Origin of the sequence: Massilia sp. CMS3.1 (assembly GCF_051262535.1) — a bacterium.
In the GTDB taxonomy this organism is placed as follows: Bacteria; Pseudomonadota; Gammaproteobacteria; order Burkholderiales; family Burkholderiaceae_D; genus Telluria.
This window is the reverse complement of sequence record NZ_JBIMES010000010.1, coordinates 57,101-112,885: the sequence shown is the minus strand read 5'-3', so window position 1 is coordinate 112,885 and position 55,785 is coordinate 57,101. Positions and strand designations below refer to the sequence as shown.

Annotated in this window: 55 protein-coding genes, 1 other RNA gene and 1 pseudogene (2 of these 57 only partly in view); 30 read left to right on the top strand and 27 right to left on the bottom strand. The window is 61.7% G+C overall.

What is annotated here, in order from left to right:
* The 6 genes from ACHAC9_RS17015 to bufB all read left to right on the top strand — a co-directional run.
* On the top strand, positions 1-274 hold the 3' portion of the coding sequence (locus tag ACHAC9_RS17015) for an AAA family ATPase (protein WP_435761493.1). It extends 1,319 nt beyond the left edge of the window; only the last 274 of its 1,593 coding nucleotides appear in the window; its start codon lies off the left edge, out of view; its stop codon occupies positions 272-274.
* Positions 275-1,033, top strand: a complete 759-nt coding sequence (locus tag ACHAC9_RS17010) for a general secretion pathway protein GspB (RefSeq protein WP_435761491.1) — start codon at positions 275-277, stop codon at positions 1,031-1,033.
* Positions 1,020-1,583, top strand: coding sequence for a molybdopterin-guanine dinucleotide biosynthesis protein B (gene mobB, locus ACHAC9_RS17005; RefSeq protein WP_435761489.1), 564 nt, complete (start codon positions 1,020-1,022; stop codon positions 1,581-1,583). The genes ACHAC9_RS17010 and mobB overlap by 14 nt, the downstream gene beginning before the upstream one ends.
* Positions 1,584-1,602: 19 nt before the next feature.
* Complete coding sequence (locus ACHAC9_RS17000) at positions 1,603-1,794, top strand: YjfB family protein (RefSeq protein ID WP_435761487.1); 192 nt, start codon at positions 1,603-1,605, stop codon at positions 1,792-1,794.
* Between the two features lie 81 nt (positions 1,795-1,875).
* The gene (locus ACHAC9_RS16995; RefSeq protein ID WP_435761485.1) at positions 1,876-2,169 is read left to right on the top strand and encodes a BufA1 family periplasmic bufferin-type metallophore; all 294 of its coding nucleotides are present in this window, start codon (positions 1,876-1,878) and stop codon (positions 2,167-2,169) included.
* Between the two features lie 3 nt (positions 2,170-2,172).
* On the top strand, positions 2,173-3,819 hold the full coding sequence (bufB, locus tag ACHAC9_RS16990) for an MNIO family bufferin maturase (RefSeq protein ID WP_435761483.1): 1,647 nt from the start codon (positions 2,173-2,175) through the stop codon (positions 3,817-3,819).
* Between the two features lie 46 nt (positions 3,820-3,865).
* Here the strand turns inward: bufB and ACHAC9_RS16985 are convergent, their stop codons facing one another.
* The 3 genes from ACHAC9_RS16985 to fumC form a co-directional block, all read right to left on the bottom strand.
* Entirely contained in the window at positions 3,866-4,147 is a 282-nt protein-coding gene (locus ACHAC9_RS16985) for a DUF883 family protein (RefSeq protein ID WP_435761481.1), read from the bottom strand.
* Between the two features lie 210 nt (positions 4,148-4,357).
* Positions 4,358-4,570 carry an RNA-binding S4 domain-containing protein gene (locus tag ACHAC9_RS16980; protein WP_056344529.1) on the bottom strand — a complete coding sequence of 71 codons (213 nt, stop codon included), beginning with the start codon at positions 4,568-4,570 and terminating at the stop codon, positions 4,358-4,360.
* Between the two features lie 38 nt (positions 4,571-4,608).
* Positions 4,609-6,003, bottom strand: coding sequence for a class II fumarate hydratase (gene fumC / locus ACHAC9_RS16975; protein ID WP_435761479.1), 1,395 nt, complete (start codon positions 6,001-6,003; stop codon positions 4,609-4,611).
* Between the two features lie 142 nt (positions 6,004-6,145).
* On the opposite strand from fumC, the gene ACHAC9_RS16970 reads away from it, so the two are divergent.
* The gene (locus ACHAC9_RS16970) at positions 6,146-7,291 is read left to right on the top strand and encodes a hypothetical protein (RefSeq protein WP_435761477.1); all 1,146 of its coding nucleotides are present in this window, start codon (positions 6,146-6,148) and stop codon (positions 7,289-7,291) included.
* A gap of 362 nt (positions 7,292-7,653) precedes the next feature.
* On the opposite strand, the gene ACHAC9_RS16965 is transcribed toward ACHAC9_RS16970, so the two are convergent.
* Positions 7,654-7,935 carry a flagellar protein FliT gene (locus ACHAC9_RS16965; protein WP_435761475.1) on the bottom strand — a complete coding sequence of 94 codons (282 nt, stop codon included), beginning with the start codon at positions 7,933-7,935 and terminating at the stop codon, positions 7,654-7,656.
* Between the two features lie 281 nt (positions 7,936-8,216).
* Between ACHAC9_RS16965 and ACHAC9_RS16960 the strand changes: the two genes are divergently transcribed.
* From ACHAC9_RS16960 to ACHAC9_RS16945, 4 genes are read left to right on the top strand one after another with little or no spacing between them, the layout of a single operon-like run.
* Entirely contained in the window at positions 8,217-10,850 is a 2,634-nt protein-coding gene (locus ACHAC9_RS16960) for a M1 family metallopeptidase (RefSeq protein ID WP_435761473.1), read from the top strand.
* A 23-nt stretch (positions 10,851-10,873) separates the two neighbouring features.
* Positions 10,874-12,937, top strand: a complete 2,064-nt coding sequence (locus ACHAC9_RS16955; RefSeq protein WP_435761471.1) for a M13 family metallopeptidase — start codon at positions 10,874-10,876, stop codon at positions 12,935-12,937.
* Positions 12,938-12,941: 4 nt separating this feature from the next.
* Positions 12,942-13,598, top strand: coding sequence for a class I SAM-dependent methyltransferase (locus ACHAC9_RS16950; RefSeq protein ID WP_435761469.1), 657 nt, complete (start codon positions 12,942-12,944; stop codon positions 13,596-13,598).
* Between the two features lie 35 nt (positions 13,599-13,633).
* The gene (locus ACHAC9_RS16945) at positions 13,634-13,807 is read left to right on the top strand and encodes a CsbD family protein (protein ID WP_435761467.1); all 174 of its coding nucleotides are present in this window, start codon (positions 13,634-13,636) and stop codon (positions 13,805-13,807) included.
* Positions 13,808-13,854: 47 nt separating this feature from the next.
* Here the strand turns inward: ACHAC9_RS16945 and ACHAC9_RS16940 are convergent, their stop codons facing one another.
* Positions 13,855-14,880 carry an AI-2E family transporter gene (locus ACHAC9_RS16940; RefSeq protein ID WP_435761465.1) on the bottom strand — a complete coding sequence of 342 codons (1,026 nt, stop codon included), beginning with the start codon at positions 14,878-14,880 and terminating at the stop codon, positions 13,855-13,857.
* A 271-nt stretch (positions 14,881-15,151) separates the two neighbouring features.
* Here ACHAC9_RS16940 and ACHAC9_RS16935 point away from each other — a divergent pair, with 271 nt between their 5' ends.
* Entirely contained in the window at positions 15,152-15,331 is a 180-nt protein-coding gene (locus ACHAC9_RS16935; RefSeq protein WP_435761463.1) for a CsbD family protein, read from the top strand.
* An 87-nt stretch (positions 15,332-15,418) separates the two neighbouring features.
* Here the strand turns inward: ACHAC9_RS16935 and ACHAC9_RS16930 are convergent, their stop codons facing one another.
* The 3 genes from ACHAC9_RS16930 to ACHAC9_RS16920 all read right to left on the bottom strand — a co-directional run bounded on the left by ACHAC9_RS16930 (position 15,419) and on the right by ACHAC9_RS16920 (position 20,683).
* Positions 15,419-16,615, bottom strand: coding sequence for a hypothetical protein (locus ACHAC9_RS16930; protein ID WP_435761461.1), 1,197 nt, complete (start codon positions 16,613-16,615; stop codon positions 15,419-15,421).
* A 340-nt stretch (positions 16,616-16,955) separates the two neighbouring features.
* The gene (locus ACHAC9_RS16925; protein WP_435761459.1) at positions 16,956-19,175 is read right to left on the bottom strand and encodes a S9 family peptidase; all 2,220 of its coding nucleotides are present in this window, start codon (positions 19,173-19,175) and stop codon (positions 16,956-16,958) included.
* 107 nt (positions 19,176-19,282) lie between these two features.
* On the bottom strand, positions 19,283-20,683 hold the full coding sequence (locus ACHAC9_RS16920; RefSeq protein ID WP_435761457.1) for an MATE family efflux transporter: 1,401 nt from the start codon (positions 20,681-20,683) through the stop codon (positions 19,283-19,285).
* A 184-nt stretch (positions 20,684-20,867) separates the two neighbouring features.
* Between ACHAC9_RS16920 and ACHAC9_RS16915 the strand changes: the two genes are divergently transcribed.
* On the top strand, positions 20,868-21,494 hold the full coding sequence (locus tag ACHAC9_RS16915) for a type 1 glutamine amidotransferase domain-containing protein (RefSeq protein ID WP_435761455.1): 627 nt from the start codon (positions 20,868-20,870) through the stop codon (positions 21,492-21,494).
* A 447-nt stretch (positions 21,495-21,941) separates the two neighbouring features.
* On the opposite strand, the gene ACHAC9_RS16910 is transcribed toward ACHAC9_RS16915, so the two are convergent.
* From ACHAC9_RS16910 to ACHAC9_RS16880, 7 genes and pseudogenes are all read right to left on the bottom strand, one after another.
* A complete protein-coding gene (locus ACHAC9_RS16910; protein ID WP_435761453.1) occupies positions 21,942-22,496 on the bottom strand; it encodes a PEP-CTERM sorting domain-containing protein in 555 nt (184 codons plus the stop codon).
* Between the two features lie 131 nt (positions 22,497-22,627).
* Entirely contained in the window at positions 22,628-22,753 is a 126-nt protein-coding gene (locus ACHAC9_RS16905) for an excisionase (protein WP_435761451.1), read from the bottom strand.
* Between the two features lie 169 nt (positions 22,754-22,922).
* Positions 22,923-23,159 (bottom strand): annotated as a pseudogene (locus ACHAC9_RS16900) (Arm DNA-binding domain-containing protein); the annotation flags it as partial.
* Positions 23,160-23,487: 328 nt separating this feature from the next.
* Positions 23,488-23,775, bottom strand: a complete 288-nt coding sequence (locus tag ACHAC9_RS16895) for a hypothetical protein (protein ID WP_435761449.1) — start codon at positions 23,773-23,775, stop codon at positions 23,488-23,490.
* 455 nt (positions 23,776-24,230) lie between these two features.
* Positions 24,231-25,064, bottom strand: a complete 834-nt coding sequence (locus ACHAC9_RS16890) for a hypothetical protein (protein ID WP_435761447.1) — start codon at positions 25,062-25,064, stop codon at positions 24,231-24,233.
* A complete protein-coding gene (locus tag ACHAC9_RS16885; RefSeq protein ID WP_435761445.1) occupies positions 25,036-25,281 on the bottom strand; it encodes a hypothetical protein in 246 nt (81 codons plus the stop codon). Before ACHAC9_RS16885 ends, ACHAC9_RS16890 begins: the two co-directional genes overlap by 29 nt.
* Positions 25,281-25,559 (bottom strand): hypothetical protein, encoded by a 279-nt coding sequence (locus ACHAC9_RS16880; RefSeq protein WP_435761443.1) that lies wholly within the window; start codon positions 25,557-25,559, stop codon positions 25,281-25,283. The genes ACHAC9_RS16885 and ACHAC9_RS16880 overlap by 1 nt, the downstream gene beginning before the upstream one ends.
* Positions 25,560-25,694: 135 nt before the next feature.
* Here ACHAC9_RS16880 and ACHAC9_RS16875 point away from each other — a divergent pair, with 135 nt between their 5' ends.
* On the top strand, positions 25,695-26,357 hold the full coding sequence (locus ACHAC9_RS16875; RefSeq protein ID WP_435761441.1) for a recombinase family protein: 663 nt from the start codon (positions 25,695-25,697) through the stop codon (positions 26,355-26,357).
* Between the two features lie 64 nt (positions 26,358-26,421).
* Here ACHAC9_RS16875 and ACHAC9_RS16870 read toward each other — a convergent pair whose 3' ends face one another.
* The 8 genes from ACHAC9_RS16870 to ompA form a co-directional block, all read right to left on the bottom strand.
* Positions 26,422-27,177, bottom strand: a complete 756-nt coding sequence (locus tag ACHAC9_RS16870) for a hypothetical protein (protein WP_435761439.1) — start codon at positions 27,175-27,177, stop codon at positions 26,422-26,424.
* Between the two features lie 216 nt (positions 27,178-27,393).
* A complete protein-coding gene (locus tag ACHAC9_RS16865) occupies positions 27,394-28,293 on the bottom strand; it encodes a DUF2971 domain-containing protein (RefSeq protein WP_435761437.1) in 900 nt (299 codons plus the stop codon).
* Between the two features lie 174 nt (positions 28,294-28,467).
* Positions 28,468-29,940 (bottom strand): DUF6538 domain-containing protein, encoded by a 1,473-nt coding sequence (locus ACHAC9_RS16860; protein ID WP_435761435.1) that lies wholly within the window; start codon positions 29,938-29,940, stop codon positions 28,468-28,470.
* Between the two features lie 94 nt (positions 29,941-30,034).
* Positions 30,035-30,393, bottom strand: a transfer-messenger RNA (tmRNA) gene (gene ssrA, locus ACHAC9_RS16855).
* Positions 30,394-30,520: 127 nt separating this feature from the next.
* Complete coding sequence (locus tag ACHAC9_RS16850; protein ID WP_435761433.1) at positions 30,521-31,183, bottom strand: glycine zipper 2TM domain-containing protein; 663 nt, start codon at positions 31,181-31,183, stop codon at positions 30,521-30,523.
* A gap of 100 nt (positions 31,184-31,283) precedes the next feature.
* Positions 31,284-31,985, bottom strand: coding sequence for an HAD family hydrolase (locus ACHAC9_RS16845; RefSeq protein ID WP_435761431.1), 702 nt, complete (start codon positions 31,983-31,985; stop codon positions 31,284-31,286).
* 8 nt (positions 31,986-31,993) lie between these two features.
* Positions 31,994-32,695, bottom strand: a complete 702-nt coding sequence (ubiG, locus tag ACHAC9_RS16840) for a bifunctional 2-polyprenyl-6-hydroxyphenol methylase/3-demethylubiquinol 3-O-methyltransferase UbiG (RefSeq protein ID WP_435761429.1) — start codon at positions 32,693-32,695, stop codon at positions 31,994-31,996.
* Between the two features lie 101 nt (positions 32,696-32,796).
* The gene (ompA, locus tag ACHAC9_RS16835; RefSeq protein ID WP_435761427.1) at positions 32,797-33,507 is read right to left on the bottom strand and encodes an outer membrane protein OmpA; all 711 of its coding nucleotides are present in this window, start codon (positions 33,505-33,507) and stop codon (positions 32,797-32,799) included.
* Between the two features lie 413 nt (positions 33,508-33,920).
* On the opposite strand from ompA, the gene gyrA reads away from it, so the two are divergent.
* The 16 genes from gyrA to cysM all read left to right on the top strand — a co-directional run bounded on the left by gyrA (position 33,921) and on the right by cysM (position 51,321).
* On the top strand, positions 33,921-36,539 hold the full coding sequence (gene gyrA / locus ACHAC9_RS16830) for a DNA gyrase subunit A (RefSeq protein ID WP_435761425.1): 2,619 nt from the start codon (positions 33,921-33,923) through the stop codon (positions 36,537-36,539).
* 59 nt (positions 36,540-36,598) lie between these two features.
* Positions 36,599-37,132 carry a DUF2059 domain-containing protein gene (locus ACHAC9_RS16825; RefSeq protein ID WP_435761424.1) on the top strand — a complete coding sequence of 178 codons (534 nt, stop codon included), beginning with the start codon at positions 36,599-36,601 and terminating at the stop codon, positions 37,130-37,132.
* 32 nt (positions 37,133-37,164) lie between these two features.
* Positions 37,165-38,253, top strand: coding sequence for a 3-phosphoserine/phosphohydroxythreonine transaminase (gene serC / locus ACHAC9_RS16820; protein ID WP_435761422.1), 1,089 nt, complete (start codon positions 37,165-37,167; stop codon positions 38,251-38,253).
* 99 nt (positions 38,254-38,352) lie between these two features.
* Positions 38,353-39,423: a prephenate dehydratase gene (pheA, locus tag ACHAC9_RS16815; protein ID WP_435761420.1), complete on the top strand. Its 1,071-nt coding sequence runs from the start codon at positions 38,353-38,355 to the stop codon at positions 39,421-39,423.
* 20 nt (positions 39,424-39,443) lie between these two features.
* Positions 39,444-40,547: a histidinol-phosphate transaminase gene (gene hisC / locus ACHAC9_RS16810; protein ID WP_435761418.1), complete on the top strand. Its 1,104-nt coding sequence runs from the start codon at positions 39,444-39,446 to the stop codon at positions 40,545-40,547.
* Positions 40,548-41,444: a prephenate dehydrogenase gene (locus ACHAC9_RS16805; RefSeq protein ID WP_435761416.1), complete on the top strand. Its 897-nt coding sequence runs from the start codon at positions 40,548-40,550 to the stop codon at positions 41,442-41,444.
* On the top strand, positions 41,441-42,778 hold the full coding sequence (gene aroA / locus ACHAC9_RS16800) for a 3-phosphoshikimate 1-carboxyvinyltransferase (RefSeq protein ID WP_435761414.1): 1,338 nt from the start codon (positions 41,441-41,443) through the stop codon (positions 42,776-42,778). Before ACHAC9_RS16805 ends, aroA begins: the two co-directional genes overlap by 4 nt.
* Before the next feature lie 31 nt (positions 42,779-42,809).
* Entirely contained in the window at positions 42,810-43,472 is a 663-nt protein-coding gene (gene cmk, locus ACHAC9_RS16795) for a (d)CMP kinase (RefSeq protein ID WP_435761412.1), read from the top strand.
* Positions 43,473-43,579: 107 nt separating this feature from the next.
* Complete coding sequence (rpsA, locus tag ACHAC9_RS16790) at positions 43,580-45,292, top strand: 30S ribosomal protein S1 (protein ID WP_435761410.1); 1,713 nt, start codon at positions 43,580-43,582, stop codon at positions 45,290-45,292.
* A gap of 21 nt (positions 45,293-45,313) precedes the next feature.
* Entirely contained in the window at positions 45,314-45,619 is a 306-nt protein-coding gene (locus ACHAC9_RS16785) for an integration host factor subunit beta (RefSeq protein WP_435761408.1), read from the top strand.
* Between the two features lie 148 nt (positions 45,620-45,767).
* Positions 45,768-46,076, top strand: coding sequence for a LapA family protein (locus ACHAC9_RS16780; RefSeq protein ID WP_435761406.1), 309 nt, complete (start codon positions 45,768-45,770; stop codon positions 46,074-46,076).
* Between the two features lie 45 nt (positions 46,077-46,121).
* Positions 46,122-47,297, top strand: coding sequence for a lipopolysaccharide assembly protein LapB (lapB, locus tag ACHAC9_RS16775; protein WP_435761404.1), 1,176 nt, complete (start codon positions 46,122-46,124; stop codon positions 47,295-47,297).
* Between the two features lie 17 nt (positions 47,298-47,314).
* Entirely contained in the window at positions 47,315-48,292 is a 978-nt protein-coding gene (gene rfaE1 / locus ACHAC9_RS16770) for a D-glycero-beta-D-manno-heptose-7-phosphate kinase (RefSeq protein WP_435761402.1), read from the top strand.
* Between the two features lie 133 nt (positions 48,293-48,425).
* Positions 48,426-48,794: a ComEA family DNA-binding protein gene (locus ACHAC9_RS16765; protein ID WP_435761400.1), complete on the top strand. Its 369-nt coding sequence runs from the start codon at positions 48,426-48,428 to the stop codon at positions 48,792-48,794.
* A 138-nt stretch (positions 48,795-48,932) separates the two neighbouring features.
* Positions 48,933-50,306 carry a M28 family peptidase gene (locus ACHAC9_RS16760; RefSeq protein ID WP_435761398.1) on the top strand — a complete coding sequence of 458 codons (1,374 nt, stop codon included), beginning with the start codon at positions 48,933-48,935 and terminating at the stop codon, positions 50,304-50,306.
* A 112-nt stretch (positions 50,307-50,418) separates the two neighbouring features.
* Positions 50,419-51,321, top strand: a complete 903-nt coding sequence (cysM, locus tag ACHAC9_RS16755; protein ID WP_435761396.1) for a cysteine synthase CysM — start codon at positions 50,419-50,421, stop codon at positions 51,319-51,321.
* A 108-nt stretch (positions 51,322-51,429) separates the two neighbouring features.
* Here the strand turns inward: cysM and ACHAC9_RS16750 are convergent, their stop codons facing one another.
* From ACHAC9_RS16750 to ACHAC9_RS16735, 4 genes are all read right to left on the bottom strand, one after another.
* The gene (locus tag ACHAC9_RS16750; protein ID WP_136219512.1) at positions 51,430-51,774 is read right to left on the bottom strand and encodes a hypothetical protein; all 345 of its coding nucleotides are present in this window, start codon (positions 51,772-51,774) and stop codon (positions 51,430-51,432) included.
* Positions 51,775-52,215: 441 nt separating this feature from the next.
* Positions 52,216-53,415 (bottom strand): lytic murein transglycosylase B, encoded by a 1,200-nt coding sequence (gene mltB / locus ACHAC9_RS16745; protein WP_435761394.1) that lies wholly within the window; start codon positions 53,413-53,415, stop codon positions 52,216-52,218.
* The gene (locus ACHAC9_RS16740; protein ID WP_435761392.1) at positions 53,412-55,424 is read right to left on the bottom strand and encodes a transglutaminaseTgpA domain-containing protein; all 2,013 of its coding nucleotides are present in this window, start codon (positions 55,422-55,424) and stop codon (positions 53,412-53,414) included. Before ACHAC9_RS16740 ends, mltB begins: the two co-directional genes overlap by 4 nt.
* Positions 55,421-55,785, bottom strand: the 3' portion of a protein-coding gene (locus ACHAC9_RS16735; protein WP_435761390.1) for a DUF58 domain-containing protein. It continues 619 nt past the right edge of the window; 365 of the gene's 984 nt are visible here — the last part of the coding sequence; its start codon lies beyond the right edge, outside the window; it ends in the stop codon at positions 55,421-55,423. Before ACHAC9_RS16735 ends, ACHAC9_RS16740 begins: the two co-directional genes overlap by 4 nt.

Here is a 55,785-nt window from a genome sequence, read left to right as displayed (position 1 = left end):
GAAGATGCCGCGCGCTTTCCGCGACAACCTGGCGCCGGGCGACCACGGGGCTGACGTCGACTGGCTGGCCGCGCAACTGGCGCAACTCGGGCAGCTCGCCGCGCCGCCGGCGCAGCAGCCTTTCAATGCGCGCACCCAGGAGTTGCTGCGCAACTTCCAGGCGAAGCACAACCTGAAAGCGGACGGCGTCGCCGGACCGCGCACCTACATGCGCCTCAACCAGCTGACCGGGGTCGCCGAGCCGCGCCTGCTCGCCGCCGGGACGGGACACTAAATGTCGTACATTCTCGAAGCACTCAAGAAGGCGCAAGCCGAACGCCAGCTGGGCAATGCGCCGGATATCCATACACCGGCGTCGATGCCTGTTCCCGCCGCCGCCAGCGCGGCGAACCGCAAGCCGCTCCTGATCGGCCTGGGCGTGGGCCTCGCGCTCGCCGGCCTGATGGCTGGACTCGTATTGCGGTCGAAGGCGCCGGAAGCGCAGCCGGCCGTGCTGGCGCAGGCGGCTACGCCGCCGGTTGCCGCGGGTGGAATGGACCTTGCACCGCCTTCGGCGCCGCCCGCAGTGGCCGCGCAGGCACCACCAGTGCGCGCCGCCGACGCACCGGTTGCGCGTCCTGCGGCCCCGGCGCCGGCTGCCTCCCGGCCTGCCGCAGCGCCGGCGCCGCGCGTTGCGGCTGCCTCCCCAGCCCCGAGCCCGGCCGCCGTGCCGGAGCCGGTCTACCTGCCGGCGCCGGCGCCGGCTCGGGTGCCTGAACCCGCAGCTGCCCCGCAGGTCCGGAACACGGATCCGATCCTCGAGGAAAACCTGCGCACGCTGCAGCAGCTGCCAGAGGCGATCGGGCGCGAAGTGCCGAAAGTCGCGGTCGGCGGGTATATCTATTCGCCGAACCCGGCGGACCGCCTGCTGCTGGTCGACAAGACGCTGCGCCGCGAAGGCGAGGAAGTCGCGCCTGGTCTCGTGCTTGAACGCCTGATGCCGAAGTATGCCGTGATGAATTACCGGGGAACCCGCTACCGTGTCGCTTACTGATCCGCCGCTTGCGCACGCCGTGCTGGCCGTGGTCGGCTGGTCGGGCAGCGGCAAGACGACGCTGCTCGAGTTCCTCGTGTCGCAACTGGCCGCGCGCGGGTTGCGTGTCAACGTCGTCAAGCACAGCCACCACGACATCGAACTCGAGCCGCCCCACAAGGACAGCGCGCGCCTGCGCATGGCAGGGGCGGCCGAGGTGATGATCGCGTCTCCTTACCGCTACGCCATCCTGCGCGAACTGCGCGGGGAAGGGGAGCCGCCGCTAGCCGAGCAGCTGGCGCGCCTGGCCCCTGCCGACCTGACCCTGGTCGAGGGGTACAAATGGGAGCCGCTGCCCAAGCTCGAGGTCTACCGGCCTTCACTCGGCCGTCCGCCTTTGTTCCCGGACGATACGCTGGTCGTGGCCGTGGCCTCCGACGGGCCTGCGCCTGTGGGCGCGCGGCCGGCCTGGCTCGACCTGAATGCGTCAGGGGACGTTTTGCAGTGGCTCACCGGATGGATGGCGACGCAGGCTAAAGTTTCCACAGAACACGCCGTAAATAAGGGATAACCCTCATCAGGAGACCGTCATGAACGTCACCAGCATCGCCGCGCTGTCCACCACCATTGCCGAGACCGGTCGTAAAGAGGAGGTCGCCATTACCCTGCTGAAAAAACAGCAGGACATCCAGAAGTCGTCCGTCACCCAGATCCTCGACGGCATCGCGCCGCCGCCAAACCTGCCGGCGCACCTGGGCAGCAAGATCAACACCACGGCCTGATGCTGCCTGAAGCGGTTGCCGCAATGTGGTTGCCGCGTTATCCTTCCGGGCTGACTCATCCCATCGACAGGACGCCATACCATGAACAAACGCCAAGCCGCCATTGCCGCCGCCCTCGCGGGCGTGTGCGCCGCCGCCGCCGCCCAGGACGCACCCATGCATGGCAGCAGTAAAGCCGACCAGGAACGCTGCTACGGCGTGGCCAAGGTGGGCCAGAACGACTGCGGTACCGCGACCCATGGTTGCGCCGGCATGGCGCGGATCGACAACGATCCCGCCGAATGGAAGCTGGTGCCGAAGGGCAGCTGCGAAAAAGCGGGCGGCAAGCTGAGCGCGCCTTCGACCCAGCCACCGGCAGCACCGCCGGCACGCTGAACCGTGCCAACCCCGCTGCCTGCCGGCCTGTCCGGCGTCGGCGTCGGGCTGCGCGCCCCCCATTTCCAAGCCTTCCTCGACACGCGCCCGCGCATCGGCTGGCTCGAAGTCCATAGCGAAAACGTCCTGTCCCGGTCTGGGCGCGACTGGGACGTGCTGCGCACATTGCGCTGCGACTATCCCGTCAGCCTGCATGGCGTCGGACTCGGACTCGGTTCGGCGCGCGGCTTTTCGCCCGCACACCTCGAGCGGGTGCGCCGGCTGGCCGAACAGATCGAGCCGTTTCTGGTTTCCGAACACCTCTGCTGGGGTGCCTTGCGCGACCGGCACCTGAACGACTTGCTGCCGCTGGTGCTGGACGGGGCCGCCCTCGACTTGCTGGCCGCGCGCGTCGGCCGGGTCCAAGACACCCTGCAACGCCAGCTGCTGGTCGAAAACGTCTCCACCTATGTCCGCTTTCGCGATGACGCCATGAGCGAAGCCGAATTCCTGGCGGCGCTGGCGCGGCGCACCGGCTGCGGCATCCTGCTCGACGTAAATAATCTCTATGTTAACGGGCGCAACCATGGCGAAGATGCGTTGGCGGCGATCGCGGCCTTGCCGGTCGGGTCTGTCGCCGAGATCCATCTGGGCGGCCACCTGGACCTGGGCGAGGTCGTGATCGATCACCATGGCGCGGCTATCGCCGAGCCCGTTTGGAAGCTGTACCGCGCCGCTCTGGCGCGCTTCGGGCGCGTGCCGGCGTTGATCGAGTGGGATAGCGACATCCCGGCGCTCGAGGTGCTGCTTGCGCAGGCGGACATGGCGCAGGCGATCGGCGCGGCATTTACCCCGGCACGCGTGAGCGAACCATTCCCGTCCGCGCACTGGAGGGGGGCGGAGCCAGCCGCGCACGAGACGCTGCAGGCGGCATTCGGCGCCGCCCTGTTCGATGCTGCCTGTGAGCCGGCGCTTGCCGGCATGCTGGCCGATGGCGGCGATGTGGGGGTGCTTGGCCGCCGTCTGGCGATCTACCGCGGCAACCTGACCGGCAACTGGGAGCGGGCGCTGGCGAATGCCTGTCCCGTCGTCAAGGCGCTGGTGGGCGAGGAATTTTTCGCCGCACTGGCACGCGCCTATGGCAAGCGGCATCCGTCGGTTGACGCCGACCTGAACTTGTTCGGCGCCGGGCTCCCGGACTTCATTGCCGGGTTCGCGCCGCTTGCCGACTACCCCTACATGGCCGACATGGCCCGCCTGGAATGGACGCTGCACCGTTCACACTACGCCCCCGACGCGCCGGTGCTCGCGGCATCCGATCTCGCAGTGCTCGATCCGGCGCAGCTCGAGGCACGGCGCTTCACGCTGCATCCGGCCTGTGTGCTGGTTGAAAGTGCCTGGGCCACGGTGGGCTTGTGGCTGGCGCACCAGCCAGGCGGTCCGGCGTTTCCGGATGCGATGGCGGCGCCATGCCGTGGCTTGGTGTTGCGCTCGAGCTGGCATACGCAGGTGCTGCCGCTCGAGCGTGCCGCCTACGCCACGCTGCGCCGGCTGGCCGAGGGCGCGCGCTTTGGCGACGCGCTCGATGCGGCCTTCGAAGTGGATGAAGCGTTTGATGTGGCGGCCAACTTCAACCGCTGGCTGGCCGATGGGGTCTTTGCCGGGGTGTAGCGTGTCGCAAGAATAATCGCGGCGCCAGGACGGCGCCGCCGTGACATCAATGGAAAGCGCGCAGGACGCGCTCTTCGCCGGTCAAACCGGCGCACTCGGTGGCCAGGCGGGTCGCTTCCATCATGCGGCACAGTTGCGCGTCTTCGAAGCGCTCGAGCTCTTCGTTGGCGGCGTTGAGAGCCATCGCCAGCTTCGAGCGCGCGTTCTGGTAGAGGACGCTCGTGTACTGATCGGTGTTTTTCAGCAGCTCTTGCGCGTTTTCAATGACGAGGCGCAGATCGCCGATCAGCCGTTCCTGTGTTTGCGGGTTTTCTTCCGGGGTTTCCATTGAGTTCACCATTAAAAGCCGGTTGATCACGTGGCGTGCCTGACAAACTCCCCATGGCTGCGTTGCATTCGTCTCGCCGTACTGGCGTACTGTCTTCGCCGATGCGCCTTGCCCTGAGAAGTTTGTCAGGCACGCTTTAAAATATAAACAAGGACCACCTGTCGTGTTTGTCTGCGCGCAAACGTGCGCGGTAGAGGCCGGCAGTCTTGCCTACTGCACGGAGATCCGCACGTCGCCCACGGTCACGGTCTGTCCGGTGCGAATCTTTGCGGTCTTGCGCAGCTCTTTCTTGCCGTCGACCGACACCACGCCACTGGCCACCATGTTCTTGCCGGCGCCGCCGCTATCGCACAGGCCGACCAGTTTCAGCAGTTGGTTGAGTTCGACGAACTCGGATGTCAGTTCGAAAGTTGTCTTCTGCATACTATCCTTGGGAAAAATTGTGAGGCGCACGCTTGGGCCTACGCGGGGTCGGGACGCGTCATGTCCATTGGAACGATCCACTGATCGAACTGTTCCTCGCTGACATGTCCCGATTGCCGGGCCGCCTCGCGCAGGGTGATGCCCTCGTGCTGCGCGTGCTTGGCAATCTGCGCGGCGGCATCATACCCGATGTGCGGGGCCAGTGCGGTCACCAGCATCAGCGAGCGTTCCATCAGCTCGCCGATCCGGACGCGGTTCGGCTCGATGCCCCTGGCGCAGTGCTCCTCGAACGAACGCATGCCGTCGGCCAGCAAGCGCGCGCTTTGCAGGAAGTTATGCGCGATCATGGGCTTGAACACGTTCAGTTCGAAGTTGCCCTGGGAGGCGCCGATCGTCAGCGCGACATCGTTGCCGAACACCTGGCAGCACAGCATGGTGAGCGCTTCGCACTGGGTCGGATTGACCTTGCCCGGCATGATCGAGCTGCCCGGTTCGTTTTCCGGAATCGTGATTTCGCCCAGACCCGAACGTGGACCAGACGCCATCCAGCGCACGTCGTTGGCGATCTTCATGAGCGCCGCAGCGAGCGTTTTGAAGGCGCCGTGACTGGCGACGAGCGCATCGTGCCCGGCGAGCGCCGCGAATTTGTTTGGCGCGGTCTTGAAGGCCAGGCCCGTGCGCGAACCGAGTTCGGCGGCGATGCGCGGGGCGAAGTCGGGATGCGCGTTCAGGCCGGTGCCGACCGCCGTGCCGCCGGCCGCCAGCGCCAGCAGGCCGGGCAGGGACGCGCGAATCGCCCCTTCGCAAAATTCGAGCTGGGCGACGTAGCCCGAAAATTCCTGGCCAAGCGTCAATGGCGTCGCATCCTGCAGGTGGGTGCGGCCGATCTTGACGATGTCGGCAAAGTCGCGCATTTTTATTTGCAGCGTGCCGCGCAGGCGTGCCAGCGCCGGCAGCACGTCTTTCGATACCGCCAGCGCCGCCGCCACATGCATCGCGGTCGGGAAGATGTCGTTCGAGGACTGGCCCATGTTGACGTGGTCGTTCGGATGCAGCAGGCGCGCCTCGCCCCGCGCGCCCCCGATCAGCTCGGAGCCGCGGTTGGCCAGCACTTCGTTCATGTTCATGTTGCTTTGCGTCCCGGAGCCAGTCTGCCAGACGGCGAGCGGGAATTCGTCCGGATAGCGCCCGTCCAGCACTTCGTCGGCGGCGGCGATGATGGCGTCGGCCTTGTCGCGAGGAAGTTTGCCGAGCGAGCGGTTCACTGCTGCCGCGGCACGCTTGACCTGGGCCAGCGCGGCAACCAGTTCCGGCGCCATGCGTTCGGTCGAAATATGGAAATGGTGCAGCGAGCGCTGGGTCTGGGCGCCCCAGAGGCGTTCGGCCGGGACCTCGATCGGGCCGAAACTGTCTTTTTCTATCCGGTTTTCCATGAAGGCGTCCTGTTATTTATTTCGGTGCGGGAGCTAAAGAGTGTAGCCGAACACCCGTTAATTATGCTTAGGCTACAAATTCTTCCCGACCATGGCGCTGCGCTCCTCCTACATACTTTCAGCACTCCTGCTTGCGTCCGCAATGGTGGCCGGCCACGCCGCCGAATTGGGCGAGGCCCGGGTGCTGAGCCATATCGGGCAAGCGCTCGTGGCCGATGTCGAGCTGACCCTGCTCGAGGACCCGGGCACCCAGGTAGTCGTGCACCTGGCAAATCCCGACGTGTACCGGGGCGCGAATATCGCCATGCCGCCGGTGCTCGCCAGCCTGAACATGACTGTGATGCGGCGCGACGGCCGCCAGTTCCTGCATCTGACCTCGCTCAAACCGGTCGAGCGCCGCTATTTGCACGTCTACCTCGAACTTGTCGATGGCGGCCAGCGCAGCGTGCGCCTTGTCACCCTGTGGCTAACGCCGGATCCGAATCCGGCGCCGGCGCCAATGCCCGTGCGCGAACCGCCCATCGAGTTGCCGAAAGCGCCCGCACAGCTTGGCGCTCCGCTGCGCCCACCGAAGCCGGTGCAGCGCCCTGCCGCCGCCCTGCACGCGGGCGAAGAATACGTGGAAGAGGGCGCTCGTCCGGCGTTGCCGGCTATGCGCAAGGCAGTGCCGAAGTCCACACCGGCGCCAAAGCCAGTGCATGAAAAGAAAGCGCCGGCCGCGGCCCCCGCACCCAAAGTACAGGCCGACGCACCCAGCTGTGCACCGCAAGCGCCAAGCGAGCACCTGGACGCCTGCGTGGCGCTCGGCGCGAAGAACGCGGCGCTGCATCAACAACTGGGCAAGCTCGAGGAAAAAGTGAAAGTGCTGCAGGGAAGTGCGGGAGCTGTTGCTGCCGCGCCCGTGCCGCTTGTGAAGGAAGTGCCGAAGGAGGCACCCAAGGGCGCGCCGCGCATCGCGCGCAAGCCGAAGAAGGCCGAGCCGCCGGAAGCCGGCGCCCCATGGCTCCTGATCGGCATCGGTCTCGCCGCCGTGCTGGCGATCGTCGCCCTGGTGCTGGCGCTGCTGCGCCGTCGCCAGCGCTCCGCCTTCGGCAAGATTCCCGCTGAGCACAAGCCCGTCAAGCTGCCGCAGGAGGCGCCGGCTGCCGTGACTGGCGAGCCGAAACTGAATTTCATGGCGGCGGTAAAGGCGCGCCTGATGCCCGGCCGCGCCAGGGAAGCGGCGCCGGCGGCCGCTACGCCTGCCTCCGAGCCGGTGCCGGCCGAGGTGATTTCCCGGCCGGAATAGGCCGCGCACAAATTGTCTACACAAGCAAAAAATTTGCGCTATACTGGATTCGCTGGTTGTCAAAACCACAAAACGGAACAGAGTCCGGCGCAGCCACCACCGATAGCGTGGCGCGGGTACCGGATGTACGTCGCGAGACGCCTGTTTCCGGAAGCAGTCATCTGCCAACAGCGGCAGCGGACGCCGGATGCAACCGGCAAAGAGGCGACACCGGGATCTCCTGGTGTTGCTCTCCGAATTCATACGGGATTCCCGTAGCAATGAGGCGCCTCCGGGCGCCTTTTTGTTGTGCGTCTGCTCGTTGCGTGGGCAACAAAAAAGCGCCCGCAGGCGCTTGTTCTTTTTATACCGGGGAGGGCAGCTCAGTGCGTCCGCATCGCGCGGTCCAGCTGACCCATCCATGGCTCGGTCACGTCGCGCACCGCGCGGTCGTGGGCCATGATCTGCTTGAGCAGGTCGATCTTGCGCAGGCGCTTGACGCCGTCCAGGGCCGGCACGCCGGTCGCCGTCGCGCTTGCCTGTACGGCGCATTGCGCCTGCAGGCTGTCGAACCCATTCCAGTCACCCGATTGCGCCGCCGCAGCCATCTTGCCCGTCAGGCCAGCAATATTTTCGTACATCGAGAGAACTTCGTTGGAGGTCATGTTTGCGCCGCGACAATTTTTTTTCGGCCGGATTACCGGTTGTCCTCCTTTTACGGCAGGGCTCGCTGGAACTTTAGGGTGGTTTGCAAAAATAATTGAAAATTTTTCTCGTCGGCGCTAACAGGGGCGCGGGCGGGCGCCGTAGTACCGGGTTTTTGCATTCCAGCGCGTCGTTTTGCCGTCTGTCGCATTCCGGCAGGCCTCCGTGATCGCTTTCTTTACAGTGCGTGCTGGGTCGCTGCGCCAGACGCGGCGCCAACATAATAAGACAAGAGGACAACATGAGACACTACCGAGCATCCGGCGCCCTTGCCATGGCGCTCGCATTGGCCGCCGCCACGGCCCAGGCCGAAGCTCCGTTTTCGTTTGCCACGACACCCGGCAAGCTGCCGAAAGACGTCATCCCGCTGCTGTACGACGCCCATCTCGTGCCCGACATGGCTGCCGATACCTTCCGCGGCACGCAGCGCGTCGAAATCGAGGTGCTGCGGGCCACAAAGCGCATCGTCCTGAACGCCGCCAACCTGAAGATCGAACGCGCCGCCTTGTCCGGCCGCGGCCTGGCCGAACGCAGCCTGGCGCCCGTTCTCGACGAGAAACAGGAAACGCTCGCCTTCGAGCTCGGCGCGCCTTTGGCGCCCGGCCGCTACACGCTCGCGCTGACATTTTCCGGCCAGATCAACCGCGAAGGGCGCGGGCTGTTCCAGGTAGGGTACAAGGCGGGCGGGCTTGAGAAGAAACTGATTGCCACCACGATGGAGCCGTCCGACGCCCGGCGCATGCTGCCGACCTGGGACGAGCCCGCTTTCCGCGCGCGCTTCAAGCTGACGGTGGACCTGCCGGCCAGCTTCAAGGCCTATTCGAACACCCCGGTCGAGAAGCAGGAAAAGCTCGCCACAGGCCTGCAGCGCATCTCGTTCGCGCCGACGCCGAAGATGCCGAGCTACCTGGTGGTGCTGGTGGCAGGCGACATGGAACGCGTGTCGGCGCGCCAGGACGGCGTCGACATCGGCGTCGTCACGACCGCCGGCAAGCTCGGCTCGACTGCCTTCCCGCTGCAGGCCACCAAGGACCTGCTGCGCTACTACAACAATTATTTTGGCGTTCCCTATCCGCTCGCCAAGCTCGACCAGATCGCGATCCCTGGTGGTTTTAATGGCGCAATGGAAAATTGGGGCGGCATCGTCTACAACGAATCGACGCTGTTGGTCGACCCGAAAAAGAGCCCGGAAGACGTCAAGAAGCTCACCTTCGAGGTCAACGCCCACGAGATGGCGCACCAGTGGTTCGGCAACCTCGTCACGATGGCCTGGTGGGACAACCTGTGGCTGAACGAAGGGTTCGCTTCCTGGATGGCGGCCAAGGCCACCGAGCACTTCCATCCGGAGTGGCGTCCTCACCTGGACGGCATCGCCGGGCGCGAGGGCGTGCTGAACCTCGATGCGCGCAAGACCACGCACCCGATCCAGACCCGCATCGACAACGAGGAGCAGGCTGCCGGCGCGTTCGATGCCATCACGTATGAGAAGGGGCAGGGCTTCCTGCGCATGCTGGAAGCGTATGTCGGCGAGGATCAGTTCCGCAAGGGCATCCGTGCCTACATGGCGAAACACCAGTATTCGAACACGACCACGGCCGACCTGTGGGCCGCGATCGAAAAGGCGTCCGGCAAGCCCGTCGGCAAGCTCGCAGCCGACTGGACGACCCAGCCCGGCTACCCGCTGATCTCGGTGAGCCAGGCCTGTGTGGACGGCAAGCGCCAGGTCAGCTTGGCGCAGGAACAGTTCCGCCTCGACGAACCGGCGCTTGACAACCGCTTGTGGAACGTCCCGCTGCAGGTCGGCACGGTCAATGGCAAGGCCTGGTACACGCTGCTGGCCAACCGCAGCACCACCATCACGCAAGGCAGCTGCGACGGCACATTGGTGGTCGACCCGCACAGCGTCGGCTTTTTCCGCATCCAGTACGACCGCGCCAGCTTCGACGCACTGGCCGCGAATGCCGCGCGCCTGCCGGACCCGACGCGCCTGAAACTGCTGCTCGATGCCTGGAGCCTGGTGACGGCCGGGCGCACCCAGCTCGACGCCTACGTCAGCCTGGTGGCCAGATACGGCGACGAGCCGCGCCTGGCGCTCTGGCAGTCGATCCTGTCGAACCTCGGCACGCTCGAGCGGCTCGCGCGCGGCGAACCGGAGCAGGCCCTGATTCGGCGCTTCGTGATCGACTTCGTCGGGCCGCGTTTTAGCAAGCTCGGCTGGGAACCGAAAGCGGGCGAGTCAAGCGAGGACCGCCAGTTGCGTGCGCTGCTGGCCGCGACCCTGGCGCGGGCCGGCGACGAACGGGCAATCGGGGAGGCGCGCGAGCGCTTTGCGCGTTACCAGGCCGACCCGGCATCGGTGAGCCCCGACATGCTCGACTTCGTGGTCAATACCGTCGGCCGCTATGCCGATGGCGCCACCTACGCCGCACTCGGCAAGCACGTTGCCGCCGCCGGCACCGACGAGGAACGCAACCGCTTCGGCGCTGCCATGACGCTGGCGCAGGATCCGGCGCTGGCGGCCAGTACGCTGGGCATGGCCATCTCGCCGCAGGTGCCGGTCAACCTGGCAAGCGTCATCGTCTCCAGTGTCGGGCGCGAGCATCCGGACCAGGCCTGGGCGTTCGCCGTGGCCAATCGCGATGTCCTGCTCAAGAGTACCGATGCCATGGGCCGCAACCGCGCGCTCGCCTCGGTGGTCGCCGCGTCCTCTGACACGCGTCATGCGGATATGATGGAAGGCTATGTAGGCCAGAACTTCGGCCCGGACGCGCTGGTCGAAGCTCGACGGGTGGGAAATGGCATTCGCGTGCGCGCGGCGCAAAAGGCGCGCCTGCTGCCGCAAGTGCGGGCCGCATTGCAGTCAGCGCAACAGTAATTGTTCGATCACAAAGGAAAAGCATGAAGACTCGCCCGACATTTGCCAGGACCGCCGTCGTTCTCGCTCTGTGCAGCAGCACGTTCTCCGCGGGATACGCCGCCGCCCAGGCAAGCGCGGTGGCGCCACCCGCCGAAAAACCCGCCGCAACCAAAAGCGCCGGCATGGCGGTGTTACCCGGTGACGACTTCTACGCCTTCGCCAATGGCGACTGGCTCGCCAAGACCGAGATCCCGGCCGACCGCGGTTCCTGGAGTGCGATGGGGGCGCTGGCCGAAGACACGAATACCCGCATCACAAAAATGATCGAGGAACTCGCTGCCGACAAGAAAACGCGTGGCGAAGCGCGCAAGGTGGCCGATTTCTACACCGCCTACATGGACGAAGCCGGCATCGAAAAACGGGGCCTTGCGCCCCTGAAGCCGATCTTGGCAAACATTGCCGGCATCAAGGACAAGGCAGGCCTGGTGCGTGCGCTGGGCAGCTCGATCCGGGCCGACGTCGACCCTCTGAACAGCACCAATTTTTTCACGGAAAACCTGTTCGGCCTGTGGGTCGCGCAAGGCTTGAACGAGCCGTCACGCAACCTGCCTTACCTGCTGCAGGGCGGCCTCGGCTTGCCGGACCGGGCTTATTACCTGGAAAACAATGCGCGCATGGCCGAGCTGCGCACCAAGTACCAGCAGCACATTGCCGCCATGCTCAAGCTCGCTGGCATGGACAAGGCCGACGAACGCGCAGCGCGCGTGTTCGAACTCGAGCTGGCGCTGGCGCAAACCCACGCCCCGCGCGAGGATTCGGCAAATATCCAGAAGTCGAACAATGTGTGGACCCTGAAGGACTTCGCCGCCAAAGCGCCGGGCATCGACTGGAACGCCTTCTTCAAGGCGGCCGGTTTATCCGGCCAGGACCGCTTCCAGGTCTACCACCCGAGCGCCATCACAGGCGCGGCCAAGCTGCTGGCCGATGCCGACGTCGCCAGCTGGCGCGACTACCTCGCTTTCCACAAGCTCAATCAGTACGCCAGCCTGTTGCCGAAAGCCTTTGCCGACCAGCGTTTCGAGTTCAACGGCCGTGCGCTCTCCGGTACGCCGCAGCAGTCGGCCCGCTGGAAGCGCGCCCTGGGCGCCACCAATGCCGCCATGGACGAAGCCGTGGGCAAGATCTATGTCGCACGCTACTTCCCGGCCGAGAACAAGGCACGGGTGCAGGCAATGGTGGCGAACATCATCGACGCCTTCAGCCGCCGTATCGACAAGCTCGAATGGATGGCCCCGGCTACCCGCGCCCAGGCCCAGGCCAAGGTCAAGTCGATGTATGTCGGCATCGGCTATCCGGAGCGCTGGAAGTCGTATGACGGCTTGAACATCGTCGCCGGCGACGCCTTCGGCAATGCGATCCGCGCCGAACAATACCACTACCAGCAAGAGCTGGCCAAGCTGGCGCGCAAACCCGAACGCACCGAGTGGGCCATGCCGCCGCAGCTGGTCAATGCCGTCAACCTGCCGCTGCAAAACGCCATGAACTTCCCGGCCGCGATCCTGCAGCCGCCGTTCTTCGATCCGAAGGGAACCGATGCCGCCAACTACGGTGCGATCGGCTCGATCATCGGCCACGAGATCAGCCACAGCTTCGACGACCAGGGCGCCCAGTTCGACGTCCAGGGCCGCCTGCGCGACTGGTGGACGAAGGAAGACCTGGCGCACTTCAAGACTGCGTCGAACAAGCTGGTCGCGCAATACAGCGCCTACAAACCCTTCCCGGACCTGGCGGTGAACGGCCAACTGACGCTGAGCGAAAACCTGGCCGACCTGGCCGGCGTGGCCGCCGCCTACGATGCGTTCAAGACCACGCCATCGGGCAACACCCCTGATGCGGACCGCCAGTTCTTCACCGGCTTCGCCCAGGGCTGGCGCAGCAAGGCGCGCGAAGCCTCGCTGCGGCGCGCCGTCCTCACCGACGGCCACGCGCCCTCCCAGTACCGCACCTATATCGTGCGCAACCTGGATCCCTGGTACAAGGCCTTCGACGTCAAGCCGGGACAGTCGCTCTACCTGGCGCCGTCGGAACGCGTGAAGATCTGGTGACGCCATGACCGACAGCATTGACGACATCTCCCGGCGCACCCTGGCCCACTACGAACTCAACGCACGCCAGTTCTTTGCCGGCACGATCGACCACGATGTCAGCCAGAACATCTCGGCATTGCTTGATGCGATCGAAGCGCCGGCGCCGTACACGCTGCTCGACCTTGGTTGTGGTCCGGGGCGCGACCTGAAAACCTTCAGCACGCTCGGGCACCGGGCCATCGGCCTCGATGGGGCCGCCGAATTCGTTGCGATGGCGCGCGAACACAGCGGCTGCGAAGTCTGGCACCAGGATTTCCTGCACCTGGACCTGCCACCGGGCTACTTCGACGGCATCTTCGCGAACGCATCACTGTTCCATGTGCCGGGAGCTGCCCTGGCCGATGTGCTGGCGGCGCTGTATGGCACCCTGAAACCGGGCGGGGTGCTGTTCAGCTCGAATCCGCGCGGGCACAACGAGGAGGGCTGGAACGGTCCGCGCTATGGCAGCTACCATGACTACCCGGCCTGGGAGCGCCATCTGATCGCGGCGGGATTTTTGCCGCTGCGCCATTACTACCGTCCGCCGGGCTTGCCGCAAGAACAGCAGCCGTGGCTTGCAAGCTTGTGGCGTCGTCCAAATGTTAGCCAGCGAACAGAATCGCCCGACCATCAGGCCTAAGGTAGGGCTTCGATTCCAACCGAAGAGGACTCATCATGAACGAGGACCAAATCAAGGGTAAGGCCAAGGACGTCGGCGGCAAGATCCAGGAAAAGGTCGGCGAAGCTGTCGGCAGCCGCCAGCAGCAGTCCGAAGGGCAGTCGAAGCAGGTCGAAGGCAAGGTGCAGGAAAAGGTCGGCGACCTGAAGGATATCGTCAAGGGCAGCTGATTGCTCAGCCACCAATAACCAAGCCGCGACGTGTCGCGGCTTTTTTGTTATTTCTCCGCTTGCTCCACCTTATCCCCCAGCACATCCTCCACATACAGCATCTGCACCAGCACTTTCAAAGCCGCAGCCAGCGGCGTCGCCAGCGCCACTCCGGCAAAGCCGAACAAGGTGCCGAACACGAGCTGCATGACGATGGTGAGTGCCGGCGGCAAGTCGACTGCGCGCGATTCGATCAGCGGCTGCAGCACATAGCCTTCGACCAGCTGCACGCCCACGAACAGCAGCACCGTGTACAGCGCCAGGTCAGGGCTGATCGAAAACGCGATCAATACCGCCGGCACGCCGGCCATGATCGGCCCGAGATAGGGTACGAAGTCGAGCAGGCCGGCAATGATCCCGAGGATCAGGGCCAGCGGAACGCCCAGCACGGACAGGCCGATCGAGGTCACGGTGCCGACGATCAGCATCGATACCGATTTGCCCAGCAGCCAGCTCGACAGCGTATGTCCGATCTTTTGCAGCACCTGGCGTGCGCGTGGGCGCTTCGACTGCGGTACCAGCTTGATGAGGCCGCTCGTGTAGAGGTGTGGCGAGGCGGCGAAATAAATGCCGACGAAGAGGACGATGACGACGTTGCCGAGCGCACCCAACACCCCGCCGAAGAACAGCCCGGCATTCGGCACCAGCTGCGACAGCTGCTTGACGATCTGCTCGGTCGGCGGCAGGCCTGCCAGCGCCTTTTTCAGCAGTGGATACTCGTTGACGACGCCTTGCAGCTGTTGCAGCGACTTGGGCACCGTTTCGGCGAGTTTACTGGACTGCTCGGAAATTTGCGGCGCCATGGCCCAGCCCCCCAGGCCGATCGCCGCGAACAGCAGCAGAACCACCAGTGCCAGCGCGAACTCACGCCTGAGCTTGATGCGACGCGCCAGCATGTGGGAAAGTTCATACAACAGCACCGCGCACAGGATGCAGGCGAACACGAGCAGCAGGGCGTCGGCCGCGAACCAGACCGCGGCCAGTCCCAGGACGAAGAGCACGCTGATGCCATCGACAAGGGCAGTGCGCTTCATGAGCTTGCGTTGCGGAGCACTTGTGGCGCCGGAGGAGTGCTCGAGGGGCAGGGCGGGAGGGTGGACAGGTTCGTGCATGATCGTGTTTGATTAACAAAAGAATAATTAAACTTTACCATCGGTCACGACGTACTGGCGCATGGATGAGCTGAACTAGCGTTCGAGGAAATTGTCGAGCTATGTGAACGGACGCACGGACGGCCGCCGCAAGGCGGCGTAATCTGAACCCATCGCGTCGTCATCCGACCGCGCTTCACGCAAGGAGATCATCATGAACAAAGACCAAGTCGAAGGCAAACTGCAAGACATCGGTGGCAAGATTCAGGAAGAAGCTGGCAAGCTGGTCGGCAACACCGAGCAGGAAGCCAAGGGCCTGAAGAACCAGGTCGAAGGCAAGACCCAGGAAAAGTTTGGCGACGTCAAGGAAAAGCTGAAAGACGCTACCAACTGATTCCCGCACCGCCATCAGGCGGTGCAGTGAATGAAAAAAGGCCCCGGCGTCTCGACGCCGGGGCCTTTTTACGTGCTACCCAAGTGCTTACTGAACTTCGTAAGCGCCGATGTCGACCTTGGTGCCCAGGTTCGAGCGCAGGGCAGCGGTAGCAGTGTGCTTGTAGCTGGCCGCCGCACTGAGCGTCACGTTACCGGTCGCATAGCCCGGTGCCGAACCGGCGTTCACGATCAGCGAGTTGACCAGCGGACGCAGGTCGTACGCCGCACGGTTGACGAAGCCGACCGACAGGGCCTGGTAATTCGTCGTCTTGATCGCATTGGTCTGGGTGGTAACAGTGCCAAAGCCGCTGAAGATGTTGTTGATTAGCTTTGCCGGCGTAGCAGCGTTGCGGACCGTCACGAAGGTGCCGCGGACGCTATCGTCGTTGACGAAGGTATTGTTGACCACATACAGATCGGTAGCGTAGCCGCTGGTGCCTTCCTCGCCGTAGGACACCATGGCCGGGTTGTTGGCCGATGCCGGTTGCATGATGATGTTGCCGATGATGAAGGTCGTGCCGCCATTCGGCACGTTGACTTCGTAGCTCGGCTTTCCGGCGCCAGTGCTGCCGGTTTCGCCTGCACGCAGGCTCGAGAAACGATTGTACGCAATCGTGTTGTACAGCGCGCGCGTCTTCAGGCTGTGGCCGACGTTGGCATCGTGCGAATAGTTGTAGCGGAAGGTCAGCTTCCCGACTTTGCCGATATACACGTTATGGCTGTAGCCGTCGCCGTAGCCGTTGCGGCCGAACTCGTTGTTTTCCAGAATCACGGTGCTGGCGAGGTTCACGCCGCTCAAGATGCCGTTCTCGTTATCGTGCAAGAACGAGTTACGCAGCGTGAAGTTCGTACCTTGCAGGCGCAGGGCGGCACCGTTCTTGTCCACTACTTTGGCGCCATACATTTCGACATTGTCGATCACGATGTTGCTGCCGCTCACAACCCAGATGGCTTTGCCTTGCGAACTTTTGCCGCCGGCATTGATTTTCGGACGACCGTTCACGCCGCGGATAGTCAGGTCGTTCTTGGTAATTTCGCACACGTCGCCCGTATAGGTGGCGGCATGGATATCGATGACGTCACCAGCTTTCGCTGCGACAAATGCCTTGCATGGGGTAGCGTAGGTCTTGCCTGCACCGACACTCAGGGTAGCGGCAGAGACCGGTGTCGCAATGGCAGCGCCGACGAGCAGGGCGGAAACAGCAGCAGTGATGCGGGTAAGGTTTGTACGGATGGCTTGCATTGGGAATGTCCTCGTTGTGGTACCGCTCGTCTTGAGCGTGTCTCTAGATCAGGAACATGGAGAATACCTTGAGGAATTAATTCTGTGCGGACAGAATTCGTTGACAAAAATTTATACATTTGTCCGCAAATGCGCATTCTCCTAGGAAAAACGTGCATTCATAGGTTGATATATGTGTCTAAAAAAGTTGTATACTGTCGCGTATACGAGACATTCAGCGTTGACTTTTTATTGACTTCTCAGAAATTATCTAGACTTGACGGCAACTGTTGAGCGTAAGACCATAAAAAAACCGGAACACCCGCAAGCGTTCCGGTTTCGTCAATCCCGCATGGCGGGATTATCTGGCTTGCGTACCGCCGAGGTTCTTCTTGAAAAAGTTCTCGATCAGCCCGTACACGTGGCGCTGGCTGGTGCGGCCCGAGATGCCATGCTTGGCGCCCGGATACGTCATCAGGTCAAATTGCACGTTGCGCTTGACCAGCTCGTCGATCAGGCGCGTGCTGTTGGTGAACAGCACGTTGTCGTCGGCCATGCCATGCACCAGCAGCAGCGGCGACGTCAAGCCATCGAGGTGCGCGAACACGCCGCTGCGGTCGTAGGCATCCTTGTCCGATTTTGGCGTGGCGCCGACGTAGCGTTCGGTGTAATGGGTGTCGTACAGTGCCCAGTCGGTTACCGGCGCTACCGACACGCCCATCGCGATCTTGCTTGATGCCGCAGCCAGCAGGCGCAGCGTCATGTAGCCGCCATAGCTCCAGCCGAACACGCCGACGCGCTTCGGATCGACAAAGCTCTGCTGCGCGAGCCAGTCGATGCCGCTGACCTGGTCTTCGACTTCGTTCTTGCCGAGGTTGTTGTAGATGACATCGGTGAACTGGCGTTCGCGGCGGCTTGAGCCGCGGTTATCCAGGCGAAACACCACGAAACCCTGCTGCGCCATGTACTGGTCAAAATAATTGCCCCAGGTACGGGTCACGCGCTGCGAGTGCGGGCCGCCATAGGTGAACAGAAAGACCGGATACTTCTTCGTTGCATCGAAACCGGCCGGCTTGATCATGGAATAGTGCAGGGTCTGGCCATCCTTGGCCTTGATCGTGCCGAATTCGGTCGGCAGCAAGTCGGGCAGGAAACTCGCGAATGGGTGGCTGGCATTCAGCTCGTTACGTTCAAGCCATTGCACCATCGCACCGTCGGCACGGCGAATCGATACTTGCGGCGGGGTTGTCGTGCTCGAATAGGTATCGACAAAGATCTTGCCGTTGTTCGCGAACGCGGCCTCATGCCAGCCGTCGCCGGCCGTGATGCGTGCCGGCTTGGCAGCAAGGCTGCCGTCCAGCGCCAGCGCATAGGTCTGCTTGTCGATGACGGCGTCGCGGTTCGACGACACATACACCTTGCCGGCAGCTTCGTCGACGGCCAGCACGTTGTCGATGCCCCATTCGCCGCTCGAGATCGTATTGAGCAGCTTGCCGTTCAGGTCGTACAGGTAAAGGTGGTTGCGGCCTGAGCGCTCTGAGGCCCAGATGAAGGCCTGGCGGTTCTTCAGGAAGCGCAGGTCGTTGTGCAGGCTGACCCAGGTCTTCGAGGTTTCGGTAAGCAATGTGCGCTGGGCCAGCGTGGCGGCATTGACCGCGACCAGGTCGAGGCGCTTCTGGTCGCGCGTCTGGCGCTGGTAGACCAGGGTCTTGCTGTCCGAGCTCCAGTCGGCGCGCACCAGGTAGATGTCTTTTTCAGCACCGAGGTCAAGCTTGCGCGAGACGCCCGTTTCCGGCGACACGATGAACAAGTCCACCAGCACGTTCGGGTCGCCCGCAGCGGGATAGTGCTGGTCGATCACTTCGGTGCGGTCGGCAAAGATCTCGAAACGGCGGACCACCGGCACCGGCGCTTCGTCGTAGCGTTTATAGGCAATCGCGGAGTCATCCGGCGCCCAGTAATAACCGGTGGTCTGGTCCATTTCTTCCTGGGCCACGAACTCGGCTTCGCCGTTGTGCACGGTGCCCTTGCCGTCTTGCGTCAGCTGGCGCTCGGCGCCGGTCTTCAGGTCGATCACGACCAGGTTCTGGTTGCGGACAAACGAAACGTAGCGGCCCTTCGGCGAAATCTTTGGATCGAGCACATTGCCCGATGCAACCTTGCGCGCGGCATCCGGCTTGGCGGCGTCGATCAGGTACAGGTCGCCGGCGATCGGCACCAGCAACTGCTTGCCGTCGGGCGACCAGTTATAGGTCAGGATGCCGGACAGGCTGGCGGTGCGGGCGCGCTCGCGCCGCGCCTTTTCCTCGAGCGACAGGTTCTCGTTGGGCACAAGCTGCTTGGAGTCGACCAGGCGGCGCGTGGTCTTGTCCTTCATGTTGTATTCCCACAGATCCTGCTGGAACTGGTTGTCCGTGCGGCCGCGCAGGAAAGTCACGCGTTCGCCGTCAGGCGACACGCGCACGTTTTTCACCCCGGGGCCGGCAAGCGAGGTTTCGCCATGGATACGGTCGAGCGTGAGGCGTTCCGCGGATGCGGGCGCGGCCGCGAGCGCGGCCAGGAGGCAGAGGAGAAGGCGCATTGATTGTCTCGATGAAAGTTAGCTTTATGCAACGGACGAGACGATACCAGAGTCCACGGGTAAAAGCTGTACATACCCACCCGTGGCGGTCGGTAAAAACCACAGTGTCAATGCACTGCGGCGCGCGCCTTCTGGCGCGACAGCCGCTCCATGGCCACGGAGAGAAGCACGGCGGCAATCGTCAAGCCCAGCACCAGCCCGATCCAGAAGCCGGTGGACTCCATCGGCACTGCAGGCGACCAGGGGAACCAGCTGGGGGCGATGCCGAGGATATAGCCCAGCGGCAGCGAGAAACCCCAGAAGGCGACCAGCTGGATAATCATCGGCGGACGCGTCACCTGGTAGCCGCGAATGGCCGAGGCGGTGGCAACCTGGGTCGCGTCCGACAACTGGAACAGCGCCGCGAACAGCAGCAGGTGCACGCAGGCTTCCTGCACCGCCGGGTCCGAGGTATAGGCGCGCGCGATTTCCCAGCGGAAGAGGGCAATGAAGGCGGCCGACAGCACGCCGAAGGCAACCGACATGCCCACCCCCACGCGCGCCACGAATTGCGCGCGCACCGGATTGCCTTCGCCCATCGCCTGGCCGACGCGGGTGAGCAAGCCGATACCGAAACTGAGCGGCACCATGAACACGAGCGAGGCGAAGTTCAGCGCGATCTGGTGCGCCGACACCTGCACCACGCCAAAGCGTGCCACAAGCAAGCTGATCAGGCCAAACGCGCTGACCTCGGCAAAATAGGTAACGCCGATCGGCAAGCCCAGATGCAGCATGTGACGAATTTCTTTCCAGTCCGGACCTTCCCAGCCGGTGAATGGATAGGTCATGCGGTAGACGGGAGACACTTTCACCCAGACCAGCATGGCGATCAGCATCAGCCACATGCCGACGCTTGTGGACACGGCGCAGCCGACTGCGCCCATTCGCGGAAAGCCCCAGTTGCCGAACACCAGCAGCCAGTTGCTGGCGATGACGAACAACAGCCCCAGGATCGCGATGACCATGATCGGCTTGGTTTCGTTGATGCTGGTCGTGTAGCCGTACAGCGCGCGGTAGCAGGCAAAGGCCGGCATGCCGAGGCTCGTCACGTGCAGGAACATGGCGGCGCGCTCGGCCACCGCCTGGTCCAGGCCGATATGGTCGAACAGCAGCGTGCACAGGTTGGTCGCGATCAAGGCGATGACGCCGATTCCGGCGCCTTTCCACAGTGCCTGGCGCACCGAGTGCGGAATCTTGTCGTAGCGTCCGCCACCGATTTCGTGCGCCACCACGGTATTAATCGACATCATGACACCCATCACCGTCACCAGCACGATCGACCAGACCGAGGCGCCGAGTGAGACGGCCGCCAGTTCCTCCGCGCTCACGTGCCCCGTCATCGCGACGTCGGCCACGCCCATGCCGACCGTTGCCAGCTGGCCGACGAGCATCGGCCAGGACAGCGTCCAGAGGGTGGCGATTTCTACGCGGACGGGGGAGGGCGAGATGGGGAGGGTGGTGGTAGTCATGGGGTAGCTTGATGCGGAAACCTGGGATTTTACTGTCTAAGTGCTAAGACTGTGGTGAAGGTGTCTGGCGTGCGCCGCATGTGGAGATGCGAATGGCGGAACTTGTTAAGCGCGCGCCGTGGACGCTGGCGTCCTCCTAAAATCGTGTCAGATGATTCACGAACATTCACATCAAGGAGGTCACATGGAATTGGAACAGGTGCAAGTGCAGGAGTCGGAGAATGAAACGGCCGGTCGCGGGGCCTTGGCAGGCAAGCGCGTTGCCGTCCTGATGACGGATGGCGTGGAGCAGGTCGAGTACACGCAACCGCGCAGTTTCCTGGAACAGCAAGGCGCCGAGGTGATCCTGATTTCGCCAAAAGCCGTGGGAGAGACAGTGCAGGGCATGAACCATGACGCACTGGGCGATACTTTCCGCGTCGAGATGAACGTCAACGATGCCCGTCCTGCCGACTTCGACGCGCTGCTGCTGCCGGGCGGCGAAAAGAATCCGCTGGAATTGCGCAAGAGTGCCGAGTCGATCGCCTTCATCCGCGATTTTTACGACGAGGACAAGCCGATCGCGGCGATTTGCCACGCTCCCTGGGTGTTGATCGACGCGGGCATCGCGGAGTCGAAAAGCCTGACCAGCTGGCCTGAGATCCAGGACGACATGAAGAATGCCGGAGCGGAGTGGAGCGACCAGGAAGTCGTGATCGACGAAAAGCTGATCACGAGCCGCAAGCCGGATGATATTCCGGCGTTTAACGACGCGCTGATGAAGGCGATGATGATTTCGCCGGATATGGCGGATATGGGGCCGTCGTCGTAAATTTGAAGTGAAGCAGCGCTGGGGCTGGGGCTTTGAAGTTTCAGCCACCGCGCTTCTTGATCAATTTTGACCCGCGGCGCGTTGCGCGTATCTTTAGCCCGCACCGTCTCCCGTATAGGGTCATTGAGGCCAATGGCCTTAATGACGGGTTCAACGGGCATTCATGCCCACGCGGATTGGAAGCGCCGCTAACAGGGCAGGCAGCAGTCCCGCAAACGTCGCCGCGCTGTCAAGCGTCAACGCCTATCTCCCGCTGCAACTTCTTCGTCAACTTCCCAAACACCAGCTCATACGACCTGCGCAACAACTGCGCCGCTTCCTTATTGGTCGGTAGCGGTGGTCTGAAGCCCATGGGGGAATACTACTGTATGTACATGCAGTATTTGCATCGCTATCAGCAAAGAAAAAGGCCGGTAGGTACCGGCCTTCATTCTGCAACTTGGGAAATTACTTCTGGCGGCGACGCAGAGCGCCCAAGCCAGCAAGGCCAAGGCCAATCAGAGCAAGACTTGCTGGCTCTGGAACTTCGTTCACTTCAGCCACTTGCCAGTTGTAGGAAGCAGGAGAACCATCCATATACGCATTGAGGTATGGATCAGTCCCTTGATAGGCTTGGGTAAAGTTATAAGTGTAGCCATAGAAGTTAAACCCACTAAGCGAATACAAGAATGCGTCATAGTCCCATTGACCGTTTCCAACGTCAGAGTTGACAAAAATAAAATTATTTTCCAGGCCGTTAAACGATGCTACTCCGCCAGATTCAAAACTGCCGGTAGACGTACCTACCTGCGCGGAAAAAATAGGCTTACTTTCGCTACCAATTTCTAAACCGTTAAATGCAAGCGAAATGTTGGATAGATCATTGATGAGATTGCCGTTTGCTGTACCCTCAAACGAGCCAGTAAACTTGTTGTTATATCCATCTTCCACCGAGAAGGTGTAGACACCTGCCTGAGCGGTGCCGACAGTAGCAAGCAGAACAGCGAGAAGAAGTGTTTTCATGACATACCCTAGGGTTATTTTTAGATGTATGCCTATAAGCAAAAAAAATGCCAAGTAGAAATATCAATGACTTAGAAGAAATTTTAGTTGCTATTGTAAAATTTTCCGACAGTGTTGATTGCTGGGATTGATCAATCGGGGAGGTACGCAGCGTCTTTCCGAACGCACCACAGCTTGCCGATCTTCACGGCCTGAGGATAGATCCTCCCATCGTGTACCCACCGGCGCAGCGTGTTGATGTGCGGTGCATGCTCCAAGAAGCAGGCTAGCCCAGATTTCAAGAGGTATGTACCGAGGAAGGCCGATTGTGTCCTCCGGTAGGAGGTGCATCGAATTGCTGGGCGGCGGCGGCCGAACTGGTGTCTTCGCCGGCATCTCAGCGCGATTCTTTCGGACCCAATCGACAAGCGCTTCCGGTGTCATGGTGATACCGTCGGCAAGCTGTTTACGAGCAGTGTCGCGCCGATCGCGCGCATCTTTTAGGCCCACGTCTGGATACACGCCCAAGGAAAGCAGCTTCTCTTTTCCTTCGAAGCGATATTTCAGGCGCTACCACTTACCCCCGGCCGGGGTAACAAGCAGGAACAGGCCACGCTCGTCGAAGAGCTTTGCTGGCTTTGCGCCAGGCTTGGCGTTGCGGATGGTTATGTCCGTCAAGGGTATATTGGGGTAAGTCCTCTACGAGATTCCGAGTTACCCCGCAGAGTTACCCCCGGAACGAATTAGATGTGGTTGGACTATGTTACCCCATCTTAGAGGACGCCCATAGTAAAAAACCCGCACAATGGCGGGTTTTTGGAGGTCGCTGGAGTGATCCAGATTATTAGTTGGTGGAGGCGGAGGGAGTCTCCAACCTCCACCATCTGTTCCGTTAACCCTTTGATTCTGTTGAGTGTCGCCCCGGCGTGGCTCAAAAAAAGCACCCCACTTGGGGTGCGACGTTGGGGGGATTTTACACGGTCGAAGCTGACGTCGGTCGCCGATGTGCGCGTCAGGTGTCCCATGCCGCCATTGCTTCATGAAACTCTCGGTCGATCCGGTCGGTTTCCTCGGCTAGTGATCGCTGCCAGTCTTCGTGGGCGGCTCGGTCGAACGTCTTGGCCGCGTCTTCCATGAGAAAGGCGATGAGCGTGGCGCTGACGGTGGCGATGCCTAGCCGTTGCTTGTCTCGGTAGCGTTGGGCGCGCTGGGCTGGCGTCAGTGCGTCGGGCTTGCGAGGTCGGCCTCGTTTTCCGTGACGTGTTTTGGCGAGTGATGAATTTGAAGACGTTACCGACATGGAATGCGGCTTTCTTATAGGCCGGGTGTGGGAGGAATCCCCCATTTTTCCCGGGGTGGCGATGGACAGAATTTATATAAGCAAAGAATTTGCCACACACGGATTTGGGTGATCAGCACCATCAGAAAAAGCTGTCTTTTAGCTAAGACCACCCACCTTCCCACATAGCGGACTAGCGTCCGCTTGAGGTTGAGGTCGAGGTCGAGGTCGAGGTCGAGGTCGAGGTCGAGGTCGAGGTCGAGGTCGAGGTCGCCCGGTTGACCTGGACCGCCTCCTCCAGATCGATGCCCTTCTGATGGTGTGGTTTCTGGTGAGGGAAGGGTGAGCACTAGTTTTTGAAGTGCTCACCCTCCGTATGACAAACGGTGCTCACCCTTGTTTTCATAGGGAGAATAAGGGTGAGCACTTTAGAGGTTCTATCTTCGATAGAACAGGCACTCCAGGAGGTAGCAGCATTACGGGTTTTCCTGTCTTACCGGCCCGAATTCCTCCCATGCTTTCTTGACCGCCGCGATCTGCTGTTGCACCTTCAACCTGGTCATCTTCTCGCCATAGATGGCCGTGACCATCTGAGCTGTCAGGGTGTCGCGCTGGTCGGCAAGCAGGTAGGTTTTCCAGATCATGCAACGGTCGCGTGTGATCTCGTTCGGCCTTCTCTTGCCGGTCTTATCGGGGTGCTGTGTCGCATAGCTGGCGATTGCGAACCGCATCTCGTCCGACTGCTTGAGCTGGCGCTGGCGTGCGAGTTGGCGAGTGGTCTTGATGGTCATCAGGTCGAGCCGGTCGTTGTCGGTCAGGCATAGCCCCTTCGTGCAGTAGGTGGCGAGCGCGCCGCGCCCCCAGCCATGCTCAAAGACGATTCGGGCCTTCTCGTGCCAAGAGTCGTCAGCGTGGCCGAATAGCCGCTTCCAGGATCGATACACCTTCTCGGGCGCGTCAATTCGGCGCGTGTGCCAGTAGAGGTCAGCGAGCCAGGTGACGAACCGCATTTGGCCGCTGTCGTCGTTGCGCGTGAATCGAAAGATTGGCGGGATGCCGCGCCGCTCAAGTTCCTGGTGAATTTCCCAGAGCATGAGCGGATCGGTGGTCGTCTCGATGCGCACGATGAGCGTCGAGGTGTTGTAGTCAGGTAGCGCCTTTACCAAATCCTGGAAAGTCGCCCACAAAGCCTTCTGGGCTTCTCTGGCGCCTTTCAGGAATGGGATGCTGTCGATGCGTTCGCGGTAACGGAGTTCGCCGCGTTCGCATTCTTCGCCGTCGTCAGGCAGCGGCGTTAATAGCGCGTGCATGCGAGTGAATCGAACCGCCGGATTCGTGGTCGAGGTGGCAGCCCTGAACGACTGCGGCGCCGCCCGCAGCGTCAACGAAGATGAGCACGTCTACACCGTCTACAGTCGCCACGTGCATTTCTGGTGCTTCGGGTGCGTTGATGGTCGAGTGGATGACGCAGGATTCGCTGGTGATGATCTCGGCGAATTCGGTGTGATTGATGAAGGTAGCGTTCATTATTTTGTTCCGTAACGGTTGGTGAGCTCTTCGAGGTCTTGCTTGAGGCTGTGAGGGCCGGGGCTTTTCAGGGCTTCGATTGCCGCGATGCGGTGTACGCCGGTCGGTGGCAGATCGTCCAGATAGGCGTCGAAGGCCAAGAAGTCTTCCATCTTGCACAGCACAGCGGTGCGGACTAGTGAGCCGATGGAGATTCCTGCCTTCGTTGCGATTGAATCGAGGACACCGTGCAGCTCGGGTTCGAGCTGGATGGAGAGCCGGGGTTTGCTGGTGGTCATGATTGCTTTCTAACTTGTTAAGATGTTGCATTATATCGTGATGGTGGTGCATTTGTACACCAAACTGCCGACAGGGCTGTTATACTGTGTCAACACTAAACGGTCGTTTACGTATGACACAGCAAGGACACAATAATGAAAAAGGCAATTATTTACCGTCGAGTTAGCACGTCGGAACAGGGCAAGAGCGGGCTTGGCCTGGACGGGCAGATGGCGACGTTGGAGGGGTTCTGTGTTGCTGAGGGGTTCGAGGTCGTGGACGGCTTTGTGGACATTGCCAGTGGCAAGCTGGCTATTGATGATCGTCCTGGCCTTGCGCGTGCGCTCGATGCTGCTCGTCGCCTTGGTTGCCCTGTCATCGTGGCGAAGCTGGACCGTCTGAGCCGGGATGTGGCGTTTGTCTCGGGGCTAATGGCTCGCAAGGTGCCATTCATCGTGGCCGAGCTGGGGACTGACGTTGATCCGTTTGTCTTGCACCTGTATGCCTCACTGGCAGAGAAAGAGCGGGAACTGATCTCTCAGCGTACTAAGGCCGCACTGGCGGCGAAGAAGGCGGCCGGCAAGGTCCTGGGGAACCGGACTAACCTAGCGGATGCTCAGGCGAAGGGTAGGGAAGCTCAGGAGATGGCTTCGGTCGAATTCTCGCGCAAGATGATGGGCCTGCTGGGGAACCTGAAAGAAGGCATGAGCCTGAACCAGGTCGCCGCCCACCTGAACCAGATGAACGTGCCGACGATGCGCGGTGGTCGGTGGACTGCTAAGGCGGTAAGTCGGGTTCAGCAGTGGGCCACTTTATAAGCAGTAGCTCAGATATGACCTGACACATTGCACAATGAAGTTCCTAAAAACTTGCGCTAATGTATCAGTTTAACTGTGATTCAATATGAAAGTTGATTGGATGCTGCAAATCGGAGAAAGCGGCATAAATCAGCGATAAAACTGCACGCCATTTCGAAGCCTTAATGGTCGGGACGGCGCCTTCGTAAACCCCCGTCTCGACGCCAACGATACGGGCGCGCTGGCGGCTCCAGGTGTTAGCGGGTAGGGTAATGTCGCCAATCATCCATACACTGCAGCCACTAATACCTCGTAGGCCACCAGGCATTCCGACCCAATGATTAGAGCGCGTACGCATGCTTGCATTACGCCCCTCATGGTCAAGCATTATGTCAGGACTTGCGTGAAGAAGCATGTGGTGATTGGTATCAAACCCTTGCAGTCCGCTCGATGAACCCGCGTAGGTCCATGCTCCGTATAAAAGCGGTTTAAGTACCATCGTCGCAGACGGACTATCTGAACTTTCAGACCAAACACTCGGAAAGCCACATAGAACGAAGTAGCCATTTGATAAGTCTGAGGTAAAATCTACATCGCTAATCCTAACAAAGTCACAGCCCGCCAATCGCTGGTGTTCATTGTCATTTAGGCGATAGACGGCAATGTCATACTTGTCGCCCTGAAGAGTTCCGGAGTCCGACGCACTTAAGGTCCATTCGCCAGATAACGGCGTATGCGAGCCTGCTTTCAATGCGACGATTCCAGGACTTCCCTCCATTTTTTGCGCAGCTAATGCCACGTGGGCTGCAGTAACCAAAAAATAGGCATCTGCGATCGCCAATAGGGTTCCGCTACCGATCTGAACAACAGATTTCCCTTGAGTGCAAGTTACAGCCACGGTCGAGTTAGGGATGAGCGATGGGATACTAGCATCTATCGATTTTACTACCTTGGTATACGCATCAGAATTCATAGTAATAATGCCTCGCTACTAAGTTTTCAATTTTCGCTATGGTTGATCTCGACATTGGACTCACAAGCTGTCCCGCCATATCAATCAGCTCCGAAATGAGTCAAGTAGCCCAGTCACTTGCGCAACCTCTTCGGGTATAGCTTTTGCGCCTGCAGAAATATCTTGAACCCGACTAAACGGTGCGAAGTCAGAAAATTCGACTCGCGTAAATCGTATTGTCGAGCCATCCTTTTCACGTGTTTCTGGGACAACAGGTTCAAGAATTGGACTTGTACCACGGACGAGGCGCCACTCCCGTTCGTCACTCCAATTTTTCGATTTAAAAGAGATGGTATAGATAAGCAACAATTGGTAGAACGCAACTGAAGCACCCATTCCCATAAAAATCGCAGAGGGATCGTTAAGATGAGCAAGAATGTGATTTACTTCTTTCTGAATAGCCGTATTGATAAGTGAAACCTGAGTGTTGATGTCATAAATCACTTTTAATAGCATCAAATTTCTCTTCGCCAAGTCCGGAAGCAAAGGCTTGGTAGTGCGAAAATTAAGACAATAACCCTTTCCTTTATTTCCATACTTTTCCCACTGCGAATTAGAGTTCCCGTCTTCGCACAGGCTAATAACAAAGGGGGCTTGGAGTCCGTTAAAACTATTCGAGTACGGGTTCGAGCGCTCTAGCGCCATATCAAAAAATTCGTCCAGTTGAAAAATTTTCCTAGGCGCATATAACTTTCGTTTCTCTTCAAGGCAAGCGTGGACGATATAGCTCCCGTACCACAATTCTCGCTTATCGTTCATATCGTAAGCGTGCGACGCCCACATTTGCTTACTGCCTAAAATAGATTTCAGCGCGCCGAAATCTGGCGCGAAGTGATGGAGTCTATCTGGCAATTTCGCGTAATTATCGTCGAGAAATCTTTCGATCTCTTTCTGTGCCGCAACAAAACTACCAATGTGAGCATCAAGATTTAATTCATTTGGCATAAATTTTCCCTGGTTTCAAATGCAAAACAATTAAAATTTGCATTTAACTATGCTGCATCAAAGCAGGTGTCTGTTCGATAGCGGCCCCGTGAGAACTTTAACCCATTTAGGTATACTTGTCAGTTTACGGTTGGGCTATTAGCCCATCTACTCCGCAACCAGAGAAGGAATTGGTCATTCGCCCGTAATCTCAACATCTTCGAACTTGGGTACGAGGTTCCAGACATCAGGGTGAGGCTGGAATCTCTCAACGGTCGGCTTGCGCTTCACGGCATCTTTCACGTTCCAGTAAACCTGTCCCGTGATCAGCTTTCCGTCATGGCCGACGATTGGCGCGATTGCCGTTTCCTCCACGTCGTTGTCGAGCAGGGTCGATATGAATGTATGTCGGAATGAGTGAAAGACTTTTGTGTGCTTTTCCAGGATTCCACAACGTTCCCTGAATTTTCCAAACCATCGTGAAGGCATTTTGCCGTAGCCTTCATCGGTCAATTTTAGCGTTGGGAATAGGCGTTCATGGCCCTGCGCGCGCAGGCGGTTAACGTAGCGAATTAGACCGACTTCGATCAATTTGTCGTGGATCGGAACCAGGCGCCTAGCGTTCTTGTTTTTCAGCCGCTGTCCCTCTCCCGCATCCTTGATGTTGATACAGTCGATGCCGCCGACTACTTCGAAGTCGGAAAGATGAAGCTGGCAAAGCTCGTTCAGGCGCGCGCCGGTCAACAATCCCATGAGGGGAAGCCAATAGCTATAGGCGGTCGTGTATTGGCGCTGCGTATGTTCAGCCGCACCGAAGAGCCGGGCGAGTTCATCGTTCGTGAATGGTTCGCGCTGCTGGCCGTCGCTTTCGTTCAGGCTGCGCCCACTGAACGGGTTGTAGCGCAGGTCATACTTTGGTTTTAATGTGGCGAATTTGAATAGGCTGCTGATCCGCTCAAGGCTCTTGTTGATTGTCCGCGTCGCCATCGGTGCCGGGTTTAAGGCGATGACTTCACTGATGGTCTTGCCTCTGTATGCCGGCATCTTGTTCATGTTCGCGGGCAGCTTTTTCAGCGTTTCAACGTAAGTCAGCGCCTGGTCATCGCCAATGTCACCGATGGGAAGGTCACCGATGATGGTCAGACACAGCTTGTAGACCGCCAGGTTCTCGTCCTGGGTTTTCGATGTCCACTTACCGGCAGCGAGCCGGTCGCGCTTGTAGTCCTCGATGAGTTCAGAGAATAGGGGCGTGGACTTCTTCCGCTCCTTGGTGCCAGCGCCAGCGGTGCCATTGATTGCCGCCAGGGCAGCGGAGACCATTTCCGGCGTGTCGTGCGGTTCGGTCTGGAATCTCACAGTCTTCTTGGTCGGCGTCACCGTGTCAAAGTGAAACTCCATGATGAGACCCAGGTCGAGGCCACCAAGCGGCCCAGGAGGCGTTTTTTTCTGTTCAGACATAGTTCCAGTGCGAATTTGGGAGAAGAGCTGTTTGAGCGCGTGCGAGAGGGCCTGGGCGGTCGTAGCGGCCTCCCGCACGTTGGCGGTCCGGAGGCTGCGGTAGATTTCGCGGGTCTTGAAGTGGATCCGAAGGTCTGGCGGGATTGCTATACGGAAGTGCAGTATGCCGGATCGGGCGCGGTGCAGATGAGAAGGTAGTCGGATTGCCATTCTGTCTCTTGGGGTGCTGACTTGGGGTGAACAAGCCAAAACCGGAGAGCAGAAAAGGAAAAACCCCTGACGAATCAGGGGTTTATCGGAATACTGGTGGAGGCGGAGGGAATCGAACCCTCGTCCGCAAGCGCTCTACAGACAGTTCTACATACTTAGCACTATCATTTAATTTAGCCTGGACACCGGGGATGTGCACCCTTTGTACAAGCGAGTTACCTTAAATTTCGGAAGCAACCAAGTAACCCGGTTGAGTCCTAGCCTCTGTAAATGACTCTACGTGCCTTGCGGCCCACCCCAGAGGCGAGGTAGTGTAGAGCTAGCAGCAATTAAGCTGCGAGTGCGTACGAGTTATCGTTTGCAGTTATTGATTTCTGGATGTATTTACGAGGTAACCAGTCCTCGGTATGCCCTGCGCTGCTTTACAACCCACGTCGAAACCAGGTCGCCCCCAACGAAGTTCCATTGTACTTGAATCGCGGGCTGTGTGTTGCGCATCCCGTGGTCGTGCGTGCGTGCCTGAGCCGAAAGACGACGAAACCGCAAGAATGCTGTGGTTTCACTCCAGACCAGCCAAATTTTACTGACCAGCGCGCTTGGCGACTTCGTTGCCGACGTAGCCGCCGCCGATGATGCCGGCCAGGGTTGCCAGCTTCTTGCCGTTGCCGCCGCCGACCTGGTTGCCGATCAGGCCGCCGATGACGGCGCCGGTGCCGATGCCGACATAGTTCGGCTGGGCTGGTGCCGGCGCTGGGGCGGCGCGGTAGGTCGGTTCCTCGTGACGCGTCACCTGGCGTGCCGGACGGTGCTCGACGACGCGGCGCTCGACGACGCGTTCAACTACGCGCGGCTGGACTACGGTTTTCTTCACGGCGGGCGCAGCTTCCTGCTTCACGATCACGACCGGTGCCGAAGGATAATTGGCCGACTGGATGTAGGTCGTCGTGCCCGGTGCGGCGCTCACGACCATCGGTGCGGCTGGTGCGTACTGGGCAGGTGCGGCGGGCTGCAGCTGTTGTGGGGCGAATTGCGCAGGATACTGGTTTGGTGCAGTTGCCTGCTGGCCTGCGGCGAGCGCCATGCCGGCGGCTGGCAGCAAGGCGGCTTGCGCTTCCGGTGCGCTGCGCGAGGAGGGCAGCATGCCGGAAATCGCAGCGGCGCCGGTCAGGCTGACGATGATCACCGACGCGGCTGCGGCGGCCATCAGGGGATGAATACGGGTGGCGGTTGCGGTGGTGTTCATGGTCTGCTCCATCTGTTGCGTTGTCGATGGAGTCAGATTACGGACGATGACAGTTACACGGTAGACAGAAACCGGTATCAGTCGTAATCAGATGTAAGTATCAGGCATTCACCATGGACGGCGTGCGAACCAGGCTGCGCAGCAGCTCCAGCAGGTCGAGCGGCGTGGTGCATAGGAAGTCCGCACCCCAGGCCTGCGGTTCGATCGCGCCGCAATAGCCCCAGGCGCAGGCAACCGTCAGCATGCCCGCCGCGCGGCCCGCTTCGATATCGCGCAGGTCGTCGCCGACATACCAGCAGGCGCTTGGCGCGATATCCAGGCGGCGCGCACCTTCCAGCAAGGGCGCCGGATGGGGTTTCGCGTGCGGCATGGTGTCGCCGGAGACGATGCAGCCGGCGTGCGCCAGGCCGATCTCCGGAATCAAGGGGTCCGTAAAGCGCGCCGGCTTGTTGGTGACGACGCCCCAGGCCATGCCGGCGTCCTCGATGCCCTGCAACAGGGCGTCGACGCCCTCGAACAGACCGCTCTCCACAGCCATGTTCGACTGGTAGCGGTCGAACCATTGGACGCGCAATTCTTCGTAGCCGTCGTCGCCTGGCGCCAGGCCGAAGGCGGCGCCGATCATGCCGCGCGCGCCGGCCGAGGCGGTCGGGCGCAGCACGCTGTAGGGAGTCGGTTCAAGGCCGCGCTCGGTGCGCAGCCAGTTGACGGCGGCGGCGAGATCAGGCGCGGTGTCGGCCAGCGTGCCGTCGAGGTCGAACAGGACGGCACGCGGTGCCTTGGTCAGAGCAGGGGAGGTCATCGAATCAGTCAAACAGGTTTGGTACAGGCCACCATGTAGTTCACATCGGTGTCGTTGTTGAGCGAGTAGATCTTGGTCAGCGGATTGTAGGTCAAGCCCTTCATCCCCTCGACCTGCAGGCCGGCGGCGCGCATGAATTGCGACAGTTCGGCCGGCGTCAGGAATTTGCCGTAGTCGTGGGTGCCGCGCGGCAGCATGCGCAGCACGTATTCGGCGCCGATCACGGCCAGCAAATACGCCTTCGGATTGCGGTTGATGGTCGAGAAGAACAGCTGGCCGCCCGGTTTCACCAGGGTGGCAGCCGCGCGTACGATCGAGGCCGGGTCCGGCACGTGCTCGAGCATTTCCATGCAGGTGACGACATCGTACTGGCCTGGCTCTTCGAGCGCCATGTCTTCGGCGGCGATCAGCTTGTAGCGCACGTCGACGCCGGACTCCAGGCCATGCAGGTCGGCGACCTTCAGCGCTTTCTTGGACAGGTCGATGCCGGTCACTTTCGCACCCTTGCGCGCCATCGATTCGGACAGCACGCCGCCGCCGCAACCGATATCGATCACGTTCTTGCCGGCCAGTGGTGCGCGCGCGTTGATCCATTCCAGGCGCAAGGGATTGATTTCATGCAGTGGACGAAACTCGGAAGTCGGGTCCCACCAGCGGTGGGCCAGCTCGCTGAATTTGTTGATTTCTAAAGGATCGGCGTTCGTAGTCATAGGTCGGAATAATAACGGGAAATATCGGGTGGCGACGGACGCATGGCGATGAGACGAAAAAAAACCCCGCCGCAGCGGGGTTCCTTGTACCGCGCCCAGGATTACTGTGGGCGGCTACGGGTGCCGACGACTTCGATCTCGACGCGGCGGTTCTTCGCGCGGCCAGCCGAGTCTTTGTTGTCAGCAACTGGCTGCTTCTCGCCCTTGCCTTCGGTGTAGACGCGGTTGGCGTCGATGCCCTTGCTTTGCAGGTAGGCCTTGACCGATTCAGCGCGGCGGATCGACAGTTTCTGGTTATAAGCATCGGTGCCGATCGAGTCGGTGTGGCCGACGGCAATGATGACTTCCAGGTTCATGTCGCCCAGCTTCGAGGTCAGCTCGTTGAGCGATGCCTTGCCTTCAGGCTTGAGGACGGCTTTGTCGAAATCGAAGAAGGCGTCAGCCGAGTAGCTCACCTTTTCCGAGGTCGGCACAGGAGCCGGCGCAGGGGTTGGGGCAGGCGCCGGTGGCGCGGCTTCGACTGGCGGTGGCGGCGGAGCCACGCACTTGCCGTTTTCGAGCGTTTCAGGTGGGACGCACAGTGGTGCGTCGCAGCCTGGGACCGCATCGGCCGGGGTCCAGTAGCCGGTACGCCAGCACAGGCCGAAAGGATCGCGCGCGATCACGCCGCGGCTGTCCTGGACGTAGGCGCTATACGGCTTGTTCGCCTGGATGTCGGTCGTCAGCGGCGCGTATGGAGGCGCGCTCTGTGCGAACGCACTACCAGCCATCGCTGCCGAAGCTGCGAGCATGAGGGTTGCAATCTTCTTCATATTTTTTGATCCTTTCGGTTTTTATATCTTTTCGCTGCGAAACTTTTGTCATTCACGTCAACGTAGGCAGAATAATAACACCATTTGCCGCCGTGTTCGTTTCGCATTGTGAAACAAGCAATTAACTTCTCGGCCATTTTGCCACATTCGCTATAGGAGTATGCCCTGTGTATTGCGCAATCGTGGTGCATGCGTTGGAACACGTTGTTTCTGCGCAACAACGTATCGGTAGCGCACGCCAGCTTGACGAACATTTATGACATGCATGTGTCAGATCAACAATCATGCGAAAAGATGGTGAAGGTCTGAACGCGGCCCGCCCACTTCGGCAAATGTCGCCCACCGTATAGGTGCATGGTAGAATCATCGGTTGGAACTCATAACATTTAGCCTGAAAGCAGTCGACCCGCCCAATGGATCAATTCGCAAAAGAAACAGTCCCTATTTCACTTGAAGAAGAGATGCGCAAGAGCTATCTCGATTACGCGATGAGCGTGATCGTGGGCCGTGCGCTGCCGGATGTGCGCGATGGCTTGAAGCCGGTGCATCGCCGCGTCCTTTTCTCGATGCACGAGAGTAATTACAACTTCAACCGCCCGTACGTGAAATGCGCGCGTGTGGTTGGCGATACCATGGGTAAGTACCACCCGCACGGCGACTCGTCGATTTACGACACCCTCGTCCGTATGGCCCAGGACTTCTCGCTGCGCTACACGCTCGTTGACGGCCAGGGCAACTTCGGCTCGATCGACGGTGACAGCGCGGCGGCAATGCGTTACACCGAGTGCCGCCTCGACAAGATCGCCAGCGAACTGCTGGCCGACATCGACAAGGACACGGTCGACTTCCAGCCGAACTATGATGGCAAGGAAAAGGAACCGACGGTCCTGCCGACCAAGATTCCGAACCTGTTAATTAACGGTTCCTCCGGCATCGCGGTCGGCATGGCCACCAACATCCCGCCGCACAACCTGTCGGAAGTCATCAACGGCGCCCAGCACCTGCTGCGCAACCCGGACTGCACGATCGACGAGCTGATCGAACTGATCCCGGCGCCGGACTTCCCGACCGCCGGCATCATCTATGGCGTCTCGGGCGTGCGCGACGGTTACCGCACCGGCCGTGGCCGCGTGGTGATGCGCGCCAAGACCCACTTCGAAGAGTATGGCAAGGATGGCGGCCGCATCGCGATCATCATCGACGAGCTGCCGTACCAGGTAAATAAGAAATCGCTGCTCGAGCGTATCGCCGAGAACGTGCGCGACAAGAAGTTAGAGGGCATTTCCGACATCCGCGACGAGTCCGACAAGTCGGGCATGCGCGTGGTCATCGAGCTGAAACGCGGTGAAGTGCCGGAAGTGGTGCTGAACAACCTGTACAAGCAGACCCAGCTGCAAGACACCTTCGGCATGAACATGGTCGCGCTGGTCAATGGCCAGCCGAAGCTCTTGAACCTCAAGCAGATGCTCGAGTGCTTCCTGTCGCACCGCCGCGAAGTCGTCACGCGCCGTACCGTGTTCGAACTGCGCAAGGCACGCGAGCGTGGTCACATGCTCGAGGGCCTGGCTGTCGCGCTGGCCAACATCGACGACTTCATCGCCATCATCAAGGCCGCGCCGACGCCGCCGGTGGCAAAAATGGAACTCATGCAGCAAGCCTGGGATTCGTCCCTGGTGCGCGAAATGCTGCTGCGTACGGCCGAAGGCAGCACGCTCGGCGGCATCGAAGCCTTCCGTCCGGAGCACCTGCCGAAGCACTACGGCATGCAGGCCGATGGCCTGTATAAACTGTCGGACGAGCAGGCCCAGGAAATCCTGCAGATGCGCTTGCAGCGCCTGACGGGTCTCGAGCAGGACAAGATCGTCAACGAGTACAAGGAAGTGATGTCGCACATCGCCGACCTGCTCGACATCCTGTCGCGTCCGGAACGCGTGACGACCATCATCAGCGACGAGATGGTGCAGATCAAGAGCGACTACGCAGAGAACGGCAAAGACACGCGCCGCTCGGTCATCGAGCACAACGCCAGCGACCTGGACACCGAAGACCTGATCACGCCGCAGGACATGGTGGTGACGCTCTCGCACACCGGCTACATGAAGTCGCAGCCGATCGCCGAATACCGCGCGCAGAAGCGGGGCGGGCGCGGCAAGCAGGCGATGGCGACGAAAGAGGCGGACTGGATCGACCAGCTGTTCATCGCCAATACGCACGACTACATGCTGTGCTTCTCGGACCGCGGCCGCATGTACTGGCTGAAGGTATGGGAAGTGCCGCAGGGTTCGCGCAATTCGCGCGGCAAGCCCATCGTGAACATGTTCCCGCTGCAGGACGACGAGAAGATCACGGTCATTCTGCCGCTGTCTGGCGAAAACCGCAGCTTCCCGGAAGACCATTACGTGTTCATGTCGACCTCGCTCGGCACGGTGAAGAAGACCCCGCTGAAGGACTTCAGCAACCCACGCAAGGCCGGCATCATCGCGGTCGACCTGGACCCGGGCGACTTCCTGATCGGCGCCGCGCTGACCGACGGCCAGCACGACGTGATGCTGTTCTCGGACGCCGGCAAGGCAGTGCGTTTCGACGAGAACGACGTGCGCCCGATGGGCCGCACCGCGCGCGGTGTGCGCGGCATGAACCTGGAAGAGGGTCAGAACGTGATCGCGCTGCTGGTGGCCGAGAACGAGCAGCAGTCGGTCCTCACCGCCACCGAGAACGGCTTCGGCAAGCGCACCCCGATCACGGAGTACACCCGCCACGGCCGCGGTACCAAGGGCATGATCGCGATCCAGACCAGCGAGCGCAACGGTAAAGTGGTGGCCGCGACCCTGGTCGATGTGACCGACGAGATCATGCTGATCACGACCGGCGGCGTATTGATCCGCACCCGCGTGGCCGAGATCCGCGAAATGGGCCGCGCCACCCAAGGCGTGACCCTGATCGCGGTCGAAGACGGCACCAAGCTGTCGGGCCTGCAACGCATCGTCGAGACCGACCTCGAAGAAGTCGAACTCGAAGCCGGGCCGCAGTAAACGGCCCGAATGAGGGAGGGCGTTGCCCTCCCTTTTTTCATGCATGTCTGGAGCGGTTGATGAAACGTCTCGTTGCACTGTTTTGCACACTGGCCATGTCGGCCTCCGCCCTGGCCCAGGCACCGGCGGCGCTCGATCCTGCGCTGGCGCAGAGCGTCAGGGAACTGCTGACGGCCATGAAATACCGCGAGCAGTTGACGGCGCGCCTGCAGCAAACCGCCCAGGCCATGCCCGAGGTCATACTCAAGGCGCAGGCCAAGCGGATCAACGCCAACCCGAAGCTGACGGAAGAGCAGAAGAAGGCCGAACTTGCCATCGTTGGCAACAGTACCGCGCGCGTGGCGCAGGGCGGGCAGCGTATGCTGGCCGATCCGAAGCTGGTGGACGAGATCCTCGACCGCGTCGTGCCGATGTATGCCAGCAAGTTCACGCAGGCCGAGGTGAATGAGCTGCTGGTCTTTTACAAGAGTCCGACTGCAGCGAAACTGCTCTCGCTCAATCCCCAGCTCATGCAGGAGGCGAACCAGCTTACCCAGGATATGCTGAGGGAGCGTCTGGCGGCGGCGACCGCCCAGGCACTGCAGGCCAAGTAATCAACAGGAGCAGAACAGGAGCAAGTAAGCCAGTGACCCAGATCTTCAATTTCTCGGCCGGCCCGGCCGTCCTCCCGAAGGAAGTGCTGCAACAAGCCGCCAGTGAAATGCTCGACTGGCACGGCAGCGGCATGTCGGTGATGGAGATGAGCCATCGCGGTCCCGAATTCATCGCCATTTACAAGCAGGCGGAAGCCGACCTGCGCGAACTGCTGGCAGTCCCGGATAATTACCGCATCCTGTTCATGCAGGGCGGGGGACTTGGTCAGAACGCCGTCATTCCACTCAATTTGCTCGGCCGCGTGCGCGAGCCGGCGACCATCGACTTCGTCCACACCGGTTCCTGGTCGGGCAAGTCGATCAAGGAAGCGGCGCGTTATGCGCAAGTGAACGTCGCAGCCTCGAGCCAGGCCGAAGGTTTTACTTGCGTGCCGCCGCAGGATGCGTGGAAACTCACCGACGGCGCGGCTTACCTGCACGTCTGCACCAACGAAACCATCGACGGCGTCGAGTACAACTTCGTGCCGCAAGCACCAAGTGGCGTGCCGGTCGTCGCCGACATGTCTTCGCACATCCTGTCGCGCGTCATCGATGTCTCGCAATACGGCGTCATCTTCGCCGGCGCGCAGAAGAATATCGGCCCCGCCGGGCTGACGCTGGTGATCGTGCGCGAGGATTTACTGGACTACGCGCTGCCGATCTGTCCGTCCGCCTTCCACTGGAAGAACGTGGCCGAGCACGAATCGATGTTCAATACGCCGCCGACCTATGCGATCTATATCGCCGGGCTGGTGTTCGCCCAACTGAAAGCGCAGGGTGGCGTGGCGGCGATGGAAGCGCGTAATATCGAGAAGGCGCGCCTGTTGTATGGGGCACTGGATGCGGACGATTTCTACAGCAACCGCGTGCATGTTTCATGTCGCTCACGCATGAATATCCCGTTCTATTTACGCGACGAATCACTGAATGAAGCATTTTTGGCCGGCGCGAAGGCGCGCGGGTTGCTGCAGCTGAAGGGCCACAAGTCCGTCGGGGGTATGCGGGCGTCGATCTACAATGCGATGCCGATCGAAGGGGTGCAGGCCCTGGTCGGTTATTTGAACGAGTTTGCGGGGCGGTAGTATGTCGTACGGCGGCCACGCCGCCGCATGCCGCACCATTGACGGATAAACCGCAACCGATCGCGCGGTGATCCGCGGGCAATCAACAATCAACCAACCATGACAGACAAACTCACCCCCCTGCGCGAACGGATCGATGCGATCGACGCGCAAATCCTCGACCTGCTGAGCCAGCGCGGCCGCATCGCCCAGCAAGTCGGCCACGTCAAAGCCGAAACCGACGCCCCCGTATTCCGCCCCGAGCGCGAAGCGCAGGTGCTGCGCGGCGTCGCCGAGCGCAATCCCGGCCCCCTGAAAAACCAGGACGTGCAAACCATCTTCCGCGAAGTGATGTCCGCCTGCCGCGCGCTGGAAAAGCGCGTCACCGTGGCTTATCTGGGCCCGGCCGGCACCTTCAGCGAGCAGGCCGTGTACCAGCAGTTCGGCAGCGCGGTCGAAGGCTTGCCGTGCGCCTCGATCGACGAAGTCTTCCGCGCCACCGAAGCGGGCACCGCCGACTTCGGCGTGGTACCGGTCGAGAATTCGTCGGAAGGCGCGATCAACCGCACGCTCGACCTGCTGCTGGCGACGACCACCGTGATCAGCGGCGAAGTCTCGATCCCCGTGCACCACAGCCTGATGACGAAGACCGGCAGCATGGAGGGCGTGACCGTCGTCTGCGCCCACTCGCAGGCGCTGGCCCAGTGCCAGGTCTGGCTGAACCTGCACCATCCAGGCGTGGAACGCCGCGCCGTGGCCTCGAACGCGGAAGCGGCGGTCATGGCCAGCAAGGATGCCACGATCGCCGCGATCGCCAGCGAAATGGCCGGCGAACAGTACCAGCTCGGCGTGGTGCAGGCCCATATCCAGGACGACCCGCACAACCGCACCCGCTTCGTCGTGATCGGAACGCTGCAGACGAATCCTTCGGGGATCGACCGCACCTCGCTGGTGCTGGCCGTGCCGAACACCGCCGGCGCCGTGTACAAACTGCTCGCGCCCCTGGCCACGCACGGCGTGTCGATGACGCGTTTCGAATCGCGCCCGGCGCGCATCGGCACCTGGGAGTATTACTTCTATGTGGACGTCGAAGGCCACCGCCAGGACGCGCCGGTTGCGCGGGCCCTCGAAGAACTGCACAACAATGCTGCCTTTTTCAAGCTGCTGGGTTCCTACCCGGTCGGCCTCTAATTTTTAATCGAGAACACCCCATGTCGACATTCGGTCCAGAGTACGTTCGTGCCATCGCCCCTTACCAGGCCGGCAAACCCATCGCTGAAGTCGCCCGCGAATTCGGCCTCGACGAAGCGGCCATCGTCAAGCTCGCCTCCAACGAAAATCCGTTCGGCGTGCCCGAGTCGAGCAAGGCTGCCATGGCCAAAGCCGTGCTCGAGCTGGGCCGCTACCCGGACGCCAACGGTTTTGAATTGAAGGCAGCCCTGAGCGCGCGCTACGATGTGCCGGCCGACTGGATCACCCTCGGCAACGGCAGCAACGACATCCTCGAAATCGCGGCCCACGCCTTCGTGCAGAAGGGCGAATCGGTCGTCTTCGCGCAGTACTCGTTCGCGGTCTACGCGCTGGCCACGCAAGGCGTGGGCGGTCGCGCGATCGTCGTCCCGGCCGTGAACTACGGCCACGATTTAAAGGCGATGGCAGCGGCCATCGAGCCCGACACGCGCCTGGTGTATGTGGCCAACCCGAACAACCCGACCGGTACCTTCATTGGCGCCGAGGAAATCGAAGCGTTTCTCAAGCAGGTGCCCTCGAACGTCGTCGTCGTGCTCGATGAGGCCTATAACGAATACCTGGCGCCCGAACACCAGTTCGAATCGGCCAACTGGGTGCGAAAGTATCCGAACCTGGTCGTCTCGCGCACCTTCTCGAAGGCCTACGGCCTGGCCGGCCTGCGCGTCGGCTTTGCGATCGCCCAGCCGATCGTGACCGACCTGATGAACCGCATCCGCCAGCCGTTCAACGTCAATTCGCTGGCCCAGGCGGCGGCGATCGCGGCGCTGAACGACAAGGCGTTCCTGCAGAAGGGCGCGCAGAACAATGCCGAAGGCTACAAGCAGATGACCGCCGCTTTCCAGGAACTTGGCCTGGAATACGTTCCGTCGTTCGGCAACTTCGTGCTGGTGCGCGTCGGCGACGACGACCAGGCAGGTGCGCGCGTGAACGTGGCGCTGCTCAAGCAAGGCGTGATCGTGCGTCCGGTCGGCGCTTACGGCTTGCCGCAGTGGCTGCGTATCTCGATCGGCCTGCCGCAAGAGAACGCGACCTTTATCGCGGCCCTGAAGAAGGCGATCGCTTAAATGCTGGGCAAGGTCGTCGTCATTGGCGTCGGGCTGATCGGCGGCTCGTTCGCACTGGCACTCAAAAAAGCGGGCGCGGCGCGCCACATCGTCGGCATGGGCCGCTCGCACGAGGCGATGGCGCGCGCACTCGAACTGGGCATCGTCGACAGCATCACCGAGTCCTTTGAAGAAGCGATGGCGGGGGCCGACCTGGTCCTGCTGGCCGCCCCGGTGGCCCAGACCGGGCCGATCCTGGCCGCGCTGCTGCCCTACCTGGAGCCAGGCACCGTGATCACCGACGCCGGCAGCACCAAGTCGGACGTCGTGGCCTCCGCGCGCGCGGCGCTCGGCGCACAAGTCAGCCAGTTCGTGCCCGCACACCCGATCGCCGGGCGCGAATCGAATGGCCCGGATGCGGCGCTGGTTGACCTGTACCAGGGCAAGAAAACCGTCATCACGCCGCTGCCGGAAAATGCGGCAGGCGATGTCGGCCTGGTTGCTGCCGCCTGGCGCCTGTGCGGCGCCGTCATTCACACGCTCACGCCCGAACAGCACGACCGCGTGTTCGCGGCTGTGAGCCATCTGCCGCATCTGCTCGCGTTTGCGCTGGTGGACGATATCGCGAACAAGCCGCATGCGGATCAGCTGTTCCAGTATGCCGCCAGCGGCTTTCGCGACTTCACCCGGATTGCCGGCTCCTCGCCCGAAATGTGGCGCGACATCAGCCTGGCGAACCGCGATGCGCTCCTCACCGAGCTCGATGCATATCTGGCACAATTGACAGTATTGCGCGAACGGCTGGCCGCACACGATGGCCCCGGTATCGAGGCCATCTATACGAACGCCCAGCGCGCGCGCCGCGCGTGGAGCGAGGCGATTGAAACGTCCGAGCCTAAGACCCAGGAACCAGAATGACGCAGCAAAAGCCGAAACACTACCCGCAGCACATCGACCTCGAACCCGTGATGCACGTCGCGGGCACGGTGCGCCTGCCTGGCTCGAAAAGCATCTCGAACCGTACGCTGCTGCTCGCAGCACTCGCCCAGGGCGAGACCACGATCCACGACCTGCTGGCCTCCGACGACACCATGGTCATGCTCGGCGCGCTGCGCTCGCTCGGCATCAAGTGGGATGAGGTCGACGAGCGCACGATCGTCGTGCATGGCAACGGCGGCGTGCTGCCAAATGGCGAGGCCGACCTTTTCATGGGCAATGCCGGCACCGCGATCCGCCCGCTGACCGCGGCCCTGGCCGTGATCGGCGGCGATTACACGCTGCACGGCGTCTCGCGCATGCATGAGCGTCCGATCGGCGACCTGGTCGAGGCCCTGAACGAGATCGGCGCCCAGGTCGACTACACCGGGGAACCGGGCTTCCCGCCGCTGCGCATTCGGCGTGGCCACATTCATGCGAATCGCATGTCGGTGCGCGGCAACGTATCGAGCCAGTTCCTGACCGCCCTGTTGATGGCAGCGCCCTTGATGGCGCGCGGCCATGCGGTGACGATCGACGTCGTCGGCGAGCTCATTTCCAAGCCCTATATCGAGATCACGCTCAATCTAATGCGGCGCTTCGGCGTTAGCGTCGAGCAGAACGGCTGGGCCTCGTTTACGGTGCAGCCGGGCCAGCACTACGTCTCGCCGGGCAGCATCCACGTCGAAGGCGATGCGTCGTCGGCCTCGTATTTTCTCGCGGCCGGCGCGATCGGCGGCGGTCCCGTGCGGGTCGAGGGCGTGGGCCGGGACAGCATCCAGGGCGACGTGCGCTTCGCCGACGCCCTCGAACGGATGGGCGCGATCGTGACGCGCGGCGAAAACTGGATCGAGGCGCGCGGGAATGGCGTATTGAAAGCCATTGATGCCGACTTCAACCATATTCCCGACGCCGCGATGACGATTGCGGTGGCCGCGCTGTATGCCGACGGCCCCAGCACGCTGCGCAACATCGCCAGCTGGCGGGTCAAGGAAACCGACCGCCTGGCCGCGATGGCGATCGAGCTGCGCAAGGTCGGCGCCACGGTGGAAGAGGGCGCGGACTACATCCGCATCACCCCGCCCGAGGAGCTGTTGCCGGCGACCATCGACACCTACGACGACCACCGGATGGCGATGTGCTTTTCGCTGGCCTCGCTGGACGGCGTGGCACGCCGTGGCAACGCGATGCGCATCAACGATCCGAAATGCGTCGCCAAGACCTTCCCCGACTACTTCGAAGCGTTCGCGGGTATCGCACGCAACGAGTTGTTTTAAACCCGCGCCCGGCGCGTCCAAGAGGTAAACAATGCCCAATTCCCATATCCCCGTGATCACGCTCGACGGCCCGACCGCTTCCGGCAAGGGCACGGTCGCGGCGCGCGTCGCCGCGCGGCTCGACTACCACCTGCTCGACTCGGGCGCGCTGTACCGCTTGACGGCCTTGTCAAGCACGCGCGCCGGCGTTGCCCTCGACGACGAGCATGCGGTGGCGCAGCTGGCGGAGCACCTCCCGGCTAGCTTCGCCAACGGCGATATTTTCCTGGCCGGCGAAGACGTGGGCGAACTGATCCGGGCCGAGGAAGTCGGCAATAACGCATCGAAGATCGCGGCCATTCCCAGCGTGCGCCAGGCGCTCTATGCCCTGCAGCTGGGCTTTCGCAAACCGCCCGGCCTGGTGGCCGACGGACGCGACATGGGCACCGTAATTTTCCCCAACGCAAGGCTCAAAGTGTTTCTTACCGCCAGCGTCGAAGCACGGGCTGAGCGGCGATATAAGCAATTGATTGGCAAAGGATTTTCTGCTAATATGGACGATCTGCTTGCTGATTTGCAGGCGCGCGACGAGCGCGATACCCATCGCACCGTCGCCCCGCTGATCGCGGCAGAAGGCGCGTACATCCTCGATACGTCGGATATGACGGTCGATGAGGCTGTGGAGCAGGTGCTCCACTGGCATACGCTGCTGTAATTGTATTGGTGCCTGTCACGGCTTTTTGCCACGCAGGTGTTGTATTAACCTGACCCAGTTCAGAGCCGCGCCCACGACGGTCCTGCTGGCTAACATGTAAATAACCTATGTCTACTGCAACTACCCAAGATTCCGGTATGGAAAGTTTTGCCGCCCTGTTTGAAGAGTCGCTGTCACGTCAAGACATGCGCTCGGGCGAAGTCATCTCCGCCGAAGTCGTGCGTCTGGATCACAACTTCGTGATCGTCAACGCCGGCCTGAAATCTGAAGCATTCATTCCAATCGAAGAATTCAAGAATGACCAGGGCGAACTGGAAGTCGCTGTCGGCGATTTCGTTTCCGTGGCCATCGAGTCGCTCGAAAATGGTTTCGGCGATACCATCCTGTCGCGCGACAAGGCCAAGCGCCTGGCATCGTGGCTGGCTCTGGAAAAAGCAATGGAATCGGGTGAGATCGTCACCGGTACCGTCAACGGTAAAGTCAAAGGCGGCCTGACCGTCCTGACCAACGGCATCCGCGCATTCCTGCCGGGTTCGCTGGTCGACACCCGTCCGGTCAAGGACACCACCCCGTTCGAAGGCAAGACCCTGGAATTCAAGGTCATCAAGCTCGACCGTAAGCGTAACAACGTCGTCCTGTCGCGCCGCGCCGTCATCGAAGCATCGATGGGCGAAGAGCGCCAGAAGCTGATGGAAACGCTGAAAGAAGGCACCGTGGTTACCGGCGTCGTCAAGAATATCACCGACTATGGCGCATTCGTCGACCTGGGCGGCATCGACGGCCTGCTGCACATCACCGACCTGGCATGGCGTCGCGTGCGTCACCCGTCGGAAGTGCTGTCGGTTGGCCAGGAAATCACCGCCAAGGTCCTCAAGTACGATCAGGAAAAGAACCGCGTCTCGCTGGGTGTCAAGCAGCTGGGCGACGACCCATGGACCGGCCTGTCGCGTCGTTACCCACAGAGCACCCGCCTGTTCGGTAAAGTCACGAACCTCACCGACTACGGCGCATTCGTCGAAGTCGAGCAGGGCATCGAAGGCCTGGTGCACGTGTCGGAGATGGACTGGACCAACAAGAACGTGGCCCCGAACAAAGTCGTGCAGCTCGGCGACGAAGTCGAAGTCATGGTCCTGGAAATCGACGAAGAGCGTCGCCGTATCTCGCTGGGCATGAAGCAGTGCAAAGCGAACCCATGGGACGACTTCGGCATGACCCACAAGAAGGGCGACAAAGTCCGTGGTTCGATCAAGTCGATCACCGATTTCGGCGTGTTCATCGGCCTGCCAGGCAACATCGATGGTCTGGTGCACCTGTCGGATCTGTCGTGGACCGAAGCCGGCGAAGAAGCTGTTCGTCGCTTCAAGAAGGGCGACGAGCTGGAAGCCGTCGTTCTGGCCATCGATGTCGAGCGCGAGCGTGTTTCGCTGGGCGTCAAGCAGCTCGAAGGCGACCCGTTCAACAACTTTGCAGCCATGAACGACAAAGGTTCGCTGGTGACCGGTACGGTCAAGTCGGTCGAGCCTAAAGGCGCCGTCATCGCGCTCTCCGAAGAAGTCGAAGGCTACCTGCGCGCTTCGGAAATCGCACGTGACCGCGTTGAAGATGCCGGCACCCACCTGAAGGTTGGCGACAGCGTTGAAGCCCTGGTCATCAACATCGATCGCAAGGCTCGCAGCATCCAGCTGTCGATCAAGGCGAAAGACAATGTCGAGACCCAGGAAGTGATGAGCAAGCTGTCGAACTCGAATGACAGCAACGCTGCATCGGGCACCACCAGCCTGGGCGCGCTGCTCAAGGCCAAGTTCGATAATAAGAACTAATAGCCTGCCTGAGGCGACCAGATGACAAAGTCCGAGCTGATTGCACGACTGGCTGAGCGTTATTCCCAGCTGGTCGCCAAGGATGCGGAGTACGCAGTCAAGACCATCCTCGATGCGATGACCAACGCCCTGTCTACCGGGCAGCGCATCGAGATCCGTGGTTTCGGCAGCTTTTCGCTCAACAGCCGACCGCCCCGCATCGGCCGCAACCCGAAGTCCGGCGACAAGGTGATGGTCCCCGAAAAACGGGTGCCCCACTTCAAACCGGGCAAGCAGTTGCGCGAGCGGGTCGACGCGATGGTCGGTCAACCGATTATCGAAGACTGAGTCGTCTGCCACGTGCAGGCACAGAGAACGGCGTCCTTTGGGCGCCGTTTTTTTTTGTGAGAACGAAAGTGCAGACCCGACGTCTTTGAAAGAATGCTTGAGATATGCGACACTGCGCCTTTGCATCCCCCACCGCCAGGCCCACCAGATGAAATTCGTCTCCACCATCGCGGGATTTATCCTGTTCGTCCTGTTTTTCGGCTTCGCGCTGAAGAACACCCAGGAAGTCGAGCTGATCTTCTTCCTCGGTTACGAGTTGCGCGGCCCGCTCGTCCTGATGCTGCTGGCCTTCTTCATCGCCGGCGCCGCTCTCGGCATCCTGGCCCTGACGCCGACCGTCTTCCGCCACCGCCGTGAAGCATCGCAGCACAAGAACACGGTCCACGCGCTGCAAAGCGCCGCCGGCACCGGCACTGCCCAGCCGGCCGTCGACGCGGTCGCTGTCGTGCCACACTAAGCGCCCGCCAACGCGACTTGCCCCATCAACCAACAATAAGAACTCATGGAATTTGAAACCTGGTGGCTGCTCGCCGTCCCCGTCTTCTTCGGCCTCGGCTGGATCGCCGCCCGCGTCGACATCCAACAGATCCTGTCCGAATCGCGCACTTTGCCGCGGGCCTATTTCAAGGGCCTGAACCTGCTCCTGAACGACCAGCCCGACAAGGCCATCGACGCCTTCATCGAGATCGTCACGCTCGATCCCGAAACGGCCGACATGCACTTCGCGCTCGGCAACCTGTTCCGCCGGCGCGGAGAGATCGAGCGCGCCATCCGTGTCCACCAGAACCTGCTGGCGCGTCCCGACCTGCCGCCGGAACAGCGCAGCCAGGCCCAGTACGAACTCGGCATGGACTATTTGAAAGCCGGCCTGCTGGACCGTGCCGAAGAAACGTTCAACAGCCTGGTCGAAGGCAGCTACAGCGTGCAGGCGCAACGTGCGCTGCTGGAAATCTACCAGCGCGAAAAGGAATGGAGCCGCGCCATCGAGGCGGCAAGCGGCCTGCAATCCTCGGGCGCCGGCGCGCGCCAGAAGGAAATTGCGCAGTTCTATTGCGAGCTGGCCCAGGACGCCCTGGTGCGCAGCGACCTGGCCGACGCGATGGCCTTGTTGGATAAAGGCCTGCACGCCGACCGCAACAGCGTGCGCGCCACCATGCTGCTGGGCGACGTGCTGCTGGCGCAAGGCGAAGTCGAAGCCGCGATCCTCGCCTGGAAGCGCGTCGAACAGCAAAGCGTGCCGCACGTGGCGCTGGTGGCCGGACGCCTGATGGACGGCTATCGCCGCGTCGGCCGTCCGCAGGAAGGCGTCAACCTGCTGCGCTCGTATCTGGCCGAAGCGTCGTCGATTGACCTGATCGAGGTCGTCTTCAAGGCCGTGATTGAACTCGACGGCGTCGACGCTGCCAAACAACTGGTGCTCGATGAGTTGCGCCGCAATCCAACCTTGCTGGGCCTCGACAAGCTGCTCGAGGCGCGCCTGATGGACGCCCCGGCGCACATCTGGGAAGAGCTGTCGATGGTGAAGAACCTGATCCACGGCTATACGGCAAAACTGGCGCGCTACCAGTGCAGCCACTGCGGCTTCAAGGCGCGCCAGTACTATTGGCAATGCCCGGGTTGCAGCCGCTGGGAAACCTACCCGCCGCGCCGCACCGAAGAACTCAATGTAATGAACTGACGTCACCCAACACGCTTATGACGACCGACACCCCAAGCCGCCTGCTCGACGGCGCAGACTATCTTCATACGAGCGCCCCGCGGCTCGACAACGTACGCATGCTCGTCGTCGGCGACGTCATGCTCGACCGCTACTGGTTTGGCGAGGTCTCCCGCATTTCGCCTGAGGCACCGGTGCCGGTGGTGCGCATCCAGCGCCGCGAAGAGCGCCTCGGCGGCGCGGCCAACGTGGCCCGCAACGCGGCCGCTCTGGGCGCCCACAGCGGCCTGCTGGGCGTGGTCGGCGCCGATGAGGCCGGCACCCAGGTCGAAAGCCTGCTGCGCGACTCCAGCATCCACAGCTACCTCAAGCGCGACGAAGCGATTTCCACCATCATCAAGCTGCGCGTCATCGGCCGCCAGCAGCAGATGGTGCGCATCGACTTCGAAGATGCCCCGACCGAGAACGTCCTGCGCGACAAGCTGACGCAATTCAAGGCCCTGCTGCCGGACTTCGACGTGCTGATCTTCTCCGACTACAACAAGGGCAGCCTGGTCAACGTCGCCGAGATGATCCGCGCCGGGCGCGCGGCCGGCAAGATCGTCATGGTCGACCCGAAGGGCGACGATTTTTCGCCGTACGCGGGTGCGAGCATGCTCACGCCAAATAAATCCGAACTGCGCCGCATCGTCGGCAACTGGAAGAGCGAGGAACAGCTCACGAACAAGGCCCAGGCGCTGCGGGTCGAGCTGGGGCTGGACTCGCTGCTGCTGACGCGTTCGGAAGAGGGCATGAGCCTGTACACGGCAAATGAAGTGCTGCACGTGCATGCCGACGCACGCGAGGTATTCGATGTGTCGGGCGCCGGCGACACCGTGATCGCGACCATGGCGGCCATGCTCGGCGCCGGGGCACCCCTGGATGTGGCGCTGGCCACCGCGAACCGTGCCGGCGGCATCGTCGTCGGCAAACTGGGTACCGCCACCGTCACGCGCGACGAATTGTTCGCGGGCTGATTCCGGCGCCAAGGCCAAGGCCTTCAGCAGCGCTTGATTCCGCTCAAACAAAACCGGTCAACAGTCTCCCCCGGCGCGCGTTAAGCGCGGGTGGACGGCACCCGCTGTCCGTATTCCCGAATGGAGAGACTCAATGATCAAGAAACTGATGCTTGCCCTTGCCACGCTGGTCGCCTCGACCAGCTTCGCGTTCGCCCAGGTCGACGTCAACAAGGCCGATGCCGCCGCCCTCGACGGCGTGAAGGGTGTGGGCCCAAGCATGTCGAAAGCCATCCTGGACGAGCGCGGCAAGGGCGAGTTCAAGGACTGGGCCGATTTCCAGAAGCGCGTCAAGGGCGTCGGCGACAAGAAGGCAGCCAAGCTGTCCGAGGCCGGCCTGCAGGTGAACGGCAAGGGCAAGGAAGGTGTCGCCCCTGCCGCCAAGCCCGAGAAGACTGCCAAGGCGGCACCCGGCGCGAAAGCGGCAACGGCCAAGCCGGCCGACACCAAGGCCGCCATGTAACAAGGTGAGGCAGCACCACGCTGGTGCCGCCACGTCGGCACCAGCATGTGTGCCGGGTATTTTTGCATGTAAATACCGCAAGAAGGGAGGGCGGCATGAGAAGATAGAGGATCAAAAGCAACGATTCCAAGGACCCTCATGCCTCGCCTCCGTATCGCCGCCGGCCTCATCGCCGGTCTGTTCGCTGCCACTTCCTACGCCGCACCCGCCGCACCTGCCGGCCCCGACGTTTCCCGCCGCCAGCCCCACATCGACAAGATCGTCGCCGAGATCTCGCCCAAGCGGATTGAGGCCTATGTGCGCAAGCTGGTCAGCTTCGAGACGCGCCACACGATGTCGGATACGACGTCCGAGACGACCGGCATCGGCGCCGCGCGGCGCTGGATCAAGGCGGAACTGGAGCGTTGCGGCGCCGGCACCAGCCTGCAGGTCGCCTACGACAGCCATATCTCGCCGGTGTCGGCACGCATCTCGCGTCCGACCGAAATCGTCAACGTCGTCGCCACGCTGCCGGGAACCCAAGACGCCTCGAAAGAGCGCCTGTATGTCGTCAGCGGCCACTATGATTCGAGGAATACCGACATCATGGACGCCACCGGCAAGTCGCCGGGCGCCAACGACGATGCCTCGGGCACGGCCGCCGTGATGGAAATGGCTTGCGTGATGGCCAAGTACAAGTTCGACGCTACGCTGGTCTTCATGACCGTTGCCGCCGAAGAGCAGGGCCTGCTGGGCGCCGGCCATTGGGCGAAACAAGCCCGTGCGAACAACCTGAACGTGGCCGGCATGTTCACCAACGACATCATCGGCAGCTCGCGCGCCGACGATGGCCGCGTCGACAACAAGCAGGTACGCCTGTTCGCGCAGAGCATTCCGGCGACGAAAGAGATGAGCGACGCCGTGCGCGCGCTGGTCGCCACCGGCGGCGAGAACGATTCGATCTCGCGCCAGCTCGCCCGCTACACGAAGGAACACGGCGAACGCTACGTGAAGGGCTTCAAGGTCAGCGTGATCCAGCGCCACGACCGCTACCTGCGCGGCGGCGACCACATGCCCTTCCTCGAGCAGGGCTATGCGGCGCTGCGCTTCACGGAGCCGAACGAGGACTTCTCGCACCAGCACCAGAACCTGCGCACCGAAAACGGCAAGGTGTATGGCGACCTGACCGAATTCGTCGACTTCGACTACACGGCGAAGGTGGCGAAGGTGAACGCGGCCACGCTGGCCTCGCTGGCCCTGGCCCCGGCCGCGCCGCAAGGTGTCAAGGTGCGTACCGACAAGCTGGTCAACGATTCGACGCTGCTCTGGCAGGCCAATCCGGAACCGGACGTCGCGGGTTACCGCATCGTCTGGCGCGAGACGACTGCCGCCGGGTGGCAGGGTTCCAAATTTGTGGGCAACGTGACGGAGGCCACTGTGAATCTGTCGAAGGATAATTACTTCTTCGGCGTGCAGGCGGTGGACAAAGACGGCAACGTCAGCGTCGCGACCTATCCGGCGCCGCTGCGTTAAGCCAATGTAGTCAGCGGCCGCGATGGCCACAGGGGAGGGCACCAGGTCCTCCCCATACGCGCTCTGCCTTCTCGGATTAGAATGTCAGCTTAAAGAACTGCAAGAGAGAAGCATGGCTTATAACACCATCGAAGATACGATCGGCAATACCCCACTGGTCCAGCTGGTGCGCCTGCCTGGCGCAGACGCTGCGGCGCGCAATAACATCATCCTGGGTAAACTCGAGGGCAACAACCCTGCCGGGTCTGTCAAAGACCGGGCCGCGATGTCGATGCTGAAGAATGCCGAGGAACGCGGCCAGATCAAGCCGGGCGATACCATCATCGAGGCGACCTCGGGCAATACCGGCATCGCCCTCGCGATGGCAGCATCGATCCGCGGCTACAAGATGATCCTCCTGATGCCGGACAACCTGTCGATCGAGCGGCGCCAGAGCATGGCCGCCTATGGCGCCGAGATCGTGCTCACGCCCAAGACCGGCGGCATGGAATACGCGCGCGACATGGCCGACCAGATGCAAAAAGAAGGCAAGGGCATCATCCTCGACCAGTTCGCCAATCCGGACAATCCGCTCGCCCATTATGAGACGACCGGGCCGGAAATCTGGCGCGATACGGACGGGCGCATCACGCATTTCGTCAGCGCCATGGGCACGACCGGCACCATCATGGGCGTGTCGCGCTACCTGAAGGAACAGAACGAGGCGGTGCGTATCATCGGCGCCCAGCCGGAAGAGGGTTCGTCGATCCCGGGCATCCGCAAGTGGCCGCAAGCCTACCTGCCGAAGATCTACGACAAGTCGCGCGTGGACCAGGTGGAAAACGTCAGCCAGGCCGCGGCCGAGCAGATGGCGCGCCGCTTGGCGGCGGAAGAGGGGATTTTCTGCGGCATCTCGGCCGCCGGCGCCTGCGAAGTGGCATTGCGTATTTCGCAGAGCGTCGAGAACGCAACGATCGTGTTTATCGTTTGCGACCGCGGTGACCGCTACCTGTCGACCGGGGTGTTTCCTGCTTGATCAAAGACGCAAGGCATAACAAATGGGGCGATCGAATCGCCCCATTTTTTTTCGTCCACCATTCCCTTGCGACCCTTGAAGCGCCGGGCGTGAGAGAATGTGTGAGTATTACTCGCCGCTCGACGCCGATGGTGCCGCGCCTTCTTTTGGCTTGAACTGCTTGTCGCTGATGCGGAACTTGTTGCGGCGATCGCCCATCAGGTAACGCAGGTCACGGATGGACAGGTCGCTTACTTCGTGCATGCGGATCAGGAGCGATGCGCCGACCGGCAGGCGGTGGTGGCGGATCTTCGAGATCACCGGCGGCGCTACTTCCAGTGCGCGCGACAGGGCTGCGTCATTCTTCAGGCGCAGGTTCTCGATCAGGGTGTCCAGCAGACGGTTCGGGTTGTATTGCAACAGTTCATCCGACTCCGCATCGCTGCTCATATCAATGCCGACTTGGTTTGTCATGATTTCTAATATTCCTATTGTGGGTTACGGAAAGTCGCTTGCGGCGTTTCGATTCCGGAAGTTCTTTCGAAAAAATCTACTCAATTGTACAACTAAATCCAGCTCTAGTACTTATGAGCAATAGAATTCGGTGCGAAGCCTCGGCCCTGTTGTCTAGTCGCAACAATAGCCGCATTGCAATTCTCTCACAAACTCACGAATAAAATAATTGTTTTTTAATTAAATCTGAGTGTAGAGGAAACAGAAGTTGCGTGCCACACGTTTCAGAATGATATGCACAAATACTAACAATAGTGGGAGTATGCCAAGCCGTTGAATGTTTCCATAGAGTACAGAAAGCCGGCGGAATGGGATACACCAGGGGAGTACCCGGAAAAGAAAGCGCTGCCTGAGGGAAAAGCGGCGGCAGCGCTGTTACAACGTGTTACAAAATACCTAAGATTAGAACGTCTGGGCGTCGCGTGCTTCGCGCACGGCTCGTCCAAGGTCGATCACCGACATGGCATAGAAATAACTGCGGTTATATTTGGTGATGGCAAAGAAGTTATCGTTCGCTACCCAGTATTCGGTCGCCTCGGCGCCGTTTTGCAGGTCGACCAGGCCATACAGGCGATCGGTCGGCAGGGCCACAGGGGAGACCACGCCGGCCGACTGCAGTTCGTTCGCGTGCAGGGTCGCAGCGAGGCCCCGTTCGAGCAGCGGCTCCCAGGCACGGTGCGCGGCGACGTCGACCGGAATCGCGTTGGGCCCGGGGTCGCTCGGCTTCCAGCCATGCTCGATCAGGAAATTGGCGACGCTGCCGATCGCGTCCGATGTGGAACCGCGCAGGTCGATATGGCCGTTGCCGTCGAAATCGACGCCGAATTTCAAAATATTACCCGGCATGAACTGCGGCAGGCCGACGGCGCCGGCGAAGGAACCGAGCAAGCTGAACGGATCGATGTTCTGGTGGCGCGCCAGCAGCAGAGCATGTTCCAGCTCGCTGCGGAAGAAAACGCTGCGCGCTGCCTTGTTCGGCGCGTCCGGATAGGCAAATGCCAGGGTCGTCAAGGTATCGAGCACGCGGAAGCGCCCGGTGTCGCGGCCGTACACGGTTTCCACGCCGATGATGCCGACCAGGATCTCGGCCGGCACACCGTAGGTCGCCTCGGCCCGTGCCAGCGCCGCGGCGTTCTCGTTCCAGAAGCGCAGGCCGGCATTGATGCGGATCGGCTCGATGAAGCGAGCGCTGTACGCTTGCCAGTTCTTCGGTTTTCCCGGCGGCGCCGGTTTCACCAGTTGCACCGCCGACTCGGCGAAGCGCACCTGGCGCATCTGCGTCTCGAGCGCGGAACGGTCGAAGCCGTGCTTGACGACCATGTCGTCGACGAAGTCGCGGACGGCTTGCCATTCACTGAAATTGACTTGCTCGCCGTCGTCATCGATCGACGACACGGCGGCGGCAGCGGCCACGCTTGCTGCGACCACCTTGCGCGCTTTGGGCGCAGGTTTCGGCGGGGACGCCTTGGCCTTGCCTGCCTTGGCTTTCAAGCTCTTCGCTTTGGAGGGCGGATTTTTCGCCGCTGCGCTGGCGCCCGCGATCGGGCTTGCTGCAATAACGAGTGCAGCCAATGCTGCGAGAAGTGATACGAACTGTTTCATCTAACCTGCGAGAGTAAGCGCTTCAGGGTCGCGGCCAGATCCTCGTGGTTGCGGCGCGGCGCGTAACGCCAGGCGCTATACCGGTCGAGGAACTCGCAAGCTGCCGCTTGCGCGGGCGGTGCGAGCAGCGCCGCGGCGCCGATGCGCGCGGCGTAGGCGCTCGGGCCTTCATCTGCCGAACGCGCCAGACCCAGGCGGGCCAGGCGCGAACACAAGGCCGAGTATAGCGCATCGATCGGATCGACTTCCCGGCGCCGCTGGAAGAATCTCCAGAGCAACAACAGACTTGTCAGGAAGGCTAGCAAGCTTGGCATGCGCCAGTCGAACAGCGACGCTTGCACGCTGTCGACCAGGCCGGCCTGGCGCTGCGGCGTGTAGTTCAGCACCCACTGGTTCCAGCCGTTGTTGATCGCCCCGGCCGCATGGCGCATCTGCGCGATCCACGGATTGGTCTCGCCATCGAGGCGCATGAAGCGCCCCAGGCCCTCGATACCGAACGGCGCGCGCGGGGGAATTGCCTCGTTCAGGCCGCGCCGTACCCGTTCCGGCGCCACCGCCGCGGTCGGATCGATGCGCACCCAGCCGCGCCTCTCCAACCAGACCTCGGCCCATGCGTGGGCGTCGGACTGGCGCACGGTGACATAGCCATCGATGGGATTCAGTTCGCCGCCCTGGTAGCCGGTGACCACGCGCGCCGGCACGCCGGCGGCGCGCATCAGGAAGACGAAGGCGCCCGAAAAATGTTCGCAAAAACCGGCGCGGCTGCCGTACAGGAAATCGTCGACCGCGTTGCGGCCAAGCAGCGGGGGATTCAGGGTGTACACGTAGTTCTCGCGGCGGAAGCGTTGCAGCACGGCCTCGACGCGTTTGCGTGGATCGGGCTCGGCGCGCAGTTCGAGGCCGGCGAGCAGGGCGCGCGGGTTGCTGTTGCCGGGTAGTTGCAGCCAGTGGTCGGCGTCCTCCGGGAAGCCGGCGCTCTGCAAGCGGTAATTCACGAAAGAGCGCATCCGGTAGCGCAGGCGCGTCTCGACCGGGAAGCTGGTCGTCAGTTCGAATTCGCCCGACACGTTGGCGATATTCCCGTCCAGCTCCGGCAGGCGCTGCGGCATCTCGAGCGCGAACAGCCAGCGGGTGTAAGACGGCTCGAGCGTCACGTCGTAGCCGATGCCCTTGCCGCTCACCGAGAGCGACAGCGGCTGCTGCGCCGTGCGCCCGGCGAGGCGTGCATCGAGCCGGGTCCAGGTGCGGCCGTCGTAGGCGCCCAGCACCGGGCCGCGCCAGTACAGTTGTTCCTGGGGCGGTACGGGGCCGTCGAAGCGCACCCGGAAGGCCGGTTCGCGCGATTGCGCCAGGTTCGCCATCGTGCCCGGCGCCATCGTCTCCGACAGGCCGGAGCGGGCACTGGTGGTATCGCTTGGCATGCCCCAGAGCGGCCCTTCGATGCGCGGAAAGAGGAAGAACAGGGCGCAGGCCAGGGGCGCGGCCAGGCCGATGACTTTCGCGCTCATCAGGAAGCGCTGGCGCAGCGGCGGCACCACGCCGGTGAACTGGAAGCTCAGCTGGGCCGTGAGCAGCGCCAGCACCGACAAGGCCATCAACAGCGCCGTGCCGATGCCTTGCTCGTAGAAGAAATTGGTGAGCACCAGGAAGAAGCACAGGAAGACGACGACGAACAGGTCGCGCCGCGCGTGCATCTCCAGCATCTTGAAGGTCACCAGCAGCACCAGCATGGCGACCCCGGCATCGCGCCCGAGCACGGTGTGGTAACTGTAGGCGACGCCTAACATGCCGCCTGCCGCCAGGGGCAGGAGCAGCAGGCTTGGCGGCATGCGCTTGCCCTGCAGCGTGATCACGCCGCGCCACAGCAAGGTCAGCGCGCACAGCATCGAGACCCAGGGCGGCAGGTGGAATACGTGCGGCGCCAGCACCAGCACGGCGGCCAGCAGCAGCAGCAAGGTGTCGGCCTTGTCGCGCGGCAGGGCGGCAAAGCGCGCCAGCAGGGCGTTCATCGCGCGCCTTTCAGGCCGTACAGGCTGAGGGCGCGCAGGCATGCCGACTGATGCGCGACGCCGTTGGCGGCCTCAAAACTGTCAGCGCCGAGCCGGAAGGCATACGGCAGGGCGCGTCCCTCGGCTTCGAGCACCCAGCGCGTCATGCGCGACAGGCGCAGCTCGAGGTCGAGCTGGGGGGACAAAGCTGCCAGGTCGAGCACCAGTTCCTCGCGCGCGCCGCCTTCGAAATGCTTGGTCGCGAGCTGGCCGCCATCGAGCGGGTCGAGGCGTGCGATCTGGCGCCAGGCCAGGCGCCGCAGCGGGTCGCCGGGCTGGTAGGGACGCACGCCGGCGAAATCATCCTCGCCCGCGTGGCCGG

Excerpts from the sequence above, each read along its gene's own strand:
- ACHAC9_RS17010 (WP_435761491.1), top strand. The coding sequence starts at position 275 with ATGTCGTACATTCTCGAAGCACTCAAGAAGGCGCAAGCCGAACGCCAG.
- ACHAC9_RS17000 (WP_435761487.1), top strand. The coding sequence starts at position 1,603 with ATGAACGTCACCAGCATCGCCGCGCTGTCCACCACCATTGCCGAGACC.
- ACHAC9_RS16995 (WP_435761485.1), top strand. The coding sequence starts at position 1,876 with ATGAACAAACGCCAAGCCGCCATTGCCGCCGCCCTCGCGGGCGTGTGC.
- ACHAC9_RS16985 (WP_435761481.1), bottom strand. The coding sequence starts at position 4,147 with ATGGAAACCCCGGAAGAAAACCCGCAAACACAGGAACGGCTGATCGGC.
- ACHAC9_RS16980 (WP_056344529.1), bottom strand. The coding sequence starts at position 4,570 with ATGCAGAAGACAACTTTCGAACTGACATCCGAGTTCGTCGAACTCAAC.
- fumC (WP_435761479.1), bottom strand. The coding sequence starts at position 6,003 with ATGGAAAACCGGATAGAAAAAGACAGTTTCGGCCCGATCGAGGTCCCG.
- ACHAC9_RS16970 (WP_435761477.1), top strand. The coding sequence starts at position 6,146 with ATGGTGGCCGGCCACGCCGCCGAATTGGGCGAGGCCCGGGTGCTGAGC.
- ACHAC9_RS16965 (WP_435761475.1), bottom strand. The coding sequence starts at position 7,935 with ATGACCTCCAACGAAGTTCTCTCGATGTACGAAAATATTGCTGGCCTG.
- ACHAC9_RS16960 (WP_435761473.1), top strand. The coding sequence starts at position 8,217 with ATGAGACACTACCGAGCATCCGGCGCCCTTGCCATGGCGCTCGCATTG.
- ACHAC9_RS16955 (WP_435761471.1), top strand. The coding sequence starts at position 10,874 with ATGAAGACTCGCCCGACATTTGCCAGGACCGCCGTCGTTCTCGCTCTG.
- ACHAC9_RS16950 (WP_435761469.1), top strand. The coding sequence starts at position 12,942 with ATGACCGACAGCATTGACGACATCTCCCGGCGCACCCTGGCCCACTAC.
- ACHAC9_RS16945 (WP_435761467.1), top strand. The coding sequence starts at position 13,634 with ATGAACGAGGACCAAATCAAGGGTAAGGCCAAGGACGTCGGCGGCAAG.
- ACHAC9_RS16940 (WP_435761465.1), bottom strand. The coding sequence starts at position 14,880 with ATGAAGCGCACTGCCCTTGTCGATGGCATCAGCGTGCTCTTCGTCCTG.
- ACHAC9_RS16935 (WP_435761463.1), top strand. The coding sequence starts at position 15,152 with ATGAACAAAGACCAAGTCGAAGGCAAACTGCAAGACATCGGTGGCAAG.
- ACHAC9_RS16930 (WP_435761461.1), bottom strand. The coding sequence starts at position 16,615 with ATGCAAGCCATCCGTACAAACCTTACCCGCATCACTGCTGCTGTTTCC.
- ACHAC9_RS16925 (WP_435761459.1), bottom strand. The coding sequence starts at position 19,175 with ATGCGCCTTCTCCTCTGCCTCCTGGCCGCGCTCGCGGCCGCGCCCGCA.
- ACHAC9_RS16920 (WP_435761457.1), bottom strand. The coding sequence starts at position 20,683 with ATGACTACCACCACCCTCCCCATCTCGCCCTCCCCCGTCCGCGTAGAA.
- ACHAC9_RS16915 (WP_435761455.1), top strand. The coding sequence starts at position 20,868 with ATGGAATTGGAACAGGTGCAAGTGCAGGAGTCGGAGAATGAAACGGCC.
- ACHAC9_RS16910 (WP_435761453.1), bottom strand. The coding sequence starts at position 22,496 with ATGAAAACACTTCTTCTCGCTGTTCTGCTTGCTACTGTCGGCACCGCT.
- ACHAC9_RS16895 (WP_435761449.1), bottom strand. The coding sequence starts at position 23,775 with ATGTCGGTAACGTCTTCAAATTCATCACTCGCCAAAACACGTCACGGA.
- ACHAC9_RS16890 (WP_435761447.1), bottom strand. The coding sequence starts at position 25,064 with ATGCACGCGCTATTAACGCCGCTGCCTGACGACGGCGAAGAATGCGAA.
- ACHAC9_RS16885 (WP_435761445.1), bottom strand. The coding sequence starts at position 25,281 with ATGAACGCTACCTTCATCAATCACACCGAATTCGCCGAGATCATCACC.
- ACHAC9_RS16880 (WP_435761443.1), bottom strand. The coding sequence starts at position 25,559 with ATGACCACCAGCAAACCCCGGCTCTCCATCCAGCTCGAACCCGAGCTG.
- ACHAC9_RS16875 (WP_435761441.1), top strand. The coding sequence starts at position 25,695 with ATGAAAAAGGCAATTATTTACCGTCGAGTTAGCACGTCGGAACAGGGC.
- ACHAC9_RS16865 (WP_435761437.1), bottom strand. The coding sequence starts at position 28,293 with ATGCCAAATGAATTAAATCTTGATGCTCACATTGGTAGTTTTGTTGCG.
- ACHAC9_RS16860 (WP_435761435.1), bottom strand. The coding sequence starts at position 29,940 with ATGGCAATCCGACTACCTTCTCATCTGCACCGCGCCCGATCCGGCATA.
- ACHAC9_RS16850 (WP_435761433.1), bottom strand. The coding sequence starts at position 31,183 with ATGAACACCACCGCAACCGCCACCCGTATTCATCCCCTGATGGCCGCC.
- ACHAC9_RS16845 (WP_435761431.1), bottom strand. The coding sequence starts at position 31,985 with ATGACCTCCCCTGCTCTGACCAAGGCACCGCGTGCCGTCCTGTTCGAC.
- ubiG (WP_435761429.1), bottom strand. The coding sequence starts at position 32,695 with ATGACTACGAACGCCGATCCTTTAGAAATCAACAAATTCAGCGAGCTG.
- ompA (WP_435761427.1), bottom strand. The coding sequence starts at position 33,507 with ATGAAGAAGATTGCAACCCTCATGCTCGCAGCTTCGGCAGCGATGGCT.
- gyrA (WP_435761425.1), top strand. The coding sequence starts at position 33,921 with ATGGATCAATTCGCAAAAGAAACAGTCCCTATTTCACTTGAAGAAGAG.
- ACHAC9_RS16825 (WP_435761424.1), top strand. The coding sequence starts at position 36,599 with ATGAAACGTCTCGTTGCACTGTTTTGCACACTGGCCATGTCGGCCTCC.
- pheA (WP_435761420.1), top strand. The coding sequence starts at position 38,353 with ATGACAGACAAACTCACCCCCCTGCGCGAACGGATCGATGCGATCGAC.
- hisC (WP_435761418.1), top strand. The coding sequence starts at position 39,444 with ATGTCGACATTCGGTCCAGAGTACGTTCGTGCCATCGCCCCTTACCAG.
- ACHAC9_RS16805 (WP_435761416.1), top strand. The coding sequence starts at position 40,548 with ATGCTGGGCAAGGTCGTCGTCATTGGCGTCGGGCTGATCGGCGGCTCG.
- aroA (WP_435761414.1), top strand. The coding sequence starts at position 41,441 with ATGACGCAGCAAAAGCCGAAACACTACCCGCAGCACATCGACCTCGAA.
- cmk (WP_435761412.1), top strand. The coding sequence starts at position 42,810 with ATGCCCAATTCCCATATCCCCGTGATCACGCTCGACGGCCCGACCGCT.
- rpsA (WP_435761410.1), top strand. The coding sequence starts at position 43,580 with ATGTCTACTGCAACTACCCAAGATTCCGGTATGGAAAGTTTTGCCGCC.
- ACHAC9_RS16785 (WP_435761408.1), top strand. The coding sequence starts at position 45,314 with ATGACAAAGTCCGAGCTGATTGCACGACTGGCTGAGCGTTATTCCCAG.
- ACHAC9_RS16780 (WP_435761406.1), top strand. The coding sequence starts at position 45,768 with ATGAAATTCGTCTCCACCATCGCGGGATTTATCCTGTTCGTCCTGTTT.
- lapB (WP_435761404.1), top strand. The coding sequence starts at position 46,122 with ATGGAATTTGAAACCTGGTGGCTGCTCGCCGTCCCCGTCTTCTTCGGC.
- rfaE1 (WP_435761402.1), top strand. The coding sequence starts at position 47,315 with ATGACGACCGACACCCCAAGCCGCCTGCTCGACGGCGCAGACTATCTT.
- ACHAC9_RS16765 (WP_435761400.1), top strand. The coding sequence starts at position 48,426 with ATGATCAAGAAACTGATGCTTGCCCTTGCCACGCTGGTCGCCTCGACC.
- ACHAC9_RS16760 (WP_435761398.1), top strand. The coding sequence starts at position 48,933 with ATGCCTCGCCTCCGTATCGCCGCCGGCCTCATCGCCGGTCTGTTCGCT.
- cysM (WP_435761396.1), top strand. The coding sequence starts at position 50,419 with ATGGCTTATAACACCATCGAAGATACGATCGGCAATACCCCACTGGTC.
- ACHAC9_RS16750 (WP_136219512.1), bottom strand. The coding sequence starts at position 51,774 with ATGACAAACCAAGTCGGCATTGATATGAGCAGCGATGCGGAGTCGGAT.
- mltB (WP_435761394.1), bottom strand. The coding sequence starts at position 53,415 with ATGAAACAGTTCGTATCACTTCTCGCAGCATTGGCTGCACTCGTTATT.
- ACHAC9_RS16740 (WP_435761392.1), bottom strand. The coding sequence starts at position 55,424 with ATGAACGCCCTGCTGGCGCGCTTTGCCGCCCTGCCGCGCGACAAGGCC.